At 44.4% G+C, this 57,671-nt stretch carries 59 protein-coding genes and 1 tRNA gene (2 of these 60 running past the window's edge); 51 read left to right on the top strand and 9 right to left on the bottom strand.

Going from position 1 to position 57,671, the window contains the following annotated elements; translation table 11 throughout:
* Window positions 1-1,730, bottom strand: the 5' portion of a protein-coding gene (locus H9J30_RS01715) for a glycoside hydrolase (protein WP_240129414.1). It extends 187 nt beyond the left edge of the window; only the first 1,730 of its 1,917 coding nucleotides appear in the window; its start codon is at window positions 1,728-1,730; its stop codon lies beyond the left edge, outside the window.
* 206 nt (window positions 1,731-1,936) lie between these two features.
* Here H9J30_RS01715 and H9J30_RS01710 point away from each other — a divergent pair, with 206 nt between their 5' ends.
* Genes H9J30_RS01710 through H9J30_RS01690 form a run of 5 tightly spaced genes read left to right on the top strand, consistent with a single transcriptional unit; the run spans window position 1,937 to window position 7,832 of the window.
* Window positions 1,937-2,848, top strand: coding sequence for a class I SAM-dependent methyltransferase (locus tag H9J30_RS01710; protein WP_240129413.1), 912 nt, complete (start codon window positions 1,937-1,939; stop codon window positions 2,846-2,848).
* A gap of 21 nt (window positions 2,849-2,869) precedes the next feature.
* Window positions 2,870-4,075, top strand: coding sequence for a class I SAM-dependent methyltransferase (locus tag H9J30_RS01705; protein ID WP_240129412.1), 1,206 nt, complete (start codon window positions 2,870-2,872; stop codon window positions 4,073-4,075).
* Window positions 4,076-4,090: 15 nt separating this feature from the next.
* The gene (locus H9J30_RS01700) at window positions 4,091-5,869 is read left to right on the top strand and encodes a 1-deoxy-D-xylulose-5-phosphate synthase (RefSeq protein WP_240129411.1); all 1,779 of its coding nucleotides are present in this window, start codon (window positions 4,091-4,093) and stop codon (window positions 5,867-5,869) included.
* The gene (locus H9J30_RS01695; RefSeq protein ID WP_240129410.1) at window positions 5,870-6,625 is read left to right on the top strand and encodes an SDR family NAD(P)-dependent oxidoreductase; all 756 of its coding nucleotides are present in this window, start codon (window positions 5,870-5,872) and stop codon (window positions 6,623-6,625) included.
* The gene (locus tag H9J30_RS01690) at window positions 6,615-7,832 is read left to right on the top strand and encodes an ATP-grasp domain-containing protein (protein ID WP_224021832.1); all 1,218 of its coding nucleotides are present in this window, start codon (window positions 6,615-6,617) and stop codon (window positions 7,830-7,832) included. The genes H9J30_RS01695 and H9J30_RS01690 overlap by 11 nt, the downstream gene beginning before the upstream one ends.
* Window positions 7,833-7,888: 56 nt before the next feature.
* Here the strand turns inward: H9J30_RS01690 and H9J30_RS01685 are convergent, their stop codons facing one another.
* The 5 genes from H9J30_RS01685 to H9J30_RS01665 all read right to left on the bottom strand — a co-directional run bounded on the left by H9J30_RS01685 (window position 7,889) and on the right by H9J30_RS01665 (window position 11,765).
* The gene (locus H9J30_RS01685) at window positions 7,889-8,749 is read right to left on the bottom strand and encodes an N-acetylneuraminate synthase family protein (RefSeq protein ID WP_240129409.1); all 861 of its coding nucleotides are present in this window, start codon (window positions 8,747-8,749) and stop codon (window positions 7,889-7,891) included.
* 67 nt (window positions 8,750-8,816) lie between these two features.
* On the bottom strand, window positions 8,817-9,086 hold the full coding sequence (locus H9J30_RS01680) for a hypothetical protein (RefSeq protein WP_240129408.1): 270 nt from the start codon (window positions 9,084-9,086) through the stop codon (window positions 8,817-8,819).
* On the bottom strand, window positions 9,086-10,411 hold the full coding sequence (locus H9J30_RS01675) for a motility associated factor glycosyltransferase family protein (RefSeq protein WP_240129407.1): 1,326 nt from the start codon (window positions 10,409-10,411) through the stop codon (window positions 9,086-9,088). Before H9J30_RS01675 ends, H9J30_RS01680 begins: the two co-directional genes overlap by 1 nt.
* A 47-nt stretch (window positions 10,412-10,458) precedes the next feature.
* Window positions 10,459-10,534, bottom strand: a tRNA-Arg gene (locus H9J30_RS01670).
* Between the two features lie 55 nt (window positions 10,535-10,589).
* Window positions 10,590-11,765 carry a flagellar assembly protein FlgT gene (locus H9J30_RS01665; RefSeq protein ID WP_240129406.1) on the bottom strand — a complete coding sequence of 392 codons (1,176 nt, stop codon included), beginning with the start codon at window positions 11,763-11,765 and terminating at the stop codon, window positions 10,590-10,592.
* Window positions 11,766-12,040: 275 nt separating this feature from the next.
* On the opposite strand from H9J30_RS01665, the gene H9J30_RS01660 reads away from it, so the two are divergent.
* Both H9J30_RS01660 and H9J30_RS01655 read left to right on the top strand, forming a co-directional pair.
* Window positions 12,041-12,673 (top strand): FlgO family outer membrane protein, encoded by a 633-nt coding sequence (locus H9J30_RS01660; protein WP_224021835.1) that lies wholly within the window; start codon window positions 12,041-12,043, stop codon window positions 12,671-12,673.
* Window positions 12,670-13,119 carry an LPP20 family lipoprotein gene (locus H9J30_RS01655; RefSeq protein ID WP_011073139.1) on the top strand — a complete coding sequence of 150 codons (450 nt, stop codon included), beginning with the start codon at window positions 12,670-12,672 and terminating at the stop codon, window positions 13,117-13,119. Before H9J30_RS01660 ends, H9J30_RS01655 begins: the two co-directional genes overlap by 4 nt.
* A 127-nt stretch (window positions 13,120-13,246) precedes the next feature.
* On the opposite strand, the gene H9J30_RS01650 is transcribed toward H9J30_RS01655, so the two are convergent.
* The 3 genes from H9J30_RS01650 to flgA all read right to left on the bottom strand — a co-directional run bounded on the left by H9J30_RS01650 (window position 13,247) and on the right by flgA (window position 14,784).
* Window positions 13,247-13,672 (bottom strand): flagella synthesis protein FlgN, encoded by a 426-nt coding sequence (locus tag H9J30_RS01650; RefSeq protein WP_240129405.1) that lies wholly within the window; start codon window positions 13,670-13,672, stop codon window positions 13,247-13,249.
* Window positions 13,673-13,674: 2 nt separating this feature from the next.
* Entirely contained in the window at window positions 13,675-14,001 is a 327-nt protein-coding gene (gene flgM / locus H9J30_RS01645; protein ID WP_240129404.1) for a flagellar biosynthesis anti-sigma factor FlgM, read from the bottom strand.
* A gap of 75 nt (window positions 14,002-14,076) precedes the next feature.
* Window positions 14,077-14,784 carry a flagellar basal body P-ring formation chaperone FlgA gene (gene flgA / locus H9J30_RS01640; RefSeq protein WP_240129403.1) on the bottom strand — a complete coding sequence of 236 codons (708 nt, stop codon included), beginning with the start codon at window positions 14,782-14,784 and terminating at the stop codon, window positions 14,077-14,079.
* A 205-nt stretch (window positions 14,785-14,989) separates the two neighbouring features.
* Here flgA and H9J30_RS01635 point away from each other — a divergent pair, with 205 nt between their 5' ends.
* From H9J30_RS01635 to H9J30_RS01420, 44 genes are all read left to right on the top strand, one after another.
* Window positions 14,990-15,910: a chemotaxis protein CheV gene (locus tag H9J30_RS01635; protein WP_240129402.1), complete on the top strand. Its 921-nt coding sequence runs from the start codon at window positions 14,990-14,992 to the stop codon at window positions 15,908-15,910.
* A gap of 102 nt (window positions 15,911-16,012) precedes the next feature.
* The gene (locus tag H9J30_RS01630; RefSeq protein ID WP_240129401.1) at window positions 16,013-16,852 is read left to right on the top strand and encodes a CheR family methyltransferase; all 840 of its coding nucleotides are present in this window, start codon (window positions 16,013-16,015) and stop codon (window positions 16,850-16,852) included.
* Between the two features lie 143 nt (window positions 16,853-16,995).
* Complete coding sequence (gene flgB / locus H9J30_RS01625; protein WP_240129400.1) at window positions 16,996-17,400, top strand: flagellar basal body rod protein FlgB; 405 nt, start codon at window positions 16,996-16,998, stop codon at window positions 17,398-17,400.
* A 2-nt stretch (window positions 17,401-17,402) separates the two neighbouring features.
* Entirely contained in the window at window positions 17,403-17,819 is a 417-nt protein-coding gene (gene flgC / locus H9J30_RS01620) for a flagellar basal body rod protein FlgC (RefSeq protein ID WP_240129399.1), read from the top strand.
* 24 nt (window positions 17,820-17,843) lie between these two features.
* Window positions 17,844-18,623: a flagellar hook assembly protein FlgD gene (flgD, locus tag H9J30_RS01615; protein WP_240129398.1), complete on the top strand. Its 780-nt coding sequence runs from the start codon at window positions 17,844-17,846 to the stop codon at window positions 18,621-18,623.
* Window positions 18,624-18,690: 67 nt separating this feature from the next.
* Complete coding sequence (flgE, locus tag H9J30_RS01610) at window positions 18,691-20,052, top strand: flagellar hook protein FlgE (protein WP_240129397.1); 1,362 nt, start codon at window positions 18,691-18,693, stop codon at window positions 20,050-20,052.
* A 172-nt stretch (window positions 20,053-20,224) separates the two neighbouring features.
* Entirely contained in the window at window positions 20,225-20,968 is a 744-nt protein-coding gene (gene flgF, locus H9J30_RS01605; protein ID WP_240129396.1) for a flagellar basal-body rod protein FlgF, read from the top strand.
* Between the two features lie 10 nt (window positions 20,969-20,978).
* Window positions 20,979-21,767, top strand: a complete 789-nt coding sequence (gene flgG, locus H9J30_RS01600) for a flagellar basal-body rod protein FlgG (protein ID WP_011073128.1) — start codon at window positions 20,979-20,981, stop codon at window positions 21,765-21,767.
* Between the two features lie 12 nt (window positions 21,768-21,779).
* Window positions 21,780-22,454: a flagellar basal body L-ring protein FlgH gene (gene flgH / locus H9J30_RS01595; protein WP_011073127.1), complete on the top strand. Its 675-nt coding sequence runs from the start codon at window positions 21,780-21,782 to the stop codon at window positions 22,452-22,454.
* An 11-nt stretch (window positions 22,455-22,465) separates the two neighbouring features.
* Window positions 22,466-23,557: a flagellar basal body P-ring protein FlgI gene (locus H9J30_RS01590; RefSeq protein WP_240129395.1), complete on the top strand. Its 1,092-nt coding sequence runs from the start codon at window positions 22,466-22,468 to the stop codon at window positions 23,555-23,557.
* Window positions 23,558-23,574: 17 nt separating this feature from the next.
* Window positions 23,575-24,729, top strand: a complete 1,155-nt coding sequence (gene flgJ, locus H9J30_RS01585) for a flagellar assembly peptidoglycan hydrolase FlgJ (RefSeq protein WP_240129394.1) — start codon at window positions 23,575-23,577, stop codon at window positions 24,727-24,729.
* A gap of 40 nt (window positions 24,730-24,769) precedes the next feature.
* Complete coding sequence (gene flgK / locus H9J30_RS01580; protein ID WP_240129393.1) at window positions 24,770-26,695, top strand: flagellar hook-associated protein FlgK; 1,926 nt, start codon at window positions 24,770-24,772, stop codon at window positions 26,693-26,695.
* A gap of 11 nt (window positions 26,696-26,706) precedes the next feature.
* Complete coding sequence (gene flgL, locus H9J30_RS01575; protein WP_240129392.1) at window positions 26,707-27,918, top strand: flagellar hook-associated protein FlgL; 1,212 nt, start codon at window positions 26,707-26,709, stop codon at window positions 27,916-27,918.
* 94 nt (window positions 27,919-28,012) lie between these two features.
* The gene (locus tag H9J30_RS01570; protein WP_240129391.1) at window positions 28,013-28,834 is read left to right on the top strand and encodes a flagellin N-terminal helical domain-containing protein; all 822 of its coding nucleotides are present in this window, start codon (window positions 28,013-28,015) and stop codon (window positions 28,832-28,834) included.
* Between the two features lie 255 nt (window positions 28,835-29,089).
* Window positions 29,090-29,908 (top strand): flagellin N-terminal helical domain-containing protein, encoded by an 819-nt coding sequence (locus H9J30_RS01565; RefSeq protein WP_240129390.1) that lies wholly within the window; start codon window positions 29,090-29,092, stop codon window positions 29,906-29,908.
* Window positions 29,909-30,039: 131 nt separating this feature from the next.
* Entirely contained in the window at window positions 30,040-30,426 is a 387-nt protein-coding gene (locus tag H9J30_RS01560) for a flagellar protein FlaG (RefSeq protein ID WP_172590035.1), read from the top strand.
* A 41-nt stretch (window positions 30,427-30,467) separates the two neighbouring features.
* Window positions 30,468-31,838, top strand: coding sequence for a flagellar filament capping protein FliD (gene fliD, locus H9J30_RS01555; RefSeq protein ID WP_240129389.1), 1,371 nt, complete (start codon window positions 30,468-30,470; stop codon window positions 31,836-31,838).
* A 28-nt stretch (window positions 31,839-31,866) separates the two neighbouring features.
* Window positions 31,867-32,187 (top strand): flagella biosynthesis chaperone for FliD, FliT, encoded by a 321-nt coding sequence (locus tag H9J30_RS01550; RefSeq protein ID WP_240129388.1) that lies wholly within the window; start codon window positions 31,867-31,869, stop codon window positions 32,185-32,187.
* A 6-nt stretch (window positions 32,188-32,193) separates the two neighbouring features.
* Window positions 32,194-32,604 (top strand): flagellar export chaperone FliS, encoded by a 411-nt coding sequence (gene fliS / locus H9J30_RS01545; protein WP_240129387.1) that lies wholly within the window; start codon window positions 32,194-32,196, stop codon window positions 32,602-32,604.
* Window positions 32,605-32,898: 294 nt separating this feature from the next.
* The gene (locus H9J30_RS01540) at window positions 32,899-34,332 is read left to right on the top strand and encodes a sigma-54 dependent transcriptional regulator (protein WP_240129386.1); all 1,434 of its coding nucleotides are present in this window, start codon (window positions 32,899-32,901) and stop codon (window positions 34,330-34,332) included.
* Window positions 34,333-34,440: 108 nt separating this feature from the next.
* Complete coding sequence (locus tag H9J30_RS01535) at window positions 34,441-35,523, top strand: sensor histidine kinase (protein WP_240129385.1); 1,083 nt, start codon at window positions 34,441-34,443, stop codon at window positions 35,521-35,523.
* Window positions 35,516-36,856, top strand: coding sequence for a sigma-54-dependent transcriptional regulator (locus H9J30_RS01530; protein WP_240129384.1), 1,341 nt, complete (start codon window positions 35,516-35,518; stop codon window positions 36,854-36,856). The genes H9J30_RS01535 and H9J30_RS01530 overlap by 8 nt, the downstream gene beginning before the upstream one ends.
* Before the next feature lie 192 nt (window positions 36,857-37,048).
* Window positions 37,049-37,387 (top strand): flagellar hook-basal body complex protein FliE, encoded by a 339-nt coding sequence (fliE, locus tag H9J30_RS01525; RefSeq protein ID WP_011625692.1) that lies wholly within the window; start codon window positions 37,049-37,051, stop codon window positions 37,385-37,387.
* Window positions 37,388-37,432: 45 nt separating this feature from the next.
* A complete protein-coding gene (fliF, locus tag H9J30_RS01520; protein ID WP_240130042.1) occupies window positions 37,433-39,118 on the top strand; it encodes a flagellar basal-body MS-ring/collar protein FliF in 1,686 nt (561 codons plus the stop codon).
* The gene (gene fliG, locus H9J30_RS01515) at window positions 39,111-40,157 is read left to right on the top strand and encodes a flagellar motor switch protein FliG (RefSeq protein WP_240129383.1); all 1,047 of its coding nucleotides are present in this window, start codon (window positions 39,111-39,113) and stop codon (window positions 40,155-40,157) included. Before fliF ends, fliG begins: the two co-directional genes overlap by 8 nt.
* Window positions 40,144-41,094, top strand: coding sequence for a flagellar assembly protein FliH (gene fliH / locus H9J30_RS01510; RefSeq protein ID WP_240129382.1), 951 nt, complete (start codon window positions 40,144-40,146; stop codon window positions 41,092-41,094). Before fliG ends, fliH begins: the two co-directional genes overlap by 14 nt.
* Window positions 41,063-42,400: a flagellar protein export ATPase FliI gene (gene fliI, locus H9J30_RS01505; protein ID WP_240129381.1), complete on the top strand. Its 1,338-nt coding sequence runs from the start codon at window positions 41,063-41,065 to the stop codon at window positions 42,398-42,400. Before fliH ends, fliI begins: the two co-directional genes overlap by 32 nt.
* A gap of 11 nt (window positions 42,401-42,411) precedes the next feature.
* Entirely contained in the window at window positions 42,412-42,855 is a 444-nt protein-coding gene (gene fliJ / locus H9J30_RS01500) for a flagellar export protein FliJ (RefSeq protein ID WP_240129380.1), read from the top strand.
* Window positions 42,856-42,999: 144 nt separating this feature from the next.
* The gene (locus H9J30_RS01495; RefSeq protein WP_240129379.1) at window positions 43,000-44,592 is read left to right on the top strand and encodes a flagellar hook-length control protein FliK; all 1,593 of its coding nucleotides are present in this window, start codon (window positions 43,000-43,002) and stop codon (window positions 44,590-44,592) included.
* Window positions 44,593-44,674: 82 nt separating this feature from the next.
* On the top strand, window positions 44,675-45,199 hold the full coding sequence (fliL, locus tag H9J30_RS01490; protein WP_240129378.1) for a flagellar basal body-associated protein FliL: 525 nt from the start codon (window positions 44,675-44,677) through the stop codon (window positions 45,197-45,199).
* Window positions 45,200-45,238: 39 nt separating this feature from the next.
* On the top strand, window positions 45,239-46,270 hold the full coding sequence (fliM, locus tag H9J30_RS01485; RefSeq protein WP_011073105.1) for a flagellar motor switch protein FliM: 1,032 nt from the start codon (window positions 45,239-45,241) through the stop codon (window positions 46,268-46,270).
* Window positions 46,271-46,282: 12 nt separating this feature from the next.
* Window positions 46,283-46,657: a flagellar motor switch protein FliN gene (gene fliN / locus H9J30_RS01480; protein ID WP_011073104.1), complete on the top strand. Its 375-nt coding sequence runs from the start codon at window positions 46,283-46,285 to the stop codon at window positions 46,655-46,657.
* 33 nt (window positions 46,658-46,690) lie between these two features.
* A complete protein-coding gene (fliO, locus tag H9J30_RS01475) occupies window positions 46,691-47,098 on the top strand; it encodes a flagellar biosynthetic protein FliO (protein ID WP_011073103.1) in 408 nt (135 codons plus the stop codon).
* Window positions 47,095-47,841, top strand: coding sequence for a flagellar type III secretion system pore protein FliP (gene fliP, locus H9J30_RS01470; protein ID WP_240129377.1), 747 nt, complete (start codon window positions 47,095-47,097; stop codon window positions 47,839-47,841). Before fliO ends, fliP begins: the two co-directional genes overlap by 4 nt.
* 17 nt (window positions 47,842-47,858) lie before the next feature.
* The gene (gene fliQ, locus H9J30_RS01465; RefSeq protein ID WP_011073101.1) at window positions 47,859-48,128 is read left to right on the top strand and encodes a flagellar biosynthesis protein FliQ; all 270 of its coding nucleotides are present in this window, start codon (window positions 47,859-47,861) and stop codon (window positions 48,126-48,128) included.
* Window positions 48,129-48,132: 4 nt separating this feature from the next.
* A complete protein-coding gene (fliR, locus tag H9J30_RS01460; RefSeq protein WP_011073100.1) occupies window positions 48,133-48,930 on the top strand; it encodes a flagellar biosynthetic protein FliR in 798 nt (265 codons plus the stop codon).
* A gap of 24 nt (window positions 48,931-48,954) precedes the next feature.
* Window positions 48,955-50,085, top strand: coding sequence for a flagellar biosynthesis protein FlhB (gene flhB, locus H9J30_RS01455; RefSeq protein ID WP_240129376.1), 1,131 nt, complete (start codon window positions 48,955-48,957; stop codon window positions 50,083-50,085).
* Window positions 50,086-50,228: 143 nt separating this feature from the next.
* The gene (gene flhA / locus H9J30_RS01450) at window positions 50,229-52,328 is read left to right on the top strand and encodes a flagellar biosynthesis protein FlhA (RefSeq protein ID WP_240129375.1); all 2,100 of its coding nucleotides are present in this window, start codon (window positions 50,229-50,231) and stop codon (window positions 52,326-52,328) included.
* Window positions 52,329-52,339: 11 nt separating this feature from the next.
* A complete protein-coding gene (flhF, locus tag H9J30_RS01445; protein ID WP_240129374.1) occupies window positions 52,340-53,716 on the top strand; it encodes a flagellar biosynthesis GTPase FlhF in 1,377 nt (458 codons plus the stop codon).
* A 4-nt stretch (window positions 53,717-53,720) separates the two neighbouring features.
* On the top strand, window positions 53,721-54,602 hold the full coding sequence (locus tag H9J30_RS01440) for a MinD/ParA family protein (protein WP_240129373.1): 882 nt from the start codon (window positions 53,721-53,723) through the stop codon (window positions 54,600-54,602).
* Entirely contained in the window at window positions 54,595-55,308 is a 714-nt protein-coding gene (locus tag H9J30_RS01435) for an RNA polymerase sigma factor FliA (RefSeq protein WP_011073095.1), read from the top strand. The genes H9J30_RS01440 and H9J30_RS01435 overlap by 8 nt, the downstream gene beginning before the upstream one ends.
* 47 nt (window positions 55,309-55,355) lie before the next feature.
* On the top strand, window positions 55,356-55,739 hold the full coding sequence (cheY, locus tag H9J30_RS01430) for a chemotaxis response regulator CheY (protein WP_007649667.1): 384 nt from the start codon (window positions 55,356-55,358) through the stop codon (window positions 55,737-55,739).
* Window positions 55,740-55,752: 13 nt separating this feature from the next.
* Window positions 55,753-56,490, top strand: a complete 738-nt coding sequence (locus H9J30_RS01425) for a protein phosphatase CheZ (RefSeq protein WP_240129372.1) — start codon at window positions 55,753-55,755, stop codon at window positions 56,488-56,490.
* Window positions 56,491-56,505: 15 nt separating this feature from the next.
* A protein-coding gene (locus H9J30_RS01420) for a chemotaxis protein CheA (protein WP_240129371.1) crosses the window boundary here: on the top strand, window positions 56,506-57,671 show its 5' portion. 1,105 nt of this gene lie beyond the right edge of the window; the window shows 1,166 of its 2,271 coding nt (coding positions 1-1,166); the start codon lies at window positions 56,506-56,508; its stop codon lies beyond the right edge, outside the window.

The following is a 57,671-nucleotide window of genomic DNA, read 5'->3' as shown; positions in this document are numbered from 1 at the left end:
CATTGGCCGCTGCCAAACCGAATTTGGCCAGCAGTAGCACCAATGGCGCTATTTGCCGAAACAATTGAAGATACAGGAGAACCTTGGTCCATATCCTCTTGTATTTGAAAAAACTCTTCCTTAACACCACCGAGATTGGTCTGGTACCAAGCTCTATTATCACAGCCGAGTAAAGTCAGATAACTGAGTCGGATTGAGGCTTCAGGGCGCTGCTTGTCCTCAAAGAAAAGGCCTGTATGCAAAGATTCATGCTCGATACGGTACCATTTAATGATGGCGCCACTTTTTAATGATTGACGGCAATAAATCACTAAATTGCCCTCTGCGCAGCCCAATTCATAATTTACTCGATTGAGATCGGTGACACGATCACGTGCACGAAATCGTTCCATTAACAAATGATTCGAGTAGAAATCAGCACCATAACTAATATGGTCGAAGAAACCATGGGATAAGGTACCTAGGACGGGTTCAAAGGCGTGGGACTTAAAGGCTAATTTATCAATAGCCAATCCACGGTTACCATTTAGGCTCAGGTGTACTTTAGGGGTACGAATATGCAAACGACGTCTTTGTGTATCGTACTCAATCTGAATATCTTCTTGTGCTTCCCAAGGCGCAAATACTGGCGCATTAGCAGGATTAGCAACCAAGTTAAGTTGCTGATAGCGTTTTGCGGTGATATGGGTTCGCAGATCGCTTGCCCACATACGGCACAAGTTTCGCCAGTCTTGCTCTGTTGCATGTGGATTATGTGTGAGTGTGGCAAATCGTTGATAGCATTGACTGTTGAGTAGGAGGTCATTACGACCGCTTAATCCCCAGCGGCTAACATTATATTTGGCCTGTTTTTTGACTGAAACCGGATGCTCTGCATTGGTGATTTCCACCGCATTTGATTCTTGCCAAAACTTAAGAATGTGTTGAGGTAACTGCCAACAATAGTTGTCCATCCCCGCAAGAGTGTTAAAAAGGGTGGAAATCCGCTGCCATTCCCCTTCAACTTGATCCGCCTCAGTTTGATAGCGACCGGGACGAAAGTCGAACACTTCGGCATCACTGCCATAAACAGGAAAGGCCAACATGCCTGGTTTGAATATTTTAACGAGATAGTGCAGATAATCCTCTAGCGTTAATTCGCCATGAACATAACGCTGGAACTTTTGAAAAGCGATTGCGTGGTTCCAAATCACCTTAATTGTTCTACCACTTGCGGCTTGTAAACTCTGTGGCCTGTCCAACAGTGTGTTGGACCAGTTTGGATTATGGGAGTAGGGATTATCCCATTCCACCACTACAGCTTCAAAACCTTGGTCGATATAAACATCTAAGAGCCCTGCTGAAACGGCTTGCTCATTGATATAGGCAATTTGAGGACGCACCCCAAGCAAGCTGTGATAGGTATCCTGCCCAAGACGGAGGTTAGCCTGATTGACTTGTGCAGGAACCAAAGGCCCAATAATTTGGCTATCACCGCTGGCGATAAGTTCGCACATTCCTTGTTGGAGCAATAGTTTGAATTCCGCTACCCACAGAGGGTCAACCTGTTGAACTGCTTCTAAGGTATAGGCCGTCATTTCAATTCCAACAGGGATACCTTTTTGCACTATCTGTAGGAGTGGCCAATAGCATTTGCGAATGACTTCGCAATGTTGTTCATTTTCAATGGAGGAAAAGGCCAAGTTTAAATGGAACACTGTATATAGTGCGACGGGTTGAACCTTGGGCATTTTCGCATACACCTTAGTTATTAAATGGCTAAATGAGATGGTTAAGTTCAAAAATTACAAATGCAGTAGATGTATCACAAGTTACTGACCCACGACTAAAATCTTAGCAGTTATCAGTAGGTTGTTACAACGTCATATTAATTGGCTTAAAATTTGCTATTCTTTGAAACGCCAACTTACTGACATTATCTATCTGAGGAACCGAGATGCATCAAAAAACATCTGAACAACATATGGGACATCTCGTTGACGAGATCAATGGTTTCCAAGTGATTGAATGTCAAATGTGTGGATTTAAACACATCCATCCTCTGCCAACGTTAGCCGAGCTTGAAAAAATCTATCGGCATGAATACTACACTCTAGATAAACCTCTATTTCTCCAAGAAACAGAAGAGGATAAAAATTGGTGGAATGCAGTGTATTCCGATCGCTATGATACTTTTGAAGAGTTTTTACCTACTACGGCTCGACGTATATTAGATGTAGGTTCTGGCCCAGGTTATTTTGTGAGTTATGGCCAGAAGCGGGGTTGGAAATCGATGGGGATTGAACCATCTGCGCAAGCTTGTGAGCACGCAAGGGGATTAGGGGCTGAAGTCGTTGAGAATTTCTTTAATCATAAGACAGCGACTTCACTAGGAAAATTTGATGCAATTCATGCAAATGCAGTTCTTGAGCACATCCCTAATCCAAGGGAAATGGTATCACTTTTTAGAGAGTCTCTAGTACAAGGTGGTATATTGTGTGTTGTTGTTCCTAATGATTACAACCCATTTCAAGAAGCGCTGCGAACGTATGAGGGATATCGTCCCTGGTGGGTGGCCCCACCGCATCATCTTAATTATTTTAGCTTTGAGACCTTGGGCAATTTACTGATCTCTCAAGGATTTGAGGTTGTGCTGCAGGAGACGACTTTTCCCATCGATATGTTTTTACTGATGGGGGATAATTATGTTGATTCCCCTGAGCTTGGACGTTCTTGCCATAAAAAGCGGATGAGATTTGATACTCAGCTGTTACACTCTGGTAAAAATCAGGTTAAGAGAAGGTTTTATCAGGCACTTGCTTCCGCAGGAATGGGGCGAGAAGTTGTCCTTTTTGCAAAGAAAATCTAGAGAACATCATTAGGGATATCTATGAGTAATGTTAAAGTATTGATTCAAGCTAGCTCTCGTTCTTGGGCGGGGGGACGGGATATTTGCATGGGGCTAGTGAATGGTGAAATCGCCGTTGTTAGGACAATTAGACATGCATTAGCCGCATTCCCTGACGCTCAATTATGTCTTGTTGCACCAGAATTTGATCGTGATGGTGAGCTAAATAAGGTTGTGGAAATTATTGCAGATAAGCGTTTGACGGCATTTTACGGATTTGATGAAAGCCCACTTAAACGTATGATTGCAGCATCAATAGAGCTAACAGATGATGATTACATTGTTCGTGTTGACGGAATCCATTTCTGTTTTGATTTTAATCTTAGCCAACAAATGTTAACCATTGCACAACAAAAAAATCTCGATTGCATTAAGTTACCAGCTGATTTTCCTGTTCATTTTAGTTCTGAGATTTTTCGAGTCGGAGCTCTTCGTGAGCTTGCTAATCTTCTCACTACTCCTGAGTTGGCTAAATTTCATGTTCATCCTAAAACGTATTTTGAACTGAATCGTTATGATTATAAGTTTGAACACTTAAAAGTCTTGCCTCAATATTCTGATGAGTATTTAAATGAATGTAGGCAATTGGCGCAACCTATCTATGAGATCCCACGCCAAGAAGTTAATAGCCATCGGATTGCTAGTGGCGATAGACTAGGTTATCACTATCAAATAGCACTTAAATATCTTAAAAAGAACATGAGGGTTTTGGATATTGCTTGTGCTGATGGCTATGGTGTTCGCATGATGTCATCTTCACTATCCTTGGTACATGGAGCTGATTTAGATGCGGAAAGTGTCAATTTTGCTAGGCAGAATTCATCTCAACAAAACGTAGAATTTTTTGTTGAAGATATAACTAATATGTCATTTGATGATAATAGTTATGATGGTGTTACCTGTTTTGAAACATTGGAACATGTACCAGAAGACGCTTGTCTCAAAGAGTTGCTACGTATCATCAAGCCTGGTGGCATGTTAATTCTCAGTACACCACAAAATAGTTATGGTCATATTCCAGTTAATTCCTGTCACTTAGTTGAGTATAATTTGGATTATCTCCTTAAATTGACGGGGCAGTATTTTCACGTTGTTAAGGTAATTGGTATTAAGGCTGGCATTATACATGATGATGCAGATCCTTATGGTACTAATACTGTTTTGGTTTGTATAAAACCAATTCGTTAAATTTAAGGATTTTTTATGGCAGTTAATGATGAACTTAAATTTATAAACTCGACTATTGAGCTTAAAAATTTACCAATTAAGGCTCTTGATATAGAAGCAGATAAAATCCGCCGTTTTTTAATCGACAAGATTTCCACTACTGGAGGACATATTGGAGCAAATCTGTCCGTCATTGAGTTGACTATTGCAATCCATTATGTATTTGACTCCCCTGTTGACAAAATTATTTTTGATACTGGTCATCAAGGGTATACTCATAAATTGATTACTGGTCGGAGAAAAAAGTTCGAATCTTTAAATACCTATAATGGAATGAGTCGTTTTATTGCAAGAGAGGAAAGCGAGCACGATATCATTGATGCCTCGCATGCTGGAACCTCAATATCATTAGCAACAGGTATTGCTGCGGCATTAAAAACTAAAAAATCCGATCATTATACAGTTGTCATTATTGGTGACGGTTCTTTGGTTGAAGGAATGGCATTTGAAGCTCTCAACTTTGGTAGCGTAGATAAGAACTCTAAACTTGTGATAGTTGTAAATGATAATGAGATGGCTATCGCACCATCAATTGGCGGTTTAAGGCAGCTTACCACTGGTGTTGATTGGCATAAGAAATCTCAACATTTTTTTGAAAGTCTAGGTTACAACTATATTGGTGTTCAAAATGGTCATTGTTCAGAAGATGTTGTTCTTGCGCTTACTCATGCCAAGTCACTAGGTCAGCCAACAGTTGTACATGTTAAAACAGAGAAAGGTAAAGGTTTAGCCTGTGCTGCAACTCATCCTTATAAAATGCATTTTTCAATGCCTTTCGATGCAGTATCTGGACTGGGGGCATCACCAACCGTTTCGGGTAAGACTTTTGCTGTGGTTTTGGCCGAAAAATTAGCAGAATTAATGACATTAGATACTAAAATTAATGTTATTACACCTGCCACACCTTATGCATCGTCTTTAGATTATTTGTCTATCCAGTTTCCTGATCGCGTAATTGATGTTGGAATGGCAGAGCAACACGCTGTTGGAATGGCTTGTGGTATGGCTCTGGAAGGGTTAAAGCCCGTGGTATGTATGCAAACCACTTTTATGCAAAGAGCATTTGACCAGTTATTACACGATGCTTGTTATATGAATTTACCTATTACAGTGTTAGGTGTTAGGGCTGGCTTTGCTGGTTATGATGGTTCCACTCATCATGGAGTTTATGATATTCCATACTTAAAATCATTCCCGAATATGCAACTGGAATATCCTATAAATAGTGCAGAAGCTAAAAGGTTGTTAGAAAAACGATTAGAGAACCCAATGGGACCTATGGTTATTTTACATCCTTATGAGCCTTTAATTATACCAGAGCCTCTGTCTGGAGTCCTTCAGCGCGGCTTGTCTGTGGCTGCTATGGGAGAAGATGGCTTTGTTATTTGTCTTGGAAATACATTAGCTAAAGCCTGGGAGTTAAAATCACGTTTAGCTAAATTGGGTAGGACATTTGGTATTATCTGTGTACAGACTATTAAGCCGTTTCCTTCAAATGAGATTCTTGAATTATTAGTTTCTGGTATGGACATCATCACTCTCGAAGAGAGTATATTAGCGGGTGGGTTTGGCTCCTTACTACTTGAAAGTTTCAGTGATTCTGATGTCAATTTCCGAGTCTTTAGAAGTGGCATTATTGATCGTTTTATTCGCCCTGGAAGTAAGCAAGAATGTAGTGATGAAGCGGGTATAACTGCTCAGCAAATAATTATGCAAATCCAGCAGCGTTGGACAGAATATCAAGAGGATAAATGAGTGGGTAGACTCACAGGAAAAGTAGCACTTATCACGGGCGCTTCAAGAGGAATCGGTGCTGGTATTGCGGAAGCGTTTGCGAAAGAAGGTGCTGACGTCATCATTAATTATAATACCAATAGTGAAGCTGCAGCGAACGTAGTTAATAAGCTTAAAAACTTTGGATGTAAAGTTATCGCTATTCGTGCAGATATTACAAAGCGTGATGAGATTCAATATCTAATACAGAAATCACAACTTGAATTTGGGCGTATCGATATTTTGGTAAATAATGCTGGCATTAATCAAAGAGGTTGGTTTGATGAAATAACGGATGAAGCTTGGGATATGATAATGGGGACTAATCTAAAAGGCCCTTTTATGTGTTGCCAAGAGATTTTTCCACTAATGAAAGCCGCTGGTGGTGGCCGGATTATCAACATATCCTCTGTAGCGGGCCAGTATCATGGTCCTAAGACAGTACATTATGCTGTATCAAAGGCTGGTTTAAATAGTTTAACTAAAATACTTGCTCGTTATGGAGCAGAACACAATATTCTTGTTAATGCTGTTGCTCCTGGACTAATTCGTACTGATCAGACCGCTGATGAAATTGATTCGCCTGCAGGAGCTAAGGTCATAGATATGACTTTGCTAAAAAGAGCTGGAAGAATCGAAGATATTTCAGATGCTTGTGTATTTTTGGCCTCGGATGAGCAACAGTATATGACAGGGCAAATACTTGCAGTGAGTGGAGGAGCAATTCTTGATAACTAAAGCCAAGAATCTATTGCTTTTAGGCGCTAGCTCAGATCAAATCTTTGCAATCAAAACGGCAAAGGCGATGGGGCATCATGTTATCGTTGTTGATGGTAACCCTAAGTCCCCTGGCTTTTTAATGGCTGATCAATATGCCGTCGTTAGTACAAGGGATTTACCAGCACTAAAAGCATTTGTCGATGGGTTAAATATCCCTGTGCATGGTGTTGCTGTAATGGGAAGCGATATTTCGCAATATGTGTCCGCTCTTGCAGAATATCTGTCTGTTCCTTGTATTCCGTTAAAGGCTGCCAAGATTGCAACCAATAAACTATTGATGAAGGAATGTTTTGCTGAAAAGGGTATTGCGATTCCTTGGTTTTCTGCAGTGGATAGTTTTGAGCATCTGTGTGAGTTAGTTGTTGAACGAGGGTTTCCACTCGTTCTTAAACCAGTTGATCGCTCCGGAGCCAGAGGTGTGTTCTTGTTAAAAGAGGGGGCTGATTTAGAAACTTTATACCGATGTTCTCTTCAAGAGTCATTTAGTGGTAAGCTCATCATTGAAGAATATCTAGAAGGTCCACAGATCAGTACTGAAACCTTATTTTATCAAGGGAAAGGACATACTATTGGATTTGTTGACCGTAATTATGAAATGTTGGATGTTTTTGCTCCATATATTATTGAAAATGGTGGTTGGCAACCGAGTCGTTTATCGCAACAGCAGCGAAGTGAGATTGAGCGATTAATTGATGATGTTGCCAAAGCATTAGAAATTAGAAGTGGTGTGATAAAAGGAGATATTGTTTATACCTCTTCGGGGCCAAAAGTTATTGAGGTCGCTACTAGATTAAGCGGAGGTGATTTTTCAGAAAGTCTTGTTCCGTTAGGTTTAGGCGTTAACTATGTTCGAACAGCGCTAGAAATTGCGTTAGATATACCGCCTAATTTTGATATATTAATACCAAAGCAAAACCAATTTGTAGCCAACCGTTACTTTTTCCCTAATGAAGGTCAACTGGTCGCTATTCACGGGATTGAACAAGTTAAATCTCAGAATTTCGTCAAAAAGTTAGAATTTTTTGTCAATTTTGATGAAATAATAAGACCAATTTGCAGTCATTCGGATAGGGCTGGTGTATTTATTGTAATTGCAGATTCTTTTGAAGAGTTAGAGATGCGAATAGCTTGGGTTTACAAAACGATTGTATTTGAAGTTTGTTAACCATGTGATGAATAACACAGGATTTTATATCCAGTGTTATTCGATACTACAACTTTCTAAAAATGTGAGCGAATATGCTTTAGTGGTCGTAACCCATCTATTGGATCTGCACGCCAATCTCGATCAGGTGCTTCACTGGGCGCTAATACTTTATCCGGTCTGCCATCAAGTAGTTGCGCTTCTCTGCATTCATTTATGACAAGTTGCATTTGTTCTGGTAACCAACAGTGGCCTGCAGCATATTCTGCGCCCTGTTTGTCTAGGTCAATATGGAACTCAATACAATCAGCTAACCAACGATTAACGGCGCGGCGAATCACAGCCGGTGAAACAGAGTGATCAGACCAACCCACTTTAATGTTGTAGCGTTCACGGAAACGTCCAAGCACAGCTAAGTTACAATCTGCTTTTGGCGTCGGATAGGCTGATACACAGTGTAATAATGTAATATCCTGACAGCCAGCATTTTGCAACACATCAATCGCATGGTCAATTTCCTCAAAATTAGCCATGCCCGCTGAAATCACAACTGGTTTTCCTGTTTTCGCGCAGGCCACTAGCAGGTCGTCCCAAAGTAATTCATAGGATGCGATCTTGTAGAAATCTACAAAGGGTTCAAGCTCTGCTACTGCGTCGAGATAAAACGGGGTACAAGAAAACTGAATACCGTATTCATTGCAGGATTGCTTGAGTTGGGGCAGAAAACTGACGGGCAACTCCCATTCTTTACGTTTACGATGCATTTCACTCTTAGATAGAATCTCAGGTGCAAACAGTTCTTCAATTTTAAACAATTGAAACTTAACGGCATCGCAACCTATCTCTGCAGCTGTTTTGATAAATTCTATGCAACGTTGTAAGTCTCTATGATGGTTACTAGAAACTTCGGCGATAAAGACAGGGGAATGTTTAGTCATAGTGGCTCACTAAATGGCGTTGATAACGTATTAACGGCAAATGATAGGGAAGCTTTATGTTAGTGTTTTAGCTACTGACAAGGCTAATGAGTTCATGCTCTAAGTAATCTGCAAGACTTAGCCAATCGTGTTGCTCCTGAGCTTGTAGCATTGGCGCCAGCATTTGCTGAAATGACGGTAATTGCATCAGCTCGGGGTGATGTTTCTCTATTGAATCGAGGCATAAACGAAATTCCACTGAGGCCTGAGCTTCTTTGCCTAAACGGAAGGAGTGAGCCGCTTGACAAAGCATGTCTTCAAGGGACTGTTTTGATGAATTATGTGGTTTGAACGACATTAAATCAGCTCCTTATATTGCGAACCGCGGATCTTCGCGCCCGATAAACTGGCTTGGTAAAATTTCACCTGTGGATGTTTAGCAATATAGCGCTCTAAATGTCGTAAATAAGCGCGAAGATTAAGATCTGTAGCAATCCGTTGGCCTTTACCATTAATCAACCAATGCTTTGCTTCTTTCACCTTTTGTATCACAGCTTCAACCCATATTTTTTCAGATTTGTCATTGCTTTCAAATGGATAATCATTCCAAAAAGCATGACTTTTATTATTGCAGTAACAAAAGTCACAGCCTAATAGCGTGATTTCCTTAGCATGTAACTTAACGGCTAAATCAATTGCTGGGTGAATCACACTGCCATTTGTAAACAGCCTCAGCTTGGGGTTCAGCTGGTACATGCTGTCGTAAATTTTACTCGTGCCATAAGCCACAAATCTTGGCCCTAGCCAATGGGCTAATACTTCGGGGGCTACCCGAGGAAAATACACAAGATTGATTTCTTGGGTTTCTGACAAAGGCAAATGATAGGAGGAAATTAAACCGTCAATACAGACCACTATATCAGGCTTAATCTGATGGTGAAGTAAGCCACGTAAAGCTGTATCCGCAGCAATCAATAAGGGTCTCGATGGGCTTAAATTCAACGCCTTAAGATAGGCATAATGTTCTTCTAAAGACGGACCTGAGCCTATAACGATTACTTTATATGGATTGTAGCTTTTAGTTAAATGGGCAGCATCGGGATCATTAGTAATAAACACCTGATTATCGGCAAAGCGCTTAAGGATCTGAGGATCATCGATTTGATGGTGTCGATTGGTGAAATCACGATTAAGCTCCATCACCAAGAGATCCCTCAGAGTGGCATTGTCATCACTGACGAGATTAAGATCTGGAGTAATGGCAACATTCGGAAATTGCAGCGTTGCACTGGGCATAGCATTTAATAGCACATTAGAATGACTTAGCCACTCTCTCTGATCGGTGTAACAAAGCAGTAATGCGAATACGGCTAAGTTTAAAATGCAGACTTCAATGCGAGTATAGTGTGGATTTTCAATCAACAGACTCGGTACATCACCCATACCCACGCCATAAACCGTGACTTGGTGAGCATTTGAGGGAAGGGTGCTAATAAACAGCTGTGCTTCAGCGATGCGGTCATGACGGCTGCTGAGCTGAATGCCATTAACGCTGATAGTTTGGTTTTGGCCTTGGACTAAGTGCGCATCAAGATGGTCAATTGATTGGCTTTTTATCGCAGCGGCCACAATTGGCCAGCGTTTAGCAATAATACTCAGATTAGTGGCAAATAGTTCAGTCATTCCGTTTCCTCGGAAGCTTTCGTGTTGATATTACCGACATCACTATCTGGTCTCTCCACAGGGACTCGAACCCCGATCGGCCGCTTAGGAGGCGGCTGCTCTATCCTGTTGAGCTATGAAGAGACGCTGGTGATTATACTGGTTTTATCTTTGATTAAAAGGCTTATGATTTAGTTGCTTAAATCTTAAGCGCAATGTCGTTTATCTGTACATTGTAAACCGCATTTTGGTCAACGAGTACCGCTGTTGCACTTTCTTCACTCACTTGTTCAATTTGTACTGTTGCTCGGCTTTTAGTTGCAACGGCCCGCATTTCATTCAGTCTGTCTGGTAAATTTCGCTGCAACACTACCTGAAACTTATCACTAACACGGATCCCATGTTTACGACCTAAGTTGAGGATAATTCTGTCACCTTGACGGCTGACGACTTGTCCAAGTAGTGGCCTGCAGTTGAGTGTTTTATCTATATCTCGGGTCGCTTCTTGTATAAGTTGACTGATATTTCTGCCATAGGATGAGCGCCAGAATCTATCACTATTAGGGGCTACAATAGCTTGTTCTTCAAATTCCCATGGTGCCGAAGTGTTGTAGGTTTTGCTCCAAACTTCTTCGCCGCTAATGCCGTGATAAAGGCTGAGCTTAAATTGGAATTGTCTTAGTGGCGCTTCATCCCACCACCCCATAAAAGTGGATTGCACAGGCTCTGTCGATATGTCGATGATTTGGGGTAATAAAATATATTGGCTATCGGTGATTTCACTTAGCCAACTCGGGAGTCGATAGCCGCGGATATCGACCAGTTCTTGTGCAATATCGAGTCTTTCTTTTGCGTGGATATGGCTAAATCCGGTTGATGAATAGTCATCTATGCTATTACCGAGCTTTTCGGATATCGCTTCTTCAAACCCCGATAATTGTCCGTAACGTAACTGTGCCCGGTCTTTAATTTGTGCCTGAGGGATTAGTATTGCGGCTTTCAATTGGCCTGTGGGGCACTGTTGAGTTGGGTCGTCATTGAGGTCGAGTCTAAGTGAAACATAAATTTTATTTCCCTGAATGCGTTCGTTGACGAGCTGAATACTGATTGCTTGGGCATAACGATTAATGGCAAAGCTGTTTTGTGTCAGATTGCCATTAATGGTTTGTTGTTCACTGGAAATTTGGATCCCAGTACTGAGGGTGGCATAGCTCACCGCTTGATTGATGGCTTCTTCCCTCGCTTGGGCAATGTTGCCGTTGGTGATGATCGCTTCACCACTGGCTTCGACCCATTCAGCGTGCACTTGATTGGCTTGAAGGATTGCCAGCACTAGGCTGCTAATTATGAGCAAGTTCTTTTTGAGTATGTTCATCAATGAGCCCTTACGTAAGTTGTGCCAATCAGTTGAGTCAGTTTAATGGCAGTTTTATTGGCTCTAAAAGCAAGTTCCGTGCCTAATTTATGATATATCCCCAAACAACCTGAAGTTGCTGAATAGGTATATAGGGTAAAGTTATTGGCACAGCTGTCGATAATCAGGTGAGTTAGTTTGGCCTGTTTTTTGACTTGGTCTAATAATTGCAATCTTTTTGACAAAGATCGCGGCTCGCTTTGAGGCGCATTGATATCGATAATGAGGTTACTCCCATGCTAAAGCGTGCGTTCATTCCCCTAGCTCTTTTGGTGCTGGTTGGGTGTGCGACCAAACCCGTTGCTCCGCCAAAACCTAACTTAGTTGATGGCAATGGTTTGCCGCCAACGGCGGTGATTAACCATTTGGCGCAACGTATCGTGACTGAGTTAGTCAAGCAAAATGATGCATTGCGACCTGATCAACCTATCGTTGTGACTACACCAGTATTAGTGGGTGATATGAGCAGTACCAATGCGGTAGCTCTGCAATTGCAGCAGGGACTCATGGCATCTTTGCACAGTTTTCAATTTAATGTGGTGGAGTTAAATCTTGGTGATGGACTTCGCGTCACAGGCGATGGCGATTTTATTTTGACGCGTGATTGGCAAAAACTATCGACCAACTTACCAGTCGATCATATTGTGGTCTCCACAATGAGTCCGACAACCAATGGTTTGGCGATTAATACTCGAATTGTGACGTTAAGCAATAATCGTGTGGTCTCTGCTTCGCAAACCTTTGTTACACAAAAAGAATTGAGCAATTATATGCAGCCCTCTGAGCAAATAATCTCTCACGATGGAATTTTATATCGCCAGTCGGCCCCTGGCATGAACGAAGTGCGTGTGTTAGGAGATGAAAAATGAAACGCTACCTTTTAGTTATCGCGGCGCTTCTACTTACAGGTTGTGCCGCTAAAGATAAGTATGTTGAATGGGAGGATGTGCCTCCAACAAGCTTCCCTAAGCTGACGGCTATCGGTTATGCACCTTTGGCGACGCAACCTGCCAAAGAGCAATCCCAAAGAGTCTTGATGGCGATGCAGGCGTCTAAAATTGTGGCTTACCGTGAACTGGCCGAACAAGTATATGGACAAAAGATCACCGCTAACAGCAGTGTCAGTGATTGGATGCTCACAGATGACAATGTTAAGGCTTCTGTTACTGGGGTGATCCGCGGTGCCAGAGTTGTAAAAAGCTATCCCGCAGGTGAGCACTATGTTACTGAGTTAGAACTCGATTTTTCTAAAGTATGGCAAATTTATCAACAGCAGAGTCGCCCGCAAAGAATTAAAGAAGTCACTTACTTTTAAGTGATGGCTCACTGAACTAATACAACTAATACAACTAATACATCTGAACTCATACAGGCTATCAATAACAAAAACCGCGCTAATTTAGCGCGGTTTTTGTTTCTAACCCGTTTGGATTGATAACGCTTTAAGCTTTTAAATCATTGCCTAAGCTTGAAAAGGTCGATGTCTTGCCTTTATCGTTATACGTCAGCGTGGTGGCATTTCGACTCGCCTGCAAGGCCTGAGCAAAGCGGTTTAGGCTCGCAAGATTCATTTCTATCAAACTGGCATTTTGTGCGTTGAGATCTTTACACTCGATGAGTGCTTCTTTGACCACAGCCATTTTAGCCGACAATTCTGCTTGCTCAGTGAGCAACGATTTATCACTGTGATTTGCAAGAAAGTCATCATTTGCTTTAAGGGCTTGTAGGCATTTAGATTTTTGCTCAGCAAGCGACAAAAGCAAATCGGCGTTTTGGTCAACCAAAGCGCCTTTTTCTTTAAGGATAATTTGTTTAAGAACAGCCAAATGGGCGTGTTGTTGATCTACCAGTTTAGCTATTTCAGTCATAGTTACTCTTTATTAAGCTCATTTAATTCTGCTTCGAAGCTGGCGATGTTTGCTGCCAACCTTTCGGGGTCAATTTTATAGCGACCTTCGGCAATGGCTTGTTTGATTTCTGCCACTTTCTTTTGGTCGACTTCTGGAAGGCTTGCCATTTTGGTTTGAGCTCCTTGTAGCTGTTGAGCTTGAGCCGTAATGACAACAGAGTCACCCTTTAGTGGAGTCGATTTAGCCGCTACCTGAGATGATTGCTCGTTTTCGCTGCTCTGTTTAGTGCTGTTTGAACGGACTTGTGCAGCCGTTCCGGCGTTAAATTTGCTAATATCAATTGCCATTTTAGGCTCCAGCGTCATGTATACGGGATTTCTTAACTGGGGTATCGGCAGCTCATCAAAAAGCTTTAGCCTATTTTACATTCTAACTTCTACTTCGCCAATGGCCGTGACTGTGGCATCTAGCTCTTTGTTAGAGCTACTATTTTTAACTCGGATTTGGTCGCCAATATTACCATCTTGTAGCGCTTCTCCCACCGTTTTTAATACAAAATTACTTGAACGTACATAAATCGACACAGCGTCATTTTTACAGACAAAGCAAAGGTTGTTAGCAAAAATAGGATTATTTTTCGCAACTCGGCGCTTAACGCGTACGCCTGAAAGCTGATTGATATCGCTAAATTGCATACCGCGCAAACTATTTTGGTCAACATAGCGGATTTCAACTTGTGTTGGGCTGATTAATTCACCAGGTGCTAAAGGCTTTGTTGCTACAACGACAGGGAAAAGAATATCCACTCGAACAGACATAAAAATTTGCCATGGATAGGCTAAATCGGGTGTATCACAACTGACTTTAACGGTGTTATTGCGTCTAATTTCACGATCCGATGCCAGTTCGACTTTTATCGGTGACGTGCATTGCGCCGGTAGCATTCGTTGATCGACCGTTTGTGGATTAATGTCGATTTTCGCATTTGTAGGAACTGAAATCTTTTCATTAATAAGGGCTTTAGCTAATTCGGATATCGCCGATACGCTAGGTACCACTGTTTCAGCATTGGCTGCTGTGGAAATAAAAAGTACGAAAATTCTTAAAAAGTGGACTAAATTTACTTTCATAATGAAGAGACTAGCTTGTAACGCCAGAATGCACCTATACTTTTATCAAGTGTGAAACTGTTCAATGCTTCTTTCTAGGAGATCTGGTGTCAGAAGTTTGACTTAGTTTCAACTATGTTTATCGATAACAAGACGTAAGCAATTAATATGCCTATACTCAAACGAGTTTTAGGGCCGTACATAAACAGAACAACAAGGCAGAGTTATGTCGAGTATTCTTGATTCAGTCAACAAACGCACCCAACTCGTAGGTCAAAACCGGCTAGAACTGTTGCTATTTAAGTTAAACGGTCGTCAACGGTTTGGGATAAACGTATTTAAAGTGAAAGAAGTTTTGCAATGCCCACCGTTAACGACATTGCCTAAACTCAATCCTTACGTCAAAGGTGTTGCTCATATTCGCGGTACCACTATTTCTGTGATCGATCTGAGTGCTGCAACGGGAGGGCGTCCGCTCGCGAGCACTGAAAATTGCTTCATCATCATTTCGGAATATAACCGGAGTGTGCAAGGTTTCCTTGTCAGTTCTGTGGAACGTATTATCAACATGAACTGGGAAGCCATTATGCCTCCACCACAAGGTGCTGGCCGTTATTCTTATTTAACCGCGGTTACCGAGATAGAAGGTGAATTGGTTGAAATTCTCGATGTTGAGAAAATTTTAGATGAAATCTCACCAGTCAAAACGGCTATCAGTGAAGAGGTAAACGAGCAGCTGACCATTGATAGAACCCAGCATTACCATATTATGGTCATTGATGACTCTGCGGTAGCTCGTAAACAGATCATCCGTTCGCTAGAGTCGTTAAATTTACAAATTGATACGGCAAAAGATGGCCGAGAGGCGCTTGATAAACTCAAGGCAATTGCAAGCGAAATGAATAATGTCGCTGATGAGATCCCGTTAATTATATCCGATATTGAGATGCCAGAAATGGATGGTTACACCTTAACTGCTGAGATCCGTGATGATCCTAAGCTTAAAAATATTAAGGTGGTACTGCATACCTCATTAAGCGGAGTCTTTAACCAAGCCATGGTACAAAAGGTCGGTGCCAATGACTTTATCGCAAAGTTCAACCCTGATGAATTAGCTGCGGCAGTGAACAAGCATTTAAGTTTGTAGTGAGAGTGTGGGTTAGTGCCTAGTAGAGCTTTACGCTATAATCTAGCCCTTATTACATGATTGTTGTGCACTTATTTTGGTGCTTGCTATAGGATCTAGGACGTGAATGTGCCTGATAAATCACTCGCAGAAGCAGAATATAATCAATTTAGGTTGTTCCTAGAACAACATAGCGGCATCGTATTGGGGGAAAACAAACAATACCTAGTTCGTAGTCGTCTCGCACCGTTGATGGGCAAATATAACTTACCTTCGTTATCCGATGTGGTAAAGCATTCGATGAAGCCTACGGAGCGCGCCTTAAGGGCTGAAGTGATAGATGCCATGACCACCAATGAAACCTTATGGTTTCGTGATCGTTATCCATTTGAATTACTAAATAATGTGCTGCTGCCTGAATACAGTAGGTTGGGTCGACCTTTGAAGATCTGGTCTGCAGCTTGTTCATCTGGCCAAGAGCCATATTCCTTGGCTATGACCATATTAGAGTATCAACAGAAAAAACCTGGTGCGCTGTCAGGTGGTGCCTCGATTCAAGCTACGGATCTTTCTCCTTCCATGTTGGAGCGTTGTAAAAATGCCGAGTACGATAGTTTAGCGTTAGCGCGTGGATTGTCTGACGAACGTAAGCGGCAGTTTTTTGATGCTTTGCCTTCAGGTAACATGCGGGTAAAAGATAACGTTAAACGTTTAGTGAATTTTCGTGCCCATAACTTGCTTGAGAGTTACACTTTGCTGGGTAAGTTTGACATCATTTTTTGCCGAAATGTGTTGATCTATTTTGCCCCTGAGGCAAAAGCAAAAATTTTGCGGCAATTTGCTGCCGCGTTAAATCCTAAAGGTATCCTCTTTTTGGGCGCATCCGAATCCATTGCTGGCCTTACTGATGAATTTGATATGGTTCGTTGTAACCCTGGCATTTATTACCAAAAGAAAACATAATTTATTGATTTTAAATAAAAATTACCGAACAAATTCGGTAATTTTTTTACCAAGTGTTTCCCTTCAAAATATTCTTATCTCCTATTAGCGTATTGGCACATGAATTGCTTTGTTCCCGTGAGTGACATGATGGAGGCAATTTTATGGCGATTAATTTTGATAAGGCACTGGGTGTTCACCAATTCACGTTGGGGATCCGTGCTGAGCGGGCTGAAGTGATTTCAAGCAATATCGCAAATGCTGATACGCCACATTATAAAGCCCGTGACGTCGATTTTTCTGCCGCCTTAAATGTTGCCAAAACGCAGCAACAGCAGCGAAACAGCTTAGAGATGACCGGTGATGAGCAGCATTTTGGTTTGGCTCAATTAACTGGACAGTACGTTAAATTTCGTGTGCCGAATCAACCCGATACTGGAGATGGCAATACTGTAGATATTCAACAAGAACAATCGGCATTTATGCAAAATGCCCTTGAATATCAAATGTCTCTGGGTTTTTTAGACAGTAAATTTAGCGGCATGAAAAAAGCGCTGAGAGGGGATTAATCATGGGGTTATTTAATATCTTCGATGTTGCGGGTTCTGGCATGTCAGCCCAGTCTCTGCGGCTTAATACCACCGCGAGTAACATTGCTAACGCCGATTCAGTATCTAGCAGTATTGATAAAACCTACCGTTCACGTCATCCCATTTTTGAAGCCGAAATGGCAAAGGCCCAGAGTCAGCAACAGGCCTCTCAAGGTGTCACGGTGAAAGGCATAGTCGAGAGTGATAAGCCCTTATTAAAAGAGTATTCGCCGGATCATCCGATGGCGGATGGTGATGGCTTTATTTATAAGCCTAATGTGAATGTCATGGAAGAAATGGCGGACATGATCTCTGCCTCTCGCTCATATCAGATGAATGTTCAAGTGGCTGAGGCGGCAAAATCTATGCTGCAACAAACACTTGGGATGGGTAAATAATATGCGTTATTTAGGAGGTAAGTTGTGAGCCTCATTAACCAAGTGAGTCAAACCTCATCGCAGTTGACTCAAACAAAAAATCAACCGAATACGGTATCAACCAATAACACCAAGACGTCGACTAATTCTACCGGCAATCCATTTCTGGATGGATTACGTTTACCAAGTAATTCAGCAGTTCCTGAAGCAAAGAGTCAGCAGCTGACTCAAGAGGATTTTTTCTCATTACTTAGTCAGCAGTTATCGATGCAGGACCCCTTTAAGCCCGTTGATAACGATCAGATGATTGCGCAAATGGCATCGTTTTCTACCGTTGATGGCATTTCTAAGCTTAATGATCAAATTGTTAATTTAAACAGTGTGATGACATCGAGCCAAGCATTACAAGCATCGGGATTAGTCGGACGTAAAGTGCTATTACCGACTGATACTGGGTATGTATCTGCAGAAAGTCCTGGTTTAAATGGCGTAATCAGTACTTCAGAAAAAATTCCCGTCATCAACATTCGAATCGAAGATGAGAAAGGGCAAGTGGTCAGAACATTTACTGTCGATGGTAGCAAGGGCGGTAACACTGATGTCAAGTGGGATGGTTTGAACGATAAAGGGGAACCTGTTGCCGCAGGCAATTACTCCATCAAAGCATCGGGTTTGGTGAATGATAAATCGCAAGCGTTAGCAGTATCGACCTATGGGCATGTGACCAGTGTTTCCTTAGGTACTGCAGCGACCGGTGCCATTTTGAACCTCAAAGGGGGGATGGCCTTTAAGTTGTCGGATGTGCTTGCTATTACAGAAGTTTAATGGTTATCAAGATTGTAAATGGACTTTACTTGTCCAGTATTGAATTGAGCAAATGTAGAGGTAAATTATGTCGTTTAACATTGCATTGAGTGGCATTTCTGCTGCGCAGAAAGATTTGAACACTACGGCGAACAACATAGCGAATGCGAATACCATTGGCTTTAAAGAATCGCGCGCTGAATTTGCGGATGTTTACGCTAATTCAATTTTCTCAAACTCGAAAACGGCTGTGGGGGGCGGGGTGGCAACAAGCCAAGTGGCGCAGCAATTCCACCAAGGTAGTCTGCAGTTGACCAATAACTCATTGGATTTAGCGATTAAAGGCGGTGGTTTTTTTGTGACTGCGTCTGAGATCGGTACATTGGATCATCAGTTTACCCGTGCTGGTGCATTTAAAGTCGATAAAAATAATTATATGGTTGACTCTGCAGGTAATTTTTTGCAGACCTTCCCGGTGGATAAAGATGGTAACTCCACTTCTGTCAGTTTAACGACGGCTAAACCTGTGCAAATTCCTGATACCGCGGGTAGCCCTGTTCAGACTGAAAACGTGACTTTGCAGATGAACCTCAATGCGAAAGAAGGTTCACTCGATCCTGCTGCTTTTGATCCCTTAGACTCCAAAACTTACAACAGCGTGACATCCATGACGATTTATGACTCATTGGGTGAGCCACATATCATGACTACCTATTTTGTGAAGCCAAACAACGGCTCTTACAATGGTGAAAACAACTGGGTTGCCTACTATGCCATTGATGGTAAACAAGTTGATATTTCTGGCCCTGCTGGTACATATCAGACTGACACCAATGGTGATGGTACTCCCGATGCAACAGGCACAGCTCAAACCGCAGGTGGCTGGAAGGGATCGGTTCTGAAGTTTAACTCTGTTGGTGTGTATACTGGGAGTGATCCTGCGGTAGTGACCACGGAAGCGTTAGGGGTTGGTGGTGCTGGCGTTTTAGGTCCTGGTGCAGATGGCACCCAAGCAGTAAATATCAAGTTCAATGCGCCAACGCAATACTCAGCTCCTTTTGCTGCCACTGAATTGTCACAGGACGGTACCACTGTTGGACGTTTAACCAATGTCGAAATCGGTGAAGATGGTTTAATCACTGCGAGTTACTCCAATGGTTCAACAGTGCCATTAGCCCGTGTTGCTTTAGTACGTTTTGCGAACGAACAAGGTTTGACGCAAGTGGGGAATACTTCATGGAAGGCGAGTTTATCGTCAGGTCCAGCCTTGGCTGGTGAGCCTAATAGTGGCACCTTTGGTAGTCTCAGTTCTTCGGCGTTAGAGCAATCTAACATCGACTTGACGACCGAGCTTGTGGATTTGATTTCAGCCCAACGTAATTTCCAAGCCAACTCACGTACATTGGAAGTGAATAACACGCTGCAACAAACTGTACTGCAAATTCGTTAAGTTGTTTTATCCCTCTTCTAAGTGTTGCCGCTTACGGCAACACTTAGCCTCTTTCTGTAATGCCTTCACTTTCTTATTAAACATTTCTAATTTATCAGTCAATTAGCTGCTTGTTTTATTGGCATGATGCTTGCTTTGCTATTGTCATGTTGAAAATTTGACGGAGCAGTCTGTGGACAAATTCCTCTATATATCCATGAGCGGTGCTAAGCAAAATATGAATGAGTTGGCATTGCGTGCCAACAACTTAGCTAACGCCAATACCGACGGATTTAAGTCTGATATGGCACAAGCCAGATCGATGCAAGCCTTTGGTGAAGGACTGCCTACAAGGGTGTTTGCTATGGTTGAAACCCCCTCCGCCAATTTTCGTTCAGGTCCGATTAAAAGCACTGGACGCGATCTTGATGTTGCCATTAAAGGTGAGGGTTGGTTCGCTGTGCAAGCACAAGATGGCAGTGAGGCCTATACCCGCTCCGGCAGCCTCAGTTTTGACTCGACGGGTTTATTGCATAACGACCGTGGTAATCCGGTAATGGGTGATGCGGGGCCGATTGTATTACCGCTGCCGATTGAAAAGGTCACTATTTCACAGGACGGGATTATCTCAGTGCGGCCTCAAGGTGCGACGACGGAAGTCGTCGAAGAGGTTGGACGGTTAAAGCTGGTTAACCCCGGCAATTCACAAATGATGCGTGGCGAGGATGGATTATTCCGTTTGGTGTCTGGTGATCCTGCCCCAGCTGATCCCAGTGTATTTGTTGAAAGTGGCGCAGTAGAGGGCAGTAACGTCAATCCCGTGGATGAGATGGTGTCTTTAATTGACCTACAGCGACAATTTGAATTGCAAGTAAAGATGATGAAAACCGCGGAAGAAAACGACCGTGCATCATCTTCGTTAATGCGGATTAGTTAGGAGATAAATTATGCATCCAGCGTTATGGATTAGTAAAACTGGCTTAGACGCACAGCAAACCGATATTTCGGTGATTTCAAACAACGTCGCTAACGCCAGCACCGTAGGCTACAAAAAGAGCCGCGCGGTATTTGAAGATTTGTTATATCAAACGGTTAACCAAGCTGGGGGCATTAGTGCCTCAAACACTAAGTTGCCAAATGGCTTAAATATTGGTGCGGGTACCAAAGTGGTCGCTACTCAAAAAATGTTTACCCAAGGCAATATGCTGACCACGGATAACTCGCTTGATCTGATGATTGAAGGCCCTGGTTTTTTCGAAATTCAGTTACCCGATGGCACCACAGCTTATACCCGCAATGGTCAATTTACCTTAGATGATACAGGGCAAATTGTAACGCCGGGTTCGGGCTATGTGTTGCAACCACCGATCACGATTCCGGAAGATGCGACCAGTATTACGGTATCAGCCGAAGGTGAAGTTTCGGTAAAAACACCGGGCGCAGCAGAAAACCAAGTCGTAGGTCAGCTCAGTATGACCGACTTTATTAACCCATCGGGTTTAGATCCTATGGGACAAAACTTGTACACCGAAACTGGTGCGAGTGGTACACCGATCCAAGGTACTGCATCTTTGGATGGTATGGGGGCGATTCGTCAAGGCGCGTTAGAAACCTCTAACGTGAACGTGACCGAAGAACTGGTTAACCTCATTGAAAGTCAGCGGATTTATGAGATGAACTCCAAAGTCATTTCGGCGGTCGATCAGATGCTGGCTTATGTGAATCAGAATTTATAGAGGCACATGATCATGGCTAGATATTTACTATTGGCCGCTGCGCTCTTGCTGACGGCATGTAGTTCAACCCCAAAGAAGCCGATTGCGGATGATCCCTTCTATGCTCCTGTTTACCCCGAAGCGCCACCAACCAAGATTGCAGCCACAGGGTCCATTTACCAAGATAGTCAAGCGGCCAGTCTTTATTCGGATATTCGCGCCCATAAAGTCGGCGACATTATCACTATCGTACTAAAAGAAGCGACCCAAGCTAAAAAAAGTGCTGGTAATCAGATCAAAAAAGGCTCTGATATGACGCTCGATCCGGTTTATGCTGGGGGCAGTAATCTGTCTTTAGGCGGTATCCCCCTCGACCTACGCTACAAAGATAGCATGAATACTAAGCGCGAATCCGATGCAGATCAAAGCAATAGCTTAGATGGCAGTATCTCCGCCAATATTATGCAAGTGCTCAATAACGGTAACTTAGTTGTGCGCGGTGAAAAGTGGATTTCAATCAACAATGGTGATGAGTTTATCCGCGTGACCGGTATTGTGCGCTCGCAGGATATCAAGCCAGATAACACAATCGATTCAACCCGTATGGCCAACGCGCGTATTCAATATAGCGGTACAGGTACCTTTGCTGAAGCGCAAAAAGTGGGCTGGTTAAGCCAGTTCTTTATGAGCGATTGGTGGCCCTTTTAAGGAGTTGTATCATGAAATGTAAACTTATTTTTGCCGTGATTATGCTGGCGTTTTCTATGCCCAGCCAGGCAGAACGCATTAAAGATATTGCCAATGTGCAAGGGGTGCGCAATAACCAGTTAATTGGTTACGGCTTGGTAGTGGGGTTACCGGGTACAGGGGAGAAAACCAATTACACTGAGCAAACCTTCACCACTATGCTAAAAAATTTCGGCATCAATTTGCCTGAAAATTTTAGACCCAAAATCAAAAACGTGGCGGTGGTCGCTGTGCATGCTGATATGCCTGCCTTTATCAAGCCTGGTCAAGAATTAGATGTGACCGTTTCAAGCTTGGGTGAGGCAAAAAGCTTACGTGGTGGAACCTTACTGCAAACTTTCCTTAAAGGGGTTGACGGCAATGTGTATGCAATTGCCCAGGGCAGCTTAGTCGTCAGTGGTTTTAGTGCCGATGGTTTGGATGGCTCTAAAGTGATTCAAAACACACCCACCGTTGGCCGTATTCCTAATGGCGCGATTGTTGAACGCAGTGTAGCAACGCCGTTTTCCACTGGTGATTATTTGACGTTTAACCTACGTCGCTCGGATTTTTCGACCGCGCAGCGCATGGCCGATGCGATTAATGATCTGCTCGGCCCTGATATGGCGCGTCCATTGGATGCAACGTCGATTCAGGTCAGTGCGCCAAGGGATGTATCTCAACGGGTATCCTTTTTAGCCACGCTAGAAAACATTGAGGTGGAACCTGCTGAGGAGTCCGCCAAAGTGATTGTGAATTCGCGCACGGGCACGATTGTGGTGGGGCAGAATGTCAAGTTATTGCCTGCTGCAGTGACTCATGGTGGTTTGACTGTGACTATCGCCGAGGCGACTCAGGTGTCTCAGCCAAATGCGCTAGCGAATGGTCAAACAACAGTGACCAGTAATAGCACGATTAATGCTACCGAAAGTGATCGCCGGATGTTTATGTTTAATCCAGGCACGACCTTAGATGAATTAGTTCGCGCCGTAAACTTAGTGGGGGCAGCGCCTTCAGATGTGCTTGCAATTCTAGAAGCGTTAAAAGTGGCAGGAGCTTTGCATGGTGAACTTATCATCATCTAATTTCTGTCGGGAAAATCATGGAAAAGCTTTCAAGTTCATCACATTTTCTTGATCTGGGCGGGCTGGATAACCTGCGTGCCCAGGCTCAGAAAGATGAAAAGGGCGCCTTGAAAAAAGTCGCCCAACAATTTGAAGGCGTTTTTGTACAAATGCTAATGAAGAGCATGCGTGACGCAAATGCGGTGTTCGAGTCCGATAGCCCTCTCAATAGCCAATACACTAAGTTTTATGAGCAGATGCGGGATCAGCAATTATCCGTCGATTTATCGGATAAAGGCGTATTGGGACTGGCGGACATGATGGTGCAGCAGTTATCCCCTGAGTCTAGCCCGTTTACACCGGCATCCGTGCTGCGTAATGACGGTGGCATGAAACTGGAACATGACGCTAAAGCGCTCAACATTCCGGCTCAAACGCCATCAACCGCAGTGGCTGAAACGGCTAACACTCCCGTGGTTGCTGCGCAAGGTGTGCCAGCATCAATTGCCCGCCCAAGTGTTGAATTTGAAGACAACAATGGCGTCACCTCTTCACTTGACATTGATAGGCCTCAGCGCTTACTGGCCATCGATACGCCTAAGCCTACTTGGTCAGAGCAACCCTTATCAGCGATTGAACCTGTCATCAGCGGCCAAATATTGCCGACTGTGGCATTTAGAGAAACGCAAAAGACGCTCAAGTTTGGTAGCCGCGAAGAGTTTTTAGCGACGCTATATCCCCATGCCGAAAAGGCCGCGAAAGCCCTTGGCACTAAACCTGAAGTGTTATTAGCTCAATCGGCCCTTGAGACTGGCTGGGGACAAAAAATTGTCCGTGGCCACAATGGAGCCCCTAGCCATAATTTGTTCAATATTAAAGCTGATCGTCGTTGGCAAGGTGATAAAGCTAACGTGAGTACCTTGGAATTTGAACAGGGTATTGCCGTTAGGCAAAAAGCCGATTTCCGTGTTTACAACGATTTTGAGCACAGTTTTAACGATTTTGTTTCCTTTATTGCTGACGGTGAGCGCTATCAAGATGCCAAGAAAGTGGCGGCTTCACCGACTCAGTTTATCCGTGCATTACAGGAAGCGGGTTACGCAACCGATCCTAAATATGCTGAAAAAGTGATTAAAGTCATGCAGTCAATCAGTGAAGAGCTGAAGTCGATACTGCCAGGAGAAGACAAATGATCATTCTTCATAAGACGTTAGTATTGGGGAGTATCGGCTAATGGCTATCGATCTTTTAAATATTGCCCGTACAGGGGTGCTCGCTTCCCAGTCGCAACTGGGGGTGACCAGTAATAATATCGCCAACGCTAATACTGTGGGATATCACAGACAAGTGGCGACGCAAACCACCTTAGATTCCCAGCGTCTTGGCAGTGGCTTTTATGGGACTGGAACTTATGTATCTGACGTCAAACGTATTTATAACGACTATGCTGCGCGTGAGCTGCGTATTGGCCAAACGACTCTGAGTGCGGCAGAAGCCAGCTTTGGCAAGCTAAGTGAGCTAGACCAAATTTTCTCCCAGATTGGCAAAGTGGTACCACAGAGCTTGAACGATTTGTTTGCTGGCCTCAACAGCTTGGCGGATTTACCCGCAGATTTAGGTATTCGTAGCTCAACCTTAAACGATGCCAAACAATTGGCGAATAGTTTGAACCAAATGCAGTCGACCTTGAATGGGCAACTTAATCAGACCAATGATCAAATCACCGGGATGACTAAGCGCATCAATGAGATCAGTACTGAACTTGCTAATCTCAACCTTGAGTTGATGAAATCACCTAATCAAGATCCGATTTTATTAGATAAGCAAGACGCGTTAGTGCAAGAGCTTAGTCAGTATGCGCAGGTCAATGTTATACCCTTAGAAAATGGCGCCAAGAGCATTATGTTAGGCGGCTCTATTATGTTGGTCTCTGGTGAAGTTGCTATGTCAATGAGTACGGCAACAGGTGACCCTTTCCCAAATGAATTGCAGTTGATGTCTTCTATTGGTTCACAGAGTGTAAAGGCTGATCCAAGCAAGTTAGGCGGTCAGTTGGGGGCGTTATTTGAATACCGTGATCAGACCTTAATGCCAGCCAGCTTAGAGCTTGATCAATTGGCCTTAGGCGTGGCTGACAGCTTTAACAAACTGCAGGCGCAAGGATTTGATCTTAACGGTCAAGTTGGCGCAAATATGTTCAAAGATATCAACGATCCATTGATGTCCTTAGGCCGGGTTGGTGGTTTTACAGATAACACTGGCAACGCGACCTTAGGTGTTAATATCGACGATACCAGCGCCTTAACGGGTGGATCATATGAGTTATCTTTTACTGCACCTTCGACCTATGAACTGCGAGATACGCAAACGGGTGCGATTACTCCGCTTACCTTAAATGGCACAAAGTTAGAAGGCGGCGCTGGTTTTTCAATTGACATTAAAGCTGGGGCCATGGCCTCTGGAGATCGGTTTTCAATACGCCCAACCGCAGGTGCCGCCAATGGCATTGAAGTGGTGATGACCGATCCTAAAGGTATTGCAGCCGCAGCACCCAAAATTACCGCTGATACCGCGAACTCAGGTAACACTCAAGTTAAGCTCACGCAAATTACTGACCGTAATGCGGCGAATTTTCCGGTAAAGGGAGGCGAGTTGACCATTCAGTTAAACACAACAGCCGTGCCGCCGACCTTTGAAGCCTTTGATGCAACAGGCACATCCCTTGGTGCTGCTGCACCTTATACGCCGCCAAGCATCAGTGCCTTTGGTTTTACCTTTGAAGTCGAGAGTAGCGCTGCAGCTGCGGGTGACAAATTTACCTTCGACTTATCCTTTGCCGAAGGCGATAACACCAATGCCGTTGCAATGGCAAAGCTGAGTGAAACCAAAGTGATGAATGGTGGTAAGTCAACACTTGCGGATGTCTTTGAACAGACCAAACAGGATATTGGTAGTCAAACAAAAGCGGCTGAAGTGCGAGTCGGTTCTGCAGAAGCTATCTACAAACAAGCCTACGCCAGAGTAGAAAGTGAATCAGGTGTTAACTTAGATGAAGAAGCGGCCAACTTGATGCGTTTCCAACAAGCTTATCAGGCTTCAGCGCGGATTATGTCAACCGCGCAGCAAATTTTTGACAGCCTATTGACTTCAGTACGTTAGGAGAAGTGACGATGCGATTATCAACTGCGCAGCTCTTTAATCAAAGTATTACTAGCGTGCTGCAAAAACAAACTGCAACAAGCAAAGTTTTAGAACAGCTAAGTAGTGGCAAAAAGGTCAATACTTCAGGGGATGATCCCGTAGCGGCTTTAGGGATTGATAACCTGAATCAACGCAATGCTCTGGTCGATCAATTTATGAAGAACATTGATTATGCCAATAATCGCCTTGCAGTGACCGAAAGCAAGTTAGGCAATGCCGAAGATTTAACTGGCTCTATTCGTGAGCAATTGATGCGTGCTGTCAATGGCACCCTCTCTGACTCAGAGCGGCAAATGATTGCCGATGAGATGAAAGACAGCCTCAAAGAATTGCTTTCCCTTGCCAACAGTAAAGATGAGTCCGGCAATTATCTGTTCTCTGGATTCAGCACCGATAAACAACCCTTTGCTTTTGATAACTCAAATCCGCCAAAGATCGTATACAGCGGCGACTCTGGCGTGCGCGATAGTCTGGTTCAGTCAGGTGTCGCAATCGGAACGAATATTCCTGGCGATCAAGCTTTTATGAAAGCACCCAATGGGCTGGGCGATTATAGCGTCAATTATTTGGCCAGCCAACAAGGTGACTTTAAGGTTCAAACGGCAAAAATTGCTGATCAGGCAACTTATGTGGCTGATACATATACATTTAATTTTACGGATAATGGCGCTGGTGGCGTCAATTTACAGGTATTGGATTCGGCTAACAATCCCGTCGCTAACGTGGCCAACTTCGATGCCACGACCCCCGTGAGTTTTAATGGTATAGAGGTCAAGATAGATGGTAAACCCAGTGCTGGCGATAGTTTCAGCATGGAGCCTCAGGCCGAAGTGAGTATTTTCGACACGATCAGTAGTGCGATTGCGTTGATCGAAGATCCTAATGCCGCAAACTCCCCACAAGGTAAAGCTCAGTTGGCACAGATATTGAATAATATCGACAGTGGCGTCAATCAGATGAGTTCTGCCAGAAGTGTCGCAGGGAATAATCTGAAAGCCGTCGAGCGTTATAAAGATACTCATACAGAAGAGAAAGTGGTGAATACTTCGGCACTTTCACTACTGGAAGATCTGGATTATGCGTCAGCGATTACGGAATTTGAAAAGCAACAGCTTGCATTGAACGCAGTCTCTAACGTGTTTAGTAAGGTGGGTTCTGTTTCCCTGTTTGACTTTATTTAACAGAAAGCAAAGACCTAACCCTCTGTAAGATAAATTGTTAAAAATTTAGCCAAGCTCCAAGCCTTGGCGGTATAACTAGGAAGAGGAACTCAACATGGCTATTACAGTTAATACTAACGTGACTTCGATGAAGGCACAGAAAAATTTAAATACCTCCAGTAGTGGTTTAGCAACCTCTATGGAACGTCTATCCAGTGGTCTGCGTATCAACAGCGCAAAAGACGACGCTGCCGGTCTAGCGATTTCTAACCGCTTAAATAGCCAGGTTCGTGGCTTAGAAGTGGGGATGCGTAACGCTAACGATGCGATCTCTATTGCCCAGATTGCTGAAGGTGCGATGCAAGAACAAACAAACATGTTACAACGTATGCGTGACTTGACGATTCAGTCCGAAAACGGTGCTAACAGTACTGCTGACTTAGCAGCTTTAAAAGCTGAAATGGATCAATTGGCAACAGAAATAGATAGTATTGGTAACAGCACGGCTTTTGGTAATACCAAATTGCTTACAGGTACCTTTTCTGGTGGTAAAGTATTCCAAGTAGGTCACCAAGAAGGTGAAGATATTAAAGTTACAGTAAAAGCCAGTAATAAAACATCTTTATCAGTTGCGGCATTAGGTAACACAACCTCAGCCGCTCGAGCATCATCTTTGAAGAAAATTGATGCAGCCATTAAAACCATTGATAGCCAACGTGCTGATTTGGGTGCTGTTCAAAACCGCTTAGCGCATAATATCAGCAATAGTGCGAATACTCAGGCAAACGTTGCTGATGCCAAGAGCCGTATTGTGGATGTAGATTTTGCGAAGGAAACGTCAGCAATGACCAAGAATCAAGTATTGCAACAAACAGGTTCTGCAATGCTCGCTCAAGCAAACCAACTTCCGCAGGTTGCTTTATCACTATTGGGTTAAACTTAACACTGAGTGTTTTTGTAGAGTACTTTTGCCTACTTTTTCTAATCAAGGTTAGAAAAGTAGGCAAAGTTTTAATGATGAAAAACTTTATCTTTATGAAAATAAAAGTGTTTTTATAAAGATAAAAATTTTTAAAAATAATCCTAAAGATAAAAAAGCTGCTGCCGCTATATATACTGTAACCACTAAGACCCGCCTGGCTTAAGTAGACAGGCAAGTTTAGACAAGCCAGGTATTAAAGAGGAAACGATCATGGCCATTACAGTTAACACTAACGTCACATCTTTAAAAGCACAGAAAAACTTAAATACTTCCGCTAGCGATTTGGCCACTTCTATGGAACGTTTATCCAGTGGTCTGCGCATTAACAGCGCAAAAGACGACGCAGCGGGTCTTTCTATTTCTAACCGCTTAAATAGCCAAGTTCGTGGCCTAGAAGTCGGTATGCGTAACGCCAACGATGCGATCTCGATTGCACAGATTGCTGAAGGCGCAATGCAAGAACAAACTAACATGCTACAACGTATGCGTGATTTAACTGTTCAGTCTGAAAACGGTGCCAACAGTTCAGCTGACTTAACCGCACTAAAAGCTGAAATGGATCAACTCGCCAATGAAATCGATGAAATTGGTAAAACCACTGCATTCGGTACAACTAAGCTGTTAGCGGGTGGCTTCTCTGCTGGTAAGAGTTTCCAAGTTGGCGCACAAGACGGCGAAGATATTAAAGTAACTGTAAAAGCTAGTAATAAAGCTTCTTTATCTGTCGGCTCCTTGGGAAATACGACATCAGCTGCCCGAGCATCATCTTTAAAGAAAATCGACGCTGCAATCAAAACTATTGACGCTCAACGTGCGGATTTAGGTGCTATCCAAAACCGTTTAGCCCATAACATCAGTAACAGTGCTAACACCCAAGCAAACGTTGCCGATGCGAAGAGCCGTATTGTGGACGTCGACTTTGCGAAAGAAACATCGCAAATGACCAAGAACCAAGTGTTGCAACAAACTGGTTCAGCAATGTTGGCGCAAGCTAACCAACTACCTCAAGTGGCCTTATCACTGCTTTAATAATCTATTGAAGCATAAGGTTATAAGGGAGGTTCGGCGACGGATCTCCCTTTGCCACATAAATGGTCATTAAGTTATAGTGTTTGTTAGGCTGTATAAAAGACAAATGCTTTTGATGGTGAGGTATAGCTATGGATATCAATATAGCAAGCACATCAATGCTGGTCTCAAACCGTGTTGATTTGGCTCAAGTACCACTGAAAACACCGACGGCGGATGTTGAATTAAAACGCAATGCTGCCGTATCAGCTGTTGAACAGTCTACTGAGCAAAGTGGAACAGAAGATGAACAAAATCCTGGAAAGTTAACCCAAGTGGCGACTGAACTTTCCGATATGATGTCAATGATGCGTAAAGGGCTTGCATTTAAAGTTGATGAAAATTCAGGTCAAGCAGTTGTGACAGTCTTGGATAGAGATACTGGTGATGTCATTAGACAAATGCCCAGTGAGGAAGCACTGAAATTAGCAGAAAAACTGTCAGAAGTGACAGGTCTGTTAATGAAAACAGAAGCTTAAACTCACACAGTAATTTATCCGTTGATGAGTAAGAGGTTTGTATGGCATTAACAGCGACAGGTATGGGGTCTGGTTTAGACATTTCTAACATCGTAAAGGTGTTAGTGGATGCCGAGAAAGCGCCCAAAGAAGCGATGTTCAACAAGACGGAAGACAGCATCAAAGCAAAAGTTTCTGCGATGGGAACTTTAAAAAGTGCGTTGTCTACGTTCCAGGATGCCGTTAAGAAACTTCAAACTGGCGACGCGTTAAATCAACGGAAAATTTCTGTTAGTACTGATGCATACCTTAGCGCCAAAGCTGAAAAAACAGCTCAAGCAGGTAGCTATGGGATTAAAGTTGAGCAGGTAGCAACTAATCATAAGATTGCAGGTACCAATGTTGCCGATGCCACACAACCTGTGGGTGAGGGTAGTTTAGCGTTTGGTGTTAATGGTAAAAGCTTTTCAGTTGATATTGCGGCTACTGATTCTTTGGCTGCAATTGCTAAAAAAGTTAACGAAGCACCAGATAACGTTGGGGTCACCGCAACAGTGATTACCAGTGATGCTGGTAGTCGGTTAGTGTTTAGCTCAAATAAAACCGGTGAAGATAACCAAATTAGTCTTACCGCCACCAATGCCTCTGGTTCAGGGGTGACTGATATGTTTGGTTCCGGCAATACTTCGACATTGCAAGATGCTAAAAATGCAGTACTTTACATTGATGGTCAAAAAGTCACCTCACAAAGTAATGAAGTAAAAAATGCCATAACCGGAGTGACACTGAATTTAACGAATGCCGATGTTGCTAAAACAACGACGGTTAAAATTGAGCAAGACAATGACGCTGTAAAAACAAATGTTCAAGCTTTTGTTGATGCCTACAATAGTTTAGTGACGACCATCGATAAGATGTCCTCCTATGACAAAGACAAAAAAACGGCAGCAGCACTACAGGGCGACTCTATGATTCGCTCAATTGAATCTCAGCTTCGCAGTGTGGCAAGTGGGCGTGTTCCCACCGCGGATGGTGGTTCAATTGCACTCTATGATATCGGTATTAAAACAGACAGATACGGAAAATTATCCGTAGATGATACAAAACTCAATAAAGCACTCACCGAAGATATGTCGAGCGTTGAAGCACTGTTTGCAACTCCTGATAAAGGTCTTGCTAATCGGTTTAACGATCTTGCCAATAGCTATGTTAAATCAAGTGGGTTAATTGCTGATCGTCAGTCTAGTTATACGAGTCAGCAAAGTCGTTTAGCTGATCAAAGAGCGGCATTCACACTGAAGATGGACCAGCTAACCGCTCGTTTAACTAAGCAATTTAATGCGATGGACCTTGTCGTTGGAAAACTCAACCAACAAAGTAGTGGATTAGTTGATCGACTAAACTCATTGCCTGGTGCGGTTAAAAAGAGCTAAATCGATTTAAGTAAAAAGGAACATTGTTGTGAAGCAACTCGATGAGCTTAATATTACACTTGCGCAAGTGTTAGAACTGCTAAACCGAACTCCTGCTGAGGATGCTCAAACAGATGACTTGGTCTCAAATTTGCAGAACATGGTTGAAGAGCGTCAACTTTTACTCAATGTATTAGTCGCCGATGCCAATATGACGGATGCTAACTATCTTCAGCGTCAGCTTGAATTTACTCAGGACTTTACAAAAAAGGCGAGTATTATCATGGCTGACAGGCAAGCATTATTACATGCGAGCAGTAAGAATAAGCGCCAGATCAGTGTTTACGAGACTATAGATTCAAATAGGTAGGTGTTTATGAGAGGATCACTGCAATCATATCGCAAGGTTTCGCTTGAAAGTGAAATTACCGTGGCTTCCCCACATAGAATTATTCAGTTGATGTTTGCTGGTGCTCTACAGCGCCTTGCGCAAAGCCGTTATGCCATTGAGCAGAATGATTTAGTCAATAAAGGGATTTATATTAATAAAGCGATCGGTATCATTATTGGACTGAGTAATAGTTTAAATATGGATGCTGGTGGCCAGATAGCTAAGAATTTGAGTGACTTATACGATTTTATGTTACGTAAGATTTCTGAAGCTAACCTAAATAACGATGTAAAGGCCATTGATGATGTTTGCGATATTTTACGAACTATCAAAGAAGGTTGGGACGCCATTCCTGCAGATAAACACAATATCTCTTCCCATGTAGAAGCGCGCTAAATTCTAAAGCGCTATAAAATGATCAGAAAAGACGCACTGTTTGGTGCGTCTTTTTTTGTCCCGTGTCAATTAATTGACTTTGGTTGCTAGAATCATGGCATAAATGAACTAAAATCAATTCAGTTTGGCAGAATCCGCATTCGAAGCTTGCTTCTCGACTGCTGATAATACAATATTCATCACAGTAGTGATGGTGGCACAGATTGTTACATTGAATTTGTTAAGCTTTTACAGCAACTAATCATAAATAATTAATGCGAATTAATACCTAATTAGCGCTTTACGGCCTACTGAATGATGCAAACAGATCAACGAATTTTACTTGTCGGAACCCCATCAGAGCGCTTAAGTCGCTTGTGTTGCATTTTTGAATTTTTGGGTGAGCAGATTGATATCATCACCATCGAAAAATTAAGCACTTGTCTGCAGGAAACCCGTTTCCGTGCTCTAGTGATCAGTATTGATAATATGTCTGCTGATGCGCTCAAGTTAGTTGCTAGCCAGTATCCTTGGCAACCGATTTTGTTATTTGGTTATGTCGGTGAGCTGCAAGTGTCGAATGTGCTGGGTCACATTGAAGAGCCATTAAACTATCCACAATTAACCGAACTCCTGCACTTCTGTCAGGTTTATGGGCAAGTAAAACGCCCACAAGTCCCGACCAGTGCAAATCAAACCAAACTTTTCCGTAGCCTAGTTGGGCGTAGTGATGGCATCGCCAATGTCCGTCACTTAATTAGCCAAGTAGCGACCTCAGATGCCACAGTGTTAGTCCTTGGTCAGTCTGGAACGGGTAAAGAAGTGGTTGCCCGTAACATTCATTATTTATCTGAGCGCCGTGATGGTCCTTTTATTCCAGTTAACTGCGGTGCGATTCCTCCCGAGTTGCTGGAGAGTGAATTATTTGGTCATGAGAAAGGCTCCTTTACGGGGGCAATTAGTTCTCGAAAAGGTCGTTTTGAGCTCGCTGAAGGTGGCACGTTATTCCTTGATGAAATCGGTGATATGCCTTTGCAGATGCAAGTAAAACTGTTGCGCGTATTGCAAGAGCGGGTATTTGAGCGTGTTGGTGGCACTAAAACGATTAACGCAGATGTGCGTGTCGTAGCGGCAACCCATAGGGATCTTGAAACTATGATCAGCAGTAATGAGTTCCGTGAAGATCTTTACTACCGTCTCAATGTGTTCCCGATTGAAATGCCCGCTTTAAGTGAACGCAAAGATGACGTTCCGTTACTGCTGCAAGAGTTAGTCAGTCGTGTGTACAACGAAGGTCGTGGTAAAGTGCGATTTACGCAGCGCGCGATTGAATCATTAAAAGAACATGCTTGGTCAGGTAACGTACGGGAATTATCTAACCTTGTTGAGCGCTTAACCATTTTATATCCTGGCGGCTTGGTTGATGTGAATGACTTACCCATAAAGTACCGTCATATCGATGTGCCTGAATACAGTGTGGAGCTTAGTGAAGAGCAGCAGGAGCGTGATGCACTTGCTTCTATTTTCACCAGTGAGGAGCCGGTAGACATTCCTGAAACCCGTTTCCCTAGTGAGCTACCGCCTGAAGGGGTTAACCTCAAAGATCTGCTGGCAGAGTTAGAAATTGATATGATACGCCAAGCGTTAGAGCTGCAGGATAACGTGGTTGCGCGCGCTGCTGAGATGCTAGGTATTCGCCGAACAACCTTAGTCGAGAAAATGCGCAAATACGGCATGACAAAAGAATAGTCATATCGTTATTGTTTATCTATTTGATTTATCGAATTAAATTTATTTCTTAATTTGGCATAGAATCTGCAGACACTCCGTTAGAAGCAATTTTTTGACGGAGTGACTATGTCAGCTCATCCACTAGCGCAATTTGAAACATTCAAGCACACTAGCAAACAATGGAACCAACTGCGTGAGGCCGCCAATATGTCCAATCGGATGGAGCATATTTTACAGGCTATGCCCTCTGGCGTGGTGATTTTGAATGGTGATGGTATTGTCACCGATGCAAATCCTGTTGCAGTGGAGTTGCTTGAGCAGTCATTGTGTGGTGCTCGGTGGATTGATGTGATTCATACCGCTTTTGCCCCTCAGGATGATGATGGTCATGAGGTATCTTTGCGTAATGGTCGACGTGTCAAACTGGCCATCACGCCATTAACGCCTGAGCCAGGTCAGTTAATCGTGCTGACAGACCTGACCGAAACCCGTCTATTACAAAAAAATCTTTCCCATCTGCAGCGCTTGTCGGCCCTTGGTAAAATGGTCGCGACATTGGCTCATCAAGTCCGCACGCCGCTTTCCGCCGCACTGTTATATGCCGCCAATTTAGCGAGTCCAAAGCTATCGGATGCTGCTAAGGTTAAATTTCAGCAGAAGTTAGTCGACAGACTCAACGAGTTAGAACGTCAAGTGAACGATATGCTGCTGATGGCTAAAGGGCGTCAAGATGAGCTGGGCGAACTGATTAATCTTAATGATGTTATTGAAAATGTCGTTGCTAACTGTGAACCGATTGTGGCTAAACACGGCGCCGAATTGACTGTGACTAATGCCTCTAATGGTTTAATGCTTGCGAATGTGAATGCATTAAGCTCAGCCGTAAATAATTTGGTTATGAACAGCCTTGAGGCGGGAGCAACTCAGATCCAGCTTGTCGCCAATCAGATAGATGATCAGCTATATCTCAATGTTGTCGATAATGGTAAAGGACTGGATGCTAAGATGCAGCAAAAAGTGTTAGAGCCTTTCTTTACCACCAAACCCCAAGGTACAGGTTTAGGTCTAGCCGTTGTTCAGTCTGTGGTGCGTAATCATGGTGGTCAACTTCAATTAAACTGTATGCCAAATAAAGGCTGCACAGTCTCACTTACTTTCCCACAGGCGAAATCTGCCACAGTATTGCCGCTGGAGAAATCCCATGTCTGAAGCCAAATTGCTCTTAGTTGAAGATGACGCGTCCCTGCGTGAAGCATTGCTCGATACGTTAATGTTGGCACAATACGACTGTATCGATGTGGCATCCGCTGAAGAGGCCATTCTTGCTCTAAAACAACATCAATTTGATCTGGTGATCAGCGATGTACAAATGCCGGGGATTGGTGGCTTAGGCTTATTAAATTACTTACAACAGCATCATCCCAAGTTGCCTGTGTTGTTAATGACGGCTTACGCTACGATTGGCAGTGCCGTGAGTGCTATCAAGCTGGGCGCAGTGGATTATCTGGCAAAACCCTTTGCCCCTGAGGTGTTATTAAACCAAGTTTCCCGTTATTTGCCGCTAAAACAAAACCGTGATCAACCAGTCGTGGCTGATGAAAAGAGCCTCTCGTTATTGTCCTTGGCACAGCGGGTTGCAGCCTCAGATGCTTCAGTGATGATCCTTGGGCCAAGTGGTTCAGGTAAAGAAGTGTTGGCGCGTTATATTCATCAACACAGTAGTCGGGCTGAAGAGGCTTTTGTGGCAATCAACTGTGCAGCAATTCCTGAAAATATGCTTGAGGCGACGTTATTCGGCTATGAAAAGGGCGCCTTTACTGGAGCTTATCAAGCTTGTCCTGGAAAGTTTGAACAGGCGCAGTGCGGTACCTTATTGCTCGATGAAATTTCAGAAATGGATTTAGGTCTTCAGGCGAAACTATTGCGGGTGTTACAAGAACGTGAAGTGGAACGTTTAGGGGGGCGCAAAACCATTAAGCTGGATGTAAGAGTGTTAGCAACCTCAAATCGGGATCTAAAAGCTGTAGTTGCCGCAGGGCAATTTAGGGAAGATCTCTATTATCGTATAAATGTATTCCCACTCACTTGGCCTGCACTGAATCAACGACCTGCGGACATCTTACCCCTTGCAAGGCATTTGCTTGCAAAACACGCAAAGACGCTTAATGTTGCTGATTTACCTGAGTTTGATGAAGCCGCTTGCCGCCGTTTACTTAGCCACCGTTGGCCAGGTAATGTGCGAGAGCTGGATAACGTTGTGCAGCGAGCGTTAATTTTACGCACGGGGGCGTTGATCACTGCAAATGACATTATTATTGATGCTCAAGATGTACCGCTAACATCCGATGACGCCGAATATACGAGCGAGCCAGAGGGTTTAGGTGAAGAGTTAAAGGCGCAGGAACATGTAATCATTCTTGAAACCTTGGCTCAATGTCAAGGCAGCCGTAAGCTGGTTGCTGAGAAACTGGGGATCAGCGCGCGCACCTTAAGATACAAAATGGCCAGAATGCGGGATATGGGTATTCAATTGCCTAGCTAATCGATTTGGCTATCCGTTTGTCTTACAAGGAATTACTAATAAGTTAGCTTATTGGTAGTTTGTCCTTTTAGATTTTTGACTTCCTGATTACTTCATTACCGTACGGCCAAGTAAAAAACTTGGCCGTAGTTTTGCATATCCTCTTTATCTAGAGAGTTTAATCGTCAATAACTCGACGATGAGGAGCATAACATGCAAATTGGCGCGAATTCATTACTGCAGGAAATGCAGTCACTTCAAGGTGAAATTAAGCCTTCTTTTGGGATTTCACCCAATAATATTGTGCAGCAAGTGAATAACACCAGCGGTGCAGACTTTGGACAACTCCTCTCCCAAGCGATTGGTAATGTTAGTGGTTTGCAGTCAACCTCATCGAATCTCGCGACCCGTTTAGAAATGGGAGATACCACAGTGAGTCTTTCGGACACGGTTATCGCCCGTGAAAAGGCCAGTGTCGCCTTTGAAGCTACAGTCCAAGTGCGCAATAAGCTCGTTGAAGCTTATAAAGAAATCATGAGCATGCCTGTTTAGGCTAGTGAATAACGCAATGAGCAGGTACGAATCGTGAGCACAGAAATGATTGTCGGATCGAATGCCGGCGCCATGGACCAAGGAGTCCAGCAAGAACATAAGTCCGGCGTACTGGGGAGTCTCGGTGGTGTCGATATGATGCGCCAAATCACTATGATTCTAGCGTTAGCCATTTGTTTGGCGCTAGCCGTATTTGTCATGATTTGGGCACAGGAGCCTGAGTATCGTCCATTGGGTAAAATGGAAACTCAGGAGATGGTGCAAGTGCTCGATGTGCTTGATAAAAATAAAATCAAGTATCAAATCGATGTTGATGTCGTTAAGGTGCCGGAAGATAAGTATCAAGAAGTTAAAATGATGCTTAGTCGTGCGGGTATCGATGGCGCGGCAACGTCCAAACAAGACTTTCTCACCCAAGACAGTGGCTTTGGTGTGAGTCAAAGAATGGAGCAAGCCCGCCTTAAGCACAGTCAAGAGGAAAACCTTGCCCGCGCGATTGAACAATTACAAAGTGTGAGTCGCGCAAAAGTGATTTTAGCGCTCCCCAAGGAAAACGTGTTTGCCCGTAACACTGCTCAGCCTAGTGCTACCGTCGTGATTAATACCCGCCGTGGCGGTTTAGGCCAAGGTGAAGTGGATGCTATCGTGGATATCGTCGCTTCTGCAGTACAAGGGTTAGAGCCTTCTCGCGTCACGGTAACTGATTCTAATGGCCGTTTACTGAATTCTGGTAGTCAAGATGGTGTTTCAGCCAGGGCGCGCCGTGAGCTTGAGTTGGTACAGCAAAAAGAAACCGAATACCGGACTAAAATTGATTCGATCCTATCGCCAATTCTCGGGCCTGATAATTTCACCTCCCAAGTGGATGTGAGTATGGATTTCACCGCGGTGGAACAAACAGCTAAACGTTTTAATCCTGACTTACCTTCACTGCGCAGTGAAATGACGGTCGAGAATAACTCTACCGGCGGTTCGAGCGGTGGGATCCCTGGCGCATTATCGAATCAACCTCCAATGGAATCTAATATTCCGCAGGAGGCTGATAAAGCAACTGAAAGTGTGACCGCAGGTAACTCTCACCGTGAAGCGACACGTAACTTTGAATTAGATACCACGATTAGCCATACCCGTCAGCAAATTGGCGTGGTGCGCCGTGTGAGTGTATCGGTTGCCGTTGACTTTAAACCGGGCGTTGCTGGTGAAAATGGCCAAGTGGCACGCGTTGCCCGTACCGAGCAAGAGTTAACTAACATTCGCCGTTTATTGGAAGGAGCAGTGGGCTTCAGCGCGCAGCGTGGTGATGTGCTAGAAGTCGTGACAGTGCCATTTATGGATCAATTAGTTGAAGATGTACCCGCCCCTGAATTGTGGGAGCAGCCTTGGTTTTGGCGTGCGGTCAAATTAGGCGTCGGTGCATTAGTGATTTTAGTGCTTATCCTTGCAGTGGTTCGTCCTATGCTTAAACGCTTAATCTATCCAGATCGCGTCAATATGCCGGAGGATGGCAGACTGGGTAATGAGCTTGCCGAAATTGAAGACCAGTATGCTGCCGATACCTTAGGAATGCTTAATACCAAAGAAGCAGAGTATAGTTATGCTGATGATGGCTCAATTCTTATCCCTAATCTGCATAAAGATGATGATATGATTAAAGCTATCCGTGCGCTTGTGGCCAATGAGCCCGAGCTTTCTACCCAAGTCGTGAAAAACTGGTTACAAGACAATGGCTGAGAATAAATCAAAAGACGCCGCAGAGACCTCAAGTTTTAATGTAAAGGATCTCAGTGGTATCGAAAAAACGGCGATTCTACTGTTAAGTTTGAGTGAGGCCGATGCGGCCTCCATTCTAAAGCACTTAGAGCCTAAGCAAGTGCAGAAGGTGGGGATGGCGATGGCTGCAATGGAAGACTTTGGTCAAGAGAAAGTCATTGGGGTGCATAAGCTGTTTCTTGATGATATACAAAAGTATTCATCTATTGGCTTTAATAGTGAAGAGTTCGTCCGTAAAGCCTTAACTGCAGCGTTAGGTGAAGACAAAGCTGGTAATTTGATTGAACAAATTATCATGGGCAGCGGTGCTAAAGGACTTGACTCACTCAAATGGATGGATGCGCGTCAAGTTGCTACCATCATCCAAAATGAACACCCGCAAATCCAAACCATTGTTTTATCGTATTTAGAGCCAGATCAAGCGGCAGAAATTTTTGGGCAGTTCCCCGAAAACACTCGCTTAGACTTAATGATGCGTATTGCCAATCTTGAAGAAGTACAACCTGCGGCATTGCAAGAGCTTAACGATATCATGGAGAAACAATTCGCAGGTCAAGGTGGGGCGCAGGCGGCGAAGATGGGCGGCCTAAAAGCGGCTGCTAACATCATGAACTACCTGGATACTGGTGTTGAAAGCCAGTTGATGGAAACGATGCGTGAAACCGACGAAGAAATGGCGCAGCAGATCCAAGACTTAATGTTTGTGTTTGAAAACCTTATCGATGTGGATGATCGCGGTATTCAAACTTTACTGCGTGAAGTGCAGCAGGATGTATTAATGAAGGCGCTTAAAGGTGCCGATGATCAGCTCAAAGACAAGATTTTGGGCAATATGTCAAAACGGGCAGCCGAGTTGCTGCGTGACGATTTGGAGGCGATGGGCCCCATTCGGATCAGCGAAGTCGAGATTGCTCAAAAAGAAATTCTGTCAATAGCACGTCGTTTAAGTGACAGTGGTGAAATCATGTTAGGCGGCGGTGGCGGCGATGAGTTCCTCTAATCGGAGCGAAAATCAGTTAGACGACAAATTATCCCACAGGGTCGTTAGCGACGCTGAGATTGAGTTCAGCCATTGGCAATTACCCGATGTAACTGAAACCGAAGACGTTAGTATTTCTAACCTGTTTGGCTATAGTGCCCAACAAGTACCAAAAGCTGTAACCGTTGAAACCGTTGCACCACCGACAATGGCCGAAATTGAAGATATTCGTGCCCAAGCCGAAGAAGAAGGTTTTAACGAGGGTAAAACTCAAGGCCATATCGAAGGATTAGAGCAAGGTAGACTTGAAGGGCTGGAACAAGGTCATAAAGAAGGTTTCACTCAGGGGCATGAACAGGGATTAGAAGCGGGTCTTGCCGAAGCAAAAGCATTACTGAGCCGCTTTGAGGGGTTACTCAGTCAATTTGAAAAGCCACTGCAATTACTTGATGGCGATATTGAGCATACCTTAATGTCACTCACTATGGCGCTGGCAAAATCGGTGATTGGTCATGAGTTGAAGACTCATCCGGAACAAATTTTGTCTGCGCTGCGCTTAGGGGTCGAATCACTCCCGATTAAGGAACAAACTGTCAACCTTCGTATGCATCCCGATGATGTGACATTAGTTGAAACCTTATATTCCAGTGCTCAATTGACGCGTAATCAATGGCAATTGGAGGCCGATCCTAGCTTAACGGCGGGGGATTGTATTATCAGCAGCCAACGTTCTTTGGTAGATTTAACCCTTTCATCACGTATTGATGCCGTGTTTGAATCCCTTCGTAATCAACAATCTCACTTAGCGTTGCAGCAGCAACAGCGCCAAGCCGCCCTCGATGAGGAAAATGCCGCTAAAATCGTCCCTGGGTCAATAAAGGGCGCTGATGAACTGGTTGCTCAGTACCAAGAGGATGGAGAGCAAGATGCACAATCGCCGCCATCAACTGCAGAATAAACTGCATCACTACATCGATAAAGTGCCCCCGTTTCGCGCCGTTGCCTGTGGGCAATTAGTGCGCGTTGTCGGCTTAACCTTAGAGGCAAGTGGATGTCGTGCACCCGTTGGTAGCTTGTGTTCTATCGAGACCATGGTGGGAGAGTTAATTGCCGAAGTGGTTGGTTTTGATGATGAATTATTATATCTCATGCCGATTGAAGAGCTGCGCGGCGTGTTACCCGGTGCGCGCGTCGTGCCCCTAGGGGAGCAGGCAGGTCTTAATGTGGGGTTATCCCTGTTAGGAAGAGTGCTCGACGGTAATGGTGTGCCTTTAGACGGTCTTGGCGCGTTATCTACCGAACAGCAAGCGCCAAGGCACAGTAATGCCATCAACCCGCTTTCACGCCGAGCGATTACTGAACCACTTGATGTGGGTGTTCGCGCCATCAATGCCATGCTAACCGTGGGTAAGGGCCAACGTATGGGCTTATTTGCGGGCTCAGGTGTGGGTAAAAGTGTGCTGCTTGGGATGATGACCCGAGGCACGACCGCCGATATTATTGTGGTTGGGTTGGTGGGGGAGCGTGGCCGTGAAGTCAAAGAATTTATTGAAGAAATCCTCGGTGAAAAGGGCAGAGCGCGCTCTGTTGTTGTAGCTGCCCCCGCCGATACCTCTCCTCTGATGCGCCTGCGAGCCTGTGAGACATCAACACGTATTGCGGAATACTTTCGGGATTTAGGTTATAACGTATTGTTATTAATGGATAGTTTAACTCGTTATGCTCAGGCGCAGCGGGAAATTGCCCTTGCAGTGGGTGAGCCGCCAGCAACTAAAGGTTATCCTCCATCTGTGTTTGCTAAACTGCCGCGCCTTGTTGAACGAGCTGGTAATGGTGGGCCTGGACAGGGTTCCATCACCGCATTTTATACTGTGCTTACCGAGGGAGACGATCAACAGGACCCGATTGCCGATGCTTCGAGGGCGATTCTTGATGGTCATATCGTCCTCTCTCGCTCGCTCGCCGATTCAGGGCATTATCCTGCTATCGATATTGAGGCATCAATCAGCCGGGTGGCGCCTATGGTGATTTCCAATGAGCACCTTGAGGCTATGCGGCGCGTCAAGCAAACCTATTCGCTTTATCAGCAGAATAAGGATCTGATTTCGATTGGTGCCTATGCGCAAGGGAGTGATCCTCGGATTGATAACGCAATACGTCTGCAACCCGCAATGAATGCTTTTCTGCGGCAAACCATGCGTGATGCCTTTAGTTTTGCCGATAGCCAAGTGATGCTAGGGCAACTTGCGGCGCAATGTAAATAATCGAGGCCGTTATGGCGAATGCCGATCCCCTACTACTCGTATTAAAATTAGCCCTTGATGCAGAGGAGCAAGCTGCACTGTTGCTAAAGTCAGCGCAACTTGAGTGTCAAAAACGTCAAAATCAGCTTGATGCGCTAAATAACTATCGCTTGGATTATATGAAGCAGATGCAGTCTCAGCAGGGGCAAGCCATCAGTGCGAGTCATTATCATCAATTCCATCGTTTTATTCGGCAAATCGATGAGGCCATTGCCCAGCAACATCGAGTGGTCGCCGACGGTGAAAAGCAAAAAAACTATCGTCAGCAGTATTGGCTTGAGAAGCAAAAAAAACGTAAGGCGGTGGAGTTACTCCTCGATAATAAAGAGAAAAAGCGCCAAGCGATTGAGTTGAAAAAAGAGCAAAAGATGACGGATGAATTTGCTTCACAACAGTTTTACCGCCGTAATAAGTAATCATCTATCGAGTTATTCTCGGATTTCTTACATCTTTAATTTGTTGGCATTTTATTTGCTTGCTTTAGGTTAGATATGGCCGAAGCAGTAAAAATTGACATTTGCCTTTGTTGTTTTTCTTCGGGCGGATGTTTAGGAGTTTATATGCAACAAATGAACAATATCCTATTAGCCTCAAGCGCAAAAAACAGTGCTAGCTCAAGTAAAGTAATGGCGCAAGAGACTAATAGTGAAGACTTTTCGGCAGCTTTGGCTTCAGTTGTCTCTGTTTCTGAAACACCAACTAAATCTAACTTATCTAAAGATATGCCTGTCAAATCAGGGCAACCAGAATCCAGTGTAGATGAGGAGCAAGCTGAGGATGCTACCGATATCAACTTGATTTTTGCTCAAATTGGTATGGCAAACGAGATGAAAAAAGCGGCCGTAACGGGCGATGCTTTGCCGCTTGAGGGTCAATTAACGGCAATTGAAGATGCTGCTAGCTCATTATCAGTGTTGGCTGAGGGTGGGGCTTTACCAGCAGAAGAAGCCACAGTGGCCACTTTTTTAGATGAGCTAGCTAAATTTGCTGAGCCAAGCAAAGACTCCCACGTGAGTGTTACTGCTGATGCAGCTGTTATGACACAAAGCGTAAATCAAACTTCGACCTCAGAAGCGGATACTGAGCTCGCAAGCCAAACTAGAACCGAGCTGGGCACAGTGCAAACTTCGCTACAGTTATCGCAGCAGGCTTCATCAACTACCGAGGCTGAACTCACTCAATCTTTTAATGCGTTAACTTCAACGGCAAATCCGGATATTTCCGATAAGATTGCTCTTTCGGATGATGCGGAGGCTCTTTTGGGATCGAAAGAGGACGTATTGAATGGCAAGTCGGTCAATGTGTCGGCTCAGGTAGCCGAAAAAACGATTACGCCAACGGTTGATCATTTAACATCCAATAAAACGACTAATGCCTCGGTGACAGATGCGCAAGGATTGTCAGTAAATATGGCCACAGGGGTTAACAGTAAAGATCCTAATACACTAGGGGCTGTACCTGTCGATCCGAATGCTAGTGACGATAACCCCTCTCGCGCAGAAATTTCGGCGGGATTATTGTTAAAAGACGCTAAGTTAGCCGTCGCGCTTGATGGACCGCAGGATAACACCTTACCTTCACTCGAAACGGGGAGCGAAGAATCTAGTGCGGAATTTAAGCCTGTGGAGTTTAAAGCGGTATCGACGTTGCACGCTATAACGAATCAGCAAGTTCATCGCCAAGAAATATCACCAGTTCAGCTTTCCTTACGTCAAGGGGTTGAAAATCAAAACCAAATGCAGGAGATGATCCAGCGCTTTTCTCCTGTGATGAAACAGCAACTTGTGACTATGGTTAGCCAAGGTATTCAACAAGCAGAAATCCGCTTAGATCCACCTGAGCTTGGTCATATGTTGGTTAAAATTCAGGTCCATGGTGATCAGACACAAGTGCAGTTTCATGTGACACAATCCCAGACCCGCGATCTAGTGGAACAGGCTATTCCTCGCTTACGTGAATTGTTACAGGAACAAGGCATGCAGCTTGCTGACAGTCATGTCTCCCAAGGGGACCAAGGTCAACGGCGAGAAGGGAGATTTGGTGATGCTGGAGGTTCAAGCGGTGGAAATGTGGATGATTTCTCGGCAGAAGAACTAGATTTAGGTTTAAATCAAGCAACTAGTTTAAATTCGGGTATAGATTATTACGCTTAAGCAGGTAACCTATAGTAATAAAGCGGATTATAATCCGCGACGTAACCCATTCCCGGATTTAGCCAATTAAAGAGTACAGAACATGGCCAAGGAAGAATCATTAGAACTTGAAAGCACCGAAGCGCCAAAAAGTAAAAAGAAGCTATTTATCTTTATTGGCGTAGGGGTGTTAGCAGCCCTTCTGATAGGTGGCGCGCTTTGGTTTTTCCTCGGTAGCAGTGATGAGGCTCCCGTGGAAGGCGCTGAAGGTGTAAAGACCACTGCAGAAGCTCCCGCAGCAGAGCCTGCATTGGCAGCCTATGTGCCTATGCCTCGTCCATTTTTATTTAACCTTCCAGGACCGGATCGTGCTCGTCTCGTCGAAATTAAAGTGCAACTAATGGTAAGAGGCCAAGAGGATGATGTATTGACCCAAAAGCACATACCATTGATTGAAGATGCGCTGTTAACCACATTTAGCGGAGCCGATGTACAAAAGTTGAGCACTCAGGCAGGTAAAGATGAATTGCGACAATTAGCCCTGTTAAGTGTACAAAACACGTTGCAACCTGTGACAGGGCGCAAAGTGGTTGAAAAAGTGCTCTTTACCGGTTTTGTGATGCAATAACCTTTATCTTCAGCACCTTAAAGAGGCGAAGACAATACTGTGAGTGATTTATTAAGCCAAGACGAAATTGATGCGCTCTTACACGGGGTCGATGACGTCGAAGAGGATAATGAGCTTGATGCCGTTGGGCAAGAAGCTCGCTCCTACGACTTTTCCTCCCAAGATCGTATTGTGCGTGGTCGTATGCCCACGCTTGAAATTGTGAATGAGCGTTTTGCCCGTCACCTGCGGATCAGTATGTTCAATATGATGCGTCGTGCGGCCGAAGTGTCGATCAATGGCGTGCAAATGCTTAAGTTTGGTGAGTACGTACATACTCTTTTCGTCCCAACCAGTCTGAACATGGTGCGTTTCCATCCTTTAAAAGGCACTGCGCTCATTACCATGGAAGCGCGCTTAGTGTTTATTCTGGTGGATAACTTTTTTGGTGGTGATGGACGTTTTCATGCCAAGATTGAAGGGCGGGAATTTACACCGACTGAGCGTCGCATTGTACAGTTGTTGCTTAAAATTATCTTTGAAGACTATAAAGATGCTTGGGCACCTGTCATGGATGTGGAGTTTGATTATCTCGACTCCGAAGTTAACCCCGCGATGGCTAACATTGTCAGCCCAACCGAAGTGGTTGTAATTAACTCTTTCCATATTGAAGTCGATGGCGGTGGTGGTGACTTTCACATCACTATGCCGTATTCGATGATTGAACCTATCCGCGAATTACTCGATGCTGGTGTCCAGAGTGATAAACAAGATACGGATATGCGTTGGTCACAGGCGCTGCACGATGAGATTATGGACGTAAAAGTAGGCTTCGATGCTACAGTGGTTGAGCATGAGCTCACTCTCAAAGATGTAATGAACTTTAAAGCCGGGGATATTATTCCTATCGAGTTACCTGAGTACATTATGATGAGAATCGAGGACTTACCAACTTACCGCTGTAAAATGGGGCGCTCTCGCGATAATCTAGCACTTAAAATTTACGAAAAAATCCCACGTCCTGAGACGGTCAAATCCGAACTGCAATTAGTAACGCGTAAAGGCAAAGCCAGAGATATATCAGAATTATAAAGGTGAAGTGAGATGAGTACAGATGACGATTGGGCAGCAGCCATGGCCGAACAAGCACTCGAAGAAGCGAATGCCGTTGGTCTTGATGAGCTAGTGGATGACTCGCAGCCGATTAGTAAGGCTGAAGCGGCTAAACTAGACACCATTTTAGATATTCCAGTGACGATTTCGATGGAAGTCGGCCGCAGCTTCATCAGTATCCGAAACCTATTACAGCTCAACCAAGGTTCTGTAGTAGAGCTCGATAGGGTTGCTGGTGAGCCTTTGGATGTGATGGTCAATGGCACGCTTATCGCCCATGGTGAAGTGGTTGTGGTGAACGATAAATTTGGTATTCGCTTAACAGATGTGATTAGCCAGACCGAGCGGATTAAAAAGCTTAAGTAATATAAACGGTTAAGCAAAGCCTGAAGGAGCAAGATGAGCACATCGGTAATTCTCAGTCTAGTGTCAGCGACTCAGGCGAGTGTGGCTGGCATTGCCAATGAAGGTAGTGCTGCAACGGCAAAAATAACCGAACCCTCACAAATGGCTGCCGCTGCGAGTATGCTAGGTGGCCTTATTTTAGTGCTATTACTGATTTTCGCCTTAGCTTACTTGCTAAGGCGATTTAATTTAGTGCCTACCAATCATAGTGTACTGAAAACGCTGGCAGTGACCTCACTTGGGCAGAAGGAGCGTTTAGTCTTAGTTCAGGTTGGCGAACAGCAGTATTTGTTGGGAGTTAGCGGGCAACAAGTTAATTTAATTGATAAATTAGCGCAGCCCATTCAAATTGAATCCGTTTCTTTTGCGGACAAGCTACGGCAGGCGAAATTAAAACAATGATGAAGTACATCCTCACTTTTATTGGGCTTAGTACACTGTTGTTTGTTGCATCGGCAGGGGCGGCTGATGGTGTATTACCGGCTGTTACGGTAAAAACCGCTGCGGATGGCTCAACCGAATACTCAGTGACCATGCAGATATTACTGCTGATGACCTCGCTGAGTTTTATACCCGCCATGGTCATTATGTTAACGTCCTTTACCCGCATCATTGTAGTGCTCTCCATTCTGCGCCAAGCCATTGGTTTACAGCAGACACCTTCTAACCAAGTGTTAATCGGTATGAGTCTGTTTATGACCTTTTTCATCATGGCGCCCGTGTTCGACAAAATTTATGACCAAGGGGTAAAACCCTATATTGATGAGCAGCTCACTCTGCAACAGGCCTTCGATAAGGGGAAAGAGCCATTACGGGCATTTATGCTGGGGCAAGTTCGTACCACAGATCTCAAAACCTTTATCGAGATCTCGGGGTACCAGAATATTAATTCACCCGAAGAAGCACCAATGAGTGTGTTAGTGCCTGCATTTATCACCAGTGAGCTCAAAACGGCCTTTCAAATTGGTTTTATGTTATTCGTGCCTTTTTTAGTGCTGGATTTAGTGGTGGCCAGTATCTTAATGGCCATGGGTATGATGATGCTCTCCCCTATGATTGTGTCATTACCCTTTAAGATCATGTTGTTTGTGCTTGTTGACGGTTGGGGACTCGTGATGGGCACCTTAGCCAATAGCTTTGGTTAGACGAGCGGAGAGCTAAGATGACGCCAGAAGCGCTAATCGATATTTTCCGTGAAGCCTTAGCGGTGATTGTGATGATGGTTTCGGCCATTGTATTGCCCGGCTTGGGGATCGGTTTAATTGTGGCGGTCTTCCAGGCAGCGACCTCGATTAACGAACAAACCTTAAGCTTTCTGCCAAGGTTAATTGTGACCTTGCTGGCTTTAATGCTAATGGGTCATTGGTTAGTACAAACCTTGATGGACTTCTTTATTGAAATGGTTAACCGTATTCCTCAAGTGATAGGTTAAGTCCATGGAGCTGCTGCTCGATACATTAATGCAAACCATAGCCTCCTATATGTGGCCATTGTTTCGAGTTGCCAGCATGCTGATGGTTATGGTGGTTTTTGGCGCGGCAACCACTCCCACTCGGGTGCGTTTACTCCTTGCTATTGCCATTACGTTAGCCATTGCGCCAGTGTTACCCCCCGTTAAAGATGCACAATTATTTTCCCTAAGCGCCGTTTTTATTACCGCTCAGCAAATTATTATTGGCGTGGCCATGGGTTTTGTGACCCAGATGGTGATGCAAACCTTTGTGTTAACTGGACAAATTATTGGTATGCAGACTAGCTTGGGTTTTGCATCCATGGTCGATCCGAGTTCAGGCCAGCAAACGCCAGTAATTGGTAACTTTTTCCTGCTGCTTGCGACCTTAATTTTTTTGGCCGTTGATGGTCATCTATTGATGATCCGTATGTTAGTGGCCAGTTTTGATACGCTGCCGATTTCTAATGTGGGATTAACCCTAACCAGTTATCGCTCGTTAGCTGAGTGGGGATCCTATATGTTTGGCGCGGCATTAACTATGTCGCTTTCAGCGATTATTGCGTTATTGCTTGTGAATTTATCCTTTGGGGTGATGACACGTGCTGCGCCGCAGCTCAACATTTTTTCGATTGGTTTTCCTATCACTATGATTGGTGGGCTGTTAATTTTGTGGTTAACCTTAACTCCCGTTATGGCTCATTTCGATGAGGTATGGGCATCGGCACAGCTGTTGCTGTGTGATATTTTAGGACTTCAGTGCCAAGCCGATGGCATTCTTTAACTTCTAACCGGATAGGAAGAGATAATGGCTGAAGAAAGTAGCGGCGAACGCAGTGAGGAACCCACCGGGAGGCGCCTCGAGCAAGCGCGCGAAAAAGGTCAGGTTGCCCGTTCCAAAGAATTAGGTACTGCCACAGTTCTGCTTTCGGCAGCGACTGGCTTGTATATGCTTGGCCCTGGGATTGCGAAAGCACTTTCTAATGTCTTCGAGCGCGTATTTACTATGGACCGCGCGGCAATTTTTGATACTAACCAGATGTTTAATGTTTGGGGCGTTGTTGGTAGCGAAATAGGTTGGCCGTTGCTTAAGATTATGTTGCTGATCGTGGTTGTGGCATTTATCGGTAACGTGTCCCTTGGAGGGATGAATTTTTCGACCCAGGCCATGATGCCCAAGGCCAGTAAAATGAGTCCGATTGCGGGCTTTAAGCGTATGTTTGGCGTTCAGGCTCTAGTGGAATTAACCAAGGGGATTGCTAAGTTCTCTGTGGTCGCACTCGCGTCTTACCTGCTTCTAAGTCATTATTTTAATGATATTTTGCTACTTTCAGCAGATCATCTTCCAGGGAATGTGTATCACGCTTTAGATTTACTGGTATGGATGTTTATCCTGCTTTGCTCTTCTGTATTAGTCATTGTGGTAATCGATGTGCCATTTCAGATCTGGAACCATAATAAGCAGCTGAAAATGACTAAGCAGGAAGTCAAAGACGAATATAAAGATACCGAAGGTAAACCTGAGGTCAAAGGCCGAGTTCGGCAAATGCAGCGAGAACTCGCGCAGCGACGCATGATGGCAGAAGTGCCTAATGCGGATGTGATAGTGGTAAACCCCGAGCACTATGCTGTCGCGATTAAATACGATGTTAAGCGCTCAGCAGCGCCTTTTGTGATTGCCAAAGGTGTGGACGACGTCGCTTTTAAAATTCGTGAGGTGGCTAGAGCGCACAATATTGCCATCGTTACCGCTCCGCCTCTTGCGCGGGCGATTTACCATACCACTAAACTTGATCAGCAAGTCCCCGAAGGCTTATTTACTGCTGTAGCGCAGGTGCTAGCTTATGTTTTCCAGCTAAGACAGTATCAAAAAGGGCGTGGCCGTAAACCTATCCCAATCCCTCTGAATCAACCTATTCCTGATGATCTTAAGTACTAGGGCGGTGTTGACGTTTCGAGATTAGATTTTGTTCGTTCTGCCTTAATCAGGTCAGCCGAACATTGGCATAACAATCTGATTGCTAGTTGTTGGCGCGCTTTTTGCTTTTAAGCTGTTATACGTCAAAGTTTAGGTATCTGTTAATGGATGTTAAAGCCACCCTAGGCCAAGTAAAACAGCTGAAACTGAGCTCTTTCAAGGGCATAGGTACACCTATGCTAGTGCTTGCAGCATTAGCAATGATCGTGCTGCCGATCCCACCGTTTCTACTCGACATCTTATTTTCTTTTAACATAGCCTTGGCTTTAATTGTGCTTTTGGTCGCAATTTATGCCGATAGACCCTTAGATTTTGCCGCATTCCCAACGGTACTGTTAGTCGCAACGCTATTACGGCTTGCACTCAACGTGGCGTCGACTCGTGTAGTGTTACTCGAAGGTCACAACGGTGGTGATGCCGCAGGTAAGGTGATTGAGGCCTTTGGCTCTGTAGTCATTGGTGGTAACTATGCTGTTGGCTTAGTCGTTTTTATCATTCTGATTATTATCAACTTTGCCGTTGTTACTAAAGGTGCTGGCCGGATTGCAGAGGTGAGTGCTCGCTTTACCTTAGATGCGATGCCCGGTAAGCAAATGGCGATTGATGCTGACTTAAATGCGGGGATTATTAATCAAGACCAAGCGAGAGCAAGACGGGCTGAAGTCACTCGCGAAGCTGATTTCTACGGCGCAATGGACGGTGCTTCTAAGTTCGTTAAGGGCGATGCGATTGCCGGTATTATGATTTTAGTGATCAACATTCTCGGTGGTTTTATTATCGGGATTGTGCAGCATGGCTTGACATTTACTCAAGCTGTTGAAATTTATACTCTCTTAACTATCGGTGACGGTTTAGTTGCCCAAATTCCTGGTTTGTTACTTTCGATCGCCGCCGCGTTAATGGTAACTCGCCAAAATGAATCGGGCGATATGGGCCAGATGTTGATGAGTCAGATGTTTGACAGTCACAAATCGTTAGGGATTGCAGCAGGCGTATTGCTTGTGATGGGGTTAGTGCCTGGCATGCCGCATATGGCATTTTTAAGTTTTGCTACTATCACTGGCGCCGCTGCTTACTTTGTGTTTAAACGTAATCAAGCTAAACGCACTAAAGCCTTGGAACAAGTAAAAACAGGGCCGACTGAAAGAGCTGAAAGAGAGCCGAAAGAACTTAGTTGGGACGATGTTCACCATGTTGACACTATCGGTCTGGAAGTCGGTTATCGTTTGATCCCATTAGTGGATAAAGGCCAAGGTGGGGAATTACTTAGTCGGATCAAAGGTGTACGTAAAAAACTTTCTCAAGAATTGGGTTTCTTGGTGCCTGCGGTACACATTCGTGACAATCTAGACCTTTCACCCAATGCTTACCGTATTTCCTTAATGGGCGTCGTCGTAGGGGAGGCGGATATTCGCCATGACTGCGAGCTCGCCATTAATCCTGGCCAAGTTTACGGTAAGTTAGATGGCATTGAAACTCGCGATCCCGCCTTTGGTCTTGAAGCGGTTTGGATTGCCCCTGAACTGCGTGAGCATGCCCAAACTTTAGGTTATACCGTGGTGGATGCCGCGACGGTAGTGGCAACCCATATCAGTCAAATATTGACCAATAACGCTGCTAAACTGCTTGGCTACGAAGAAGTGCAACAACTTATGGATATGCTTGCTAAACACTCGCCTAAGTTGGTGGATGGCTTTATTCCAGATGTAATGCCGCTCGGAAATGTCGTAAAAGTGATGCAAAACCTATTAAATGAAGGTGTTTCTGTCAGAGACTTGCGTACCATAGTGCAAACTTTGTTAGAATACGGCACTAAGAGTAACGATACTGAAGTGTTAACGGCGGCGGTGCGTATTGCATTGAAGCGCATGATAGTTCAAGAGATCTCCGGTCCTGAACTTGAAATCCCCGTCATAACTTTGGCGCCAGAGTTGGAACAGATGTTGCATCAATCAATGCAAGCAACCGGTGGCGACGGTCCAAATATCGAGCCAGGCCTTGCAGAGCGTATGCAGCAATCCTTAGCGGATGCAGCTCAAAAGCAAGAGATGGTCGGACAGCCTGCCATTTTGCTAACGTCTGGTATGTTACGTGCGACCCTGTCTCGCTTTGTTAAATATACTATTCCTAATCTCAGAGTGATTTCTTACCAAGAAATCCCCGATGAAAAGCAAATACGCATTGTATCTGCCGTCGGCCAGTAGAGGACGCATAAGTGAAGATTAAACGTTTTTTTGCCAAAGACATGCGTGCTGCACTGGCTCAAGTGAAAGACACTCTCGGCTCAGATGCGGTGATTATGTCGAATAAAAAAGTCAATGGTGGCATTGAGATTGTTGCTGCGGTTGACTACGACGAGCCTAAAGCTAAAGCGTCGGCTGCGGCTCCAACCTTTATGGATGTGAGCGATGACTTAGTTTCTCTTGGCGGTAAGGCTCCTATTCGCGCTGAAACTAAACTTAAACCATCGGCGCCTGCTGACTCATTACAAGCCTTGCTTGAGAAGCAACAAAATCGTTTAAACCAACAACTCACGCATCAACAACAAGATGCTGAACTTCCTGCTTGGGCAAAAGGATTACAGGCACCTGCTGCGGCTAAAGCTGAGCGCCGTGATATGGCTAATTCCTTCGATAAGAAACCGCAAACTTCGCAAAAGCAAAATGCGGATCTTGAAGCGATGCGTGATGAGTTAGCTTCCTTACGTAATCTGCTCACTCATCAGGTTTCTGCTTTGATGACTGAGCATAAAAAACGTATCGATCCCGTCGGTGCCATGCTCGAATCCAAACTACTGGAGGCGGAGTTTTCTCCTGCTGTAGCGAGTAAGTTAGCCGCATTAAGTCAGCACTATACGCCCGCCGAGTTAGTACGAGCCTTACCACAAAGCTTAGCTAATATGCTTGATAATCAAGGCGATGATATTGTTAAACAAGGCGGCGTTGTGGCGTTGGTTGGTCCAACGGGTGTTGGTAAAACCACCTCCTTGGCTAAACTGGCAGCACGGTTTGCCGCCCATCATGGGGCAGACCAAGTGGCTTTGATTACCACTGACCATTATCGTATTGGTGCCTATGAGCAATTAGCAACGTATGGCAAAATTATGGGCTGCCCAGTTAAACAAGCCCATGATCTGGCAGAGTTAGAACAAATTCTTTATCAGTTCAGAAATCGCAAGCTAGTATTGATAGATACCGCTGGTATGGGCCAACGAGATATGCGGCTTTACCAGCAACTTGATAATTTAACTGCAAATAGCAGAATACCTATCCGCAGTTATCTGGTACTGTCAGCCACAGGTCAGCGCCGCGTGCTACAAGATGCTGTAAATCACTTTAAACGCATTCCCTTATCTGGTGTTGTGCTCACCAAACTCGATGAATCCGTGTCGTTAGCGGGTGCATTAAGTGTGTTGATCCAAAGTGGGTTGCCATTAAGTTATGTTACGGACGGGCAGCGAGTGCCCGAAGATATGAAGGTTGCCGATACTCTTCTGCTCGCAGAGCAAGCATTAGCAGCCTTAGAAAACACTGAACAACAATCGTTACCAGACACAGCATGGTCAGATAATATGACCTGTGCATTTGAGTAGAGTTATGACCCTGGATCAAGCAAGTGGTTTACGTATGATGAATCAACCCTATAACGAAAAAGTGAAAGTAATCGCGGTTACGGGTGGAAAAGGTGGCGTGGGTAAAACCAGTGTGTCCATCAACACCGCCGTTGCGTTAGCCGAGAAAGGCAAGCGTGTCTTAGTGCTTGATGCCGACCTTGGCTTAGCAAACGTCGATGTCATGTTAGGGATCCGTGCTGAACGTAACCTTTCACATGTACTCTCTGGCGATGCAGAGCTGGATGATATTATTGTCCGTGGCCCTAAAGGCATTGGTATTGTGCCTGCAACCTCTGGTACTCAAGGCATGGTTGAATTAAGTCCTGCCCAACATGCAGGTTTAATTCGTGCTTTCAGTGAGATGCGTACTCAGTTTGATATTCTTGTCGTCGATACTGCGGCAGGGATTTCAGATATGGTGCTCAGTTTTTCCCGTGCATCACAGGATGTACTCGTCGTCGTATGTGATGAACCAACGTCTATTACTGACGCCTATGCGTTAATCAAAATCCTCAGCCGTGAACACGGCGTCTTCCGCTTTAAAATTGTTGCAAATATGGTGCGTAGTTTGCGAGAAGGTATGGAATTGTTTGCTAAACTCAGTAAAGTGACCGACAGGTTTCTGGATGTGGCACTCGAATTAGTGGCAACTATTCCATTTGACGAAAATCTTCGTAAATCGGTTCGTAAGCAAAAGTTAGTGGTTGAGGCTTACCCTAAGTCTCCTTCGGCCATAGCTTACCATGGTCTAGCGAATAAAATTATGAGTTGGCCAGTTCCACAGCAACCTGGTGGGCATTTGGAGTTTTTCGTTGAGCGTTTAGTTCATCGACCAGATTTTCAAGAGGAAAAAACGAGTGAATAAAGCCGCAGCGTATACTTGTTTAGACAATAAAACGTCAATCGTTGAACAGTATGCACCGTTGGTTAAAAGAATTGCACATCACTTGCTTGCCAGATTACCTGCCTCAGTGCAGTTAGATGACCTGCTACAGGCTGGGATGATGGGATTATTAGAAGCATCATCTAAGTTTGATGGCGGTAAAGGTGCAAAGTTTGAAACCTTCGCCGGCATAAGGATCCGTGGCGCCATGTTGGATGAAATCCGCCGTGGCGATTGGGTTCCTCGTTCTGTTCACCGTAATAATCGCCGAATAGCCCAAGCTATTGATGAGTTAGAGCAAGTGCTAGGTCGTGATGCGCGCGACACAGAAATTGCAGAAAAACTTGATATGACGCTCGATGAGTACCATCATATTCTTAACGATGTTTCTGTTGGTAAAATCATAGGGATAGAAGACTTAGGCGTATCTGAGGATATACTCACTACAAGCGATAATGTTAGCGATGGTACGTTTGAGGTATTGGCAGAAACCCAGTTTCATTCTGCACTTGTTGAGGCGATAAAAATATTGCCCGAAAGAGATGCGCTAGTGCTATCGTTATACTACGATGAAGCATTGAATTTAAAAGAAATTGGCGCCATTCTTGAAGTAAGCGAATCGCGAGTTAGCCAGATATTAAGTCAGGCAATGTTGCGACTCAAAGGCAAACTCAAGCAGTGGACATAAGTATAATTATTAATTGAGCACAGAATGTCAGCTCACCGGAGGAAACCTTGGACAAGAATATGAAGATTCTCATCGTTGATGACTTTTCGACAATGAGACGTATCATCAAGAACTTGTTGCGAGACTTGGGCTTTAACAATACCCAAGAAGCAGACGATGGCTCAACCGCCTTGCCAATGTTGCAAAAAGGCGATTTTGATTTTGTCGTAACAGATTGGAACATGCCAGGCATGCAGGGTATTGATTTGCTTAAGGCCATCAGGGCCGATGACTCTCTAAAGCATCTACCTGTATTAATGGTCACTGCAGAAGCAAAACGTGAACAAATTATCGCTGCCGCGCAAGCGGGGGTTAATGGGTATGTGGTTAAACCTTTTACTGCAGCAACATTGAAAGAGAAGTTAGATAAAATATTCGAACGACTCGCTTAAGCAGGGATGAGCTATGAAGTCACAAACATCAGGGCTCATCACGCTCGAGCATGCTCAGCGTTTAGTAGAACTATTAAGTGCAAATGAACACTCTCAAGCTGATGATTTATTTAGGGAACTAGCTGCGCCTCTCCAGAGGGAACTTTTTGATGAGGTGGGTAAACTGACTCGCCAATTGCACAGTGCATTAATGGATTTCCAAATCGATAATCGTTTGGTTGAGTTAGCGAATACAGAAATACCGGATGCTAAAGAGCGGCTAAGTTATGTAATTGACATGACTGAGCAAGCTGCAAATAAGACCATGGATGCCGTTGAGGAATGCTTGCCGTTAGCGAATGCATTAACCGCGAATATTCAACAAGTGATGCCATCGTGGGAAAAATTAATGCGTCGCGAAATTGCCCTAAGTGACTTTAAGGTGCTTTGCCATAATGTTCAGCATTTGATGTCGCGCAGTGAATTGGACTCAAACCGATTACGCGAATTACTTAACCAAATATTGATGGCGCAAGATTTTCAAGACCTGACTGGACAAATGATCCGCCGGGTAATCGATCTAGTGATGGAAGTTGAAAGTAATCTGGTGTCTATGCTGACGGTGTTTGGTGAGCAGCCAATAATTGAGAGTCAGATTACTCAGAAAAATAATATTGAAGCTGAAGGGCCGATAATGAATGCCGAGCTTCGTCAAGATGTAGTAACAGGTCAAGACGAAGTGGATGATCTGCTATCGAGTCTGGGTTTCTAACTGGGAGTCAATTTGATGGCCTTTGATGTAGATGAAGAGATACTCCAGGACTTTTTAATTGAGGCGGGGGAAATATTAGAGTTGCTTCAAGAGCAGCTTGTTGCCCTTGAAAATAATCCTGATGATACTGACTTGCTAAATGCCATTTTTAGAGGGTTTCACACCGTCAAGGGCGGCGCAGGTTTCCTTAGTCTGACTCCCATGGTTGACGTCTGCCATGAGGCAGAAAACACCTTCGATTTATTACGCACAGGTAAGCGCAGCGTCACAGCAGAGTTAATGGACATCATTCTGCAGGCTGTTGATGCGATTAATACTATGTTTGCTCAAACCCAACAGGGAGAGCAACAAGATCCCGCCGATGCTGCACTACTCGCCAAATTAAAACTGCTGAGTTCAGGTGAGCCACTGCCCTCCGAATTAGGGCAACGTGCGCCAGAACCAGAACCTGTTCCTGAACCCGTTATTGAAACCATCGTCGAAGTGGCCGTAATTGAAGAGATGCCTGTTGAAATCGTCGACTCTGCAAGCTCAAGCATTGACGAAATTAATGAAGCAGAATTTGAAGCTTTGCTTGATGCCCTGCATGGAAGCGGAAAAGGTCCCGGCGTAGCGACTTCAAATGTCGCAGCAGCTTCCGTCTCTAATGCCGTTAAACCTCCTGCTCAAGCTGCCACCTCGGGTGATGATATCACCGATGATGAGTTTGAAGCGCTACTCGATGAGCTTCATGGCTCAGGTAAATTTAGTGGCAAAGTGGAAGAACCTGCGCAAGCCAAGCCTAAGGCTGAAGTAGTTGCTGCGCCAACGTCAGCAACAGTACCGACTGCAACGTCTGTGGATTCGGACGAAATTACTGACGATGAGTTTGAGCGTTTACTCGACGAACTTCATGGCAAAGGAGGGGCGCCAGCCAAAGCTGTAGCGAAAGCTGAACCTGCGAAACCTGCTCCAACTCCTGTCGCAGCGACTGCGACGCCTGTTGCTCCCAAAGCGAGTCTCACTCCTGCCGCACCTCCAACAGTCAAACCTCAGGTTGACGTTGTAGTGGCTGAAAAAGCACCAGTTAAATCAGCTGTAGCCGCATCATCGACAAGCGTGCCTCAAGGTGAAACGACGGTTCGCGTCGATACTGCTAGACTCGACCAAATTATGAACATGGTTGGTGAGTTAGTATTGGT

Origin of the sequence: Shewanella cutis (genome assembly GCF_022410515.1) — a bacterium.
GTDB lineage: Bacteria > Pseudomonadota > Gammaproteobacteria > Enterobacterales > Shewanellaceae > Shewanella > Shewanella cutis.
The sequence above is the reverse complement of the archived record's forward strand: the minus strand, read 5'-3'. Positions and strand labels throughout refer to the sequence as shown.

Coding starts and splice junctions, on each gene's coding strand:
- flgA (WP_240129403.1), bottom strand. CDS start 14,784: ATGAAAGTAAATTTAGTCCACTTTTTAAGAATTTTCGTACTTTTTATT.
- H9J30_RS01425 (WP_240129372.1), top strand. CDS start 55,753: ATGAAGTCACAAACATCAGGGCTCATCACGCTCGAGCATGCTCAGCGT.
- fliR (WP_011073100.1), top strand. CDS start 48,133: ATGGAGCTGCTGCTCGATACATTAATGCAAACCATAGCCTCCTATATG.
- fliH (WP_240129382.1), top strand. CDS start 40,144: ATGAGTTCCTCTAATCGGAGCGAAAATCAGTTAGACGACAAATTATCC.
- flgE (WP_240129397.1), top strand. CDS start 18,691: ATGTCGTTTAACATTGCATTGAGTGGCATTTCTGCTGCGCAGAAAGAT.
- H9J30_RS01565 (WP_240129390.1), top strand. CDS start 29,090: ATGGCCATTACAGTTAACACTAACGTCACATCTTTAAAAGCACAGAAA.
- fliN (WP_011073104.1), top strand. CDS start 46,283: ATGAGTACAGATGACGATTGGGCAGCAGCCATGGCCGAACAAGCACTC.
- fliE (WP_011625692.1), top strand. CDS start 37,049: ATGCAAATTGGCGCGAATTCATTACTGCAGGAAATGCAGTCACTTCAA.
- H9J30_RS01540 (WP_240129386.1), top strand. CDS start 32,899: ATGATGCAAACAGATCAACGAATTTTACTTGTCGGAACCCCATCAGAG.
- fliI (WP_240129381.1), top strand. CDS start 41,063: ATGCACAATCGCCGCCATCAACTGCAGAATAAACTGCATCACTACATC.
- H9J30_RS01660 (WP_224021835.1), top strand. CDS start 12,041: ATGCTAAAGCGTGCGTTCATTCCCCTAGCTCTTTTGGTGCTGGTTGGG.
- fliD (WP_240129389.1), top strand. CDS start 30,468: ATGGCATTAACAGCGACAGGTATGGGGTCTGGTTTAGACATTTCTAAC.
- H9J30_RS01685 (WP_240129409.1), bottom strand. CDS start 8,749: ATGACTAAACATTCCCCTGTCTTTATCGCCGAAGTTTCTAGTAACCAT.
- fliQ (WP_011073101.1), top strand. CDS start 47,859: ATGACGCCAGAAGCGCTAATCGATATTTTCCGTGAAGCCTTAGCGGTG.
- flhB (WP_240129376.1), top strand. CDS start 48,955: ATGGCTGAAGAAAGTAGCGGCGAACGCAGTGAGGAACCCACCGGGAGG.
- flgK (WP_240129393.1), top strand. CDS start 24,770: ATGGCTATCGATCTTTTAAATATTGCCCGTACAGGGGTGCTCGCTTCC.
- H9J30_RS01560 (WP_172590035.1), top strand. CDS start 30,040: ATGGATATCAATATAGCAAGCACATCAATGCTGGTCTCAAACCGTGTT.
- H9J30_RS01700 (WP_240129411.1), top strand. CDS start 4,091: ATGGCAGTTAATGATGAACTTAAATTTATAAACTCGACTATTGAGCTT.
- fliG (WP_240129383.1), top strand. CDS start 39,111: ATGGCTGAGAATAAATCAAAAGACGCCGCAGAGACCTCAAGTTTTAAT.
- H9J30_RS01590 (WP_240129395.1), top strand. CDS start 22,466: ATGAAATGTAAACTTATTTTTGCCGTGATTATGCTGGCGTTTTCTATG.
- H9J30_RS01680 (WP_240129408.1), bottom strand. CDS start 9,086: ATGTCGTTCAAACCACATAATTCATCAAAACAGTCCCTTGAAGACATG.
- flgH (WP_011073127.1), top strand. CDS start 21,780: ATGGCTAGATATTTACTATTGGCCGCTGCGCTCTTGCTGACGGCATGT.
- fliP (WP_240129377.1), top strand. CDS start 47,095: ATGATGAAGTACATCCTCACTTTTATTGGGCTTAGTACACTGTTGTTT.
- flgG (WP_011073128.1), top strand. CDS start 20,979: ATGCATCCAGCGTTATGGATTAGTAAAACTGGCTTAGACGCACAGCAA.
- flgC (WP_240129399.1), top strand. CDS start 17,403: ATGGGGTTATTTAATATCTTCGATGTTGCGGGTTCTGGCATGTCAGCC.
- H9J30_RS01655 (WP_011073139.1), top strand. CDS start 12,670: ATGAAACGCTACCTTTTAGTTATCGCGGCGCTTCTACTTACAGGTTGT.
- H9J30_RS01675 (WP_240129407.1), bottom strand. CDS start 10,411: ATGACTGAACTATTTGCCACTAATCTGAGTATTATTGCTAAACGCTGG.
- H9J30_RS01705 (WP_240129412.1), top strand. CDS start 2,870: ATGAGTAATGTTAAAGTATTGATTCAAGCTAGCTCTCGTTCTTGGGCG.
- fliS (WP_240129387.1), top strand. CDS start 32,194: ATGAGAGGATCACTGCAATCATATCGCAAGGTTTCGCTTGAAAGTGAA.
- H9J30_RS01570 (WP_240129391.1), top strand. CDS start 28,013: ATGGCTATTACAGTTAATACTAACGTGACTTCGATGAAGGCACAGAAA.
- H9J30_RS01635 (WP_240129402.1), top strand. CDS start 14,990: ATGTCGAGTATTCTTGATTCAGTCAACAAACGCACCCAACTCGTAGGT.
- H9J30_RS01530 (WP_240129384.1), top strand. CDS start 35,516: ATGTCTGAAGCCAAATTGCTCTTAGTTGAAGATGACGCGTCCCTGCGT.
- H9J30_RS01665 (WP_240129406.1), bottom strand. CDS start 11,765: ATGAACATACTCAAAAAGAACTTGCTCATAATTAGCAGCCTAGTGCTG.
- flhA (WP_240129375.1), top strand. CDS start 50,229: ATGGATGTTAAAGCCACCCTAGGCCAAGTAAAACAGCTGAAACTGAGC.
- H9J30_RS01495 (WP_240129379.1), top strand. CDS start 43,000: ATGCAACAAATGAACAATATCCTATTAGCCTCAAGCGCAAAAAACAGT.
- flgM (WP_240129404.1), bottom strand. CDS start 14,001: ATGGCAATTGATATTAGCAAATTTAACGCCGGAACGGCTGCACAAGTC.
- flgB (WP_240129400.1), top strand. CDS start 16,996: ATGGCGATTAATTTTGATAAGGCACTGGGTGTTCACCAATTCACGTTG.
- flgL (WP_240129392.1), top strand. CDS start 26,707: ATGCGATTATCAACTGCGCAGCTCTTTAATCAAAGTATTACTAGCGTG.
- H9J30_RS01710 (WP_240129413.1), top strand. CDS start 1,937: ATGCATCAAAAAACATCTGAACAACATATGGGACATCTCGTTGACGAG.
- H9J30_RS01440 (WP_240129373.1), top strand. CDS start 53,721: ATGACCCTGGATCAAGCAAGTGGTTTACGTATGATGAATCAACCCTAT.
- fliL (WP_240129378.1), top strand. CDS start 44,675: ATGGCCAAGGAAGAATCATTAGAACTTGAAAGCACCGAAGCGCCAAAA.
- fliF (WP_240130042.1), top strand. CDS start 37,433: ATGATTGTCGGATCGAATGCCGGCGCCATGGACCAAGGAGTCCAGCAA.
- flgJ (WP_240129394.1), top strand. CDS start 23,575: ATGGAAAAGCTTTCAAGTTCATCACATTTTCTTGATCTGGGCGGGCTG.
- fliJ (WP_240129380.1), top strand. CDS start 42,412: ATGGCGAATGCCGATCCCCTACTACTCGTATTAAAATTAGCCCTTGAT.
- fliO (WP_011073103.1), top strand. CDS start 46,691: ATGAGCACATCGGTAATTCTCAGTCTAGTGTCAGCGACTCAGGCGAGT.
- H9J30_RS01650 (WP_240129405.1), bottom strand. CDS start 13,672: ATGACTGAAATAGCTAAACTGGTAGATCAACAACACGCCCATTTGGCT.
- H9J30_RS01535 (WP_240129385.1), top strand. CDS start 34,441: ATGTCAGCTCATCCACTAGCGCAATTTGAAACATTCAAGCACACTAGC.